Consider the following 57,671-nt stretch of genomic DNA (forward strand, 5'->3'; position numbering starts at 1 on the left):
TTTACCTACTATAACGGTACAGCTACTACAGAGGAGTTGCTCAACAGGATTATAGCACGTAAGAACCTGCAGAATAATTATCGGGGAAGTTTAACGTATGTAGAACCTTTAAGTCTGAATACGCAATTGGAATTGAATGCACAGCTAAACTACAATGGATACGATAACAATGCAACTACCCGAAATGTAGATGCTGGCGGAAGTTCACAAGTTATTGATTCTTTAAGTAATATCTATAAATACTCGTTTTCGCAAGCACGTATTGCTTTGAATTTCAGATATGGATTAAGCAGCACATCAAAAGTGAGATTTTCACTCGGTTTAACTGGTATACCTGCCGTATTGTCGGGAACTAAAGAAAGTTTGGGTACCTCGACTAACAGAACCAGTTTTAACCTGATCCCGATAGCCCGTATGGAATATGTTTTCTCACGTCAGCACAGGATTTCATTAAACTATTCAGGTAATGCAAATGAGCCAACGTTTGATCAGATACAACCGGTACGTGATGTGATTAACCCACAGAATCCTATTGTAGGTAACCCAGATCTGCTGGCTACTTTTACGCACTCCATCAACGGAAACTATAACAACTACATTGCTAACGCTAAATTAAATTACTCGGTTAATTTCAATGCTTCCTTCATAGATAATTCGGTTATCAGAAACAATGTGCAGTATAAGGATGCAAACGGAGGTATCATTACCGAAACGAGGTTTATCAACGCAGATGGCGCATATAGGTTCGGTGGTAACTATTCCATCAGCAAGCAATTGAATAACCGTAAATATAATTTGTCACTTAACGGAAATGTTAGCTTTAACCATGGCTTGTCGATGAGTAATGGATTGCTGACCACTACAGATACCTGGACATTCATAGAACGTTTTGGTCCGAGGATCAATCCAACAGAATGGTTTGAAATCAATCCGAATGTATCATATAATGTCACTCAATCTAATAGTTCACTGCCATCGGCTGATTATACAACGAATACACTTGCGCTGAACCTGGATGGAAGGGTTATTTTATGGGATAGCTGGTTGTTCAATTATAATGCTAGCAAAAATTATGTAAATGGTATCAATGCAAATATTACAAGTAACCCTTTTGTAATTAACGCTTCTATAGAAAAGGAACTTTTTAACAGAAGAGGTAAAATTAGCTTGCAGGCATTTGATATTCTGAATCAGAATAATTTTGTAACACGTGACCTAACAGAAAATGGTGGTTATGTAGATACGAAATCAAATGCGTTGAGCAGGTATTTTATGTTACGCTTAACTATGCGCCTTCAAAAATGGACAGGAGCACAGGGAAGGAACGGAAGAGATATTATGAGAAGAGGTGATGGTAGTTTCATGTAGTGAAAAATAACCGTTCTCTTCGAAGACTGGCATCTTTTGCCCGCTTCGCTAAAAGGGAAAAACCGCCTGAGGTCTTCTCTGAGAAGGTGATTTTTTAGGATAACGAAAACAGGGTGTTCAAGATGTCTCTTGGACACCCTGTTTTTTTGTAAATGCTGATTGTGACTCAAAAGATCATTTTATCATTTGGCCATAATATTAAGTGATTTTGGCATATGGTGGATACAGTTAAGGAAAGTGATTACATTTAATGTAACACACAACCAAATAACCAGATATGAACAACAAAACTGTTGACCGGAGGGATTTTTTAAAAAAAGCAGGTTTGCTTACAGCGGGTTTTGCTGCACTGCAGTTCCCGGTATGGGCAAAGAGTATTTTTGCTGAGGGATATCCGTTACACAATATCCCGGAAAATAAAGAAATAGATCCTGCATGGGCGCGTTCCCTTTTTAACAGGGGTGAGGCCACTACCTACTTAAAAAGCCGAAATGAACTGAAATATATCGGAATGCCTGCGGGTGGCTTACACGCGGGGACGGTGTATGTGGGCGGTGACGGGCGACTTTGGTTGTGGCAAATTTATAATGAAACCTTTGAGGGGCCACAGGAAGGGATCGATCCAAAGGTGGTCAACTGGAATGATGGTACTTCAGTACGAAAAATACGTGTCCGGGATGGTGCAGCTTATGTGGAGCCGGCTATAGCCAATAACAAGCGAGTACTTGACCAGGGCTTTGCCATCAAAGCTATTGTCAACGGAAAAACAATTGTTAAAGAGCTAAATGAGGATGATTGGGATGAGGTTAGTTTTACAGCATCCTACCCGGTGGCTAACATTAAGTATAGCAGCAAAGGTTTCCCTATGGAGGTAAACCTTAAAATATATTCGCCTTTTATCCCACTTGATGCGGAGCGATCTGCATTACCTGCTACAATTTTAAGACTTGAAGCTGTGAATAAAGGTAAAAGTCCGTTGAATGTTTCCGTACTGGGCTGGATGGAAAATGGCGTGAATAAACTGAGTGGAAAAGCGAAAACAGGACAGCGAAAAAATGAAGTCATCAGTCTTGAAAAATCAACCGGTATATTTTCTTCTTTTGAAACGACCAACGAAGAAGTAAGAGGAGCGACTGATAGCGGTAGCATGAGTTTCGTGTTACATGGAATAAAAGGTAAAGCCCAAACTTCATTTAGTCCCTGGCCGGTAGAAGGCAAACATTTTGATGCTGCTTCAACGAGTCCATCAAGTGTAGAAGCACCTGAAAAATTGGTGGGTGCTCTGGGTTTTTCAGAGCAGGTATTGCCGGGGAAATCTCTGAAAGCGAATTATTCAATCAGCTGGCATTTTAATAATGTGAACCCAAGGCTGAAGAAGCTGGTTAAAGATGCTGAAGCCGGATATCATTATGGAGCGAAGTTTAAAGATGCCAGGGCAGTTTCAGAATTTATAAACGCTAATTTCAATGAATTATCCTCCACAACGGAATTGTGGAGTAATACCTGGAACAACTCTACATTGCCGCATTGGTTTCTGGAACGCACTTTTGTGAATATTGGAACATTGGCGACTGCCAATACCTATCGTTTTGCTGACGGCAGGTTCTGGGGATGGGAAGGTGTAGGTGCATGTGCAGGTACCTGTACGCATGTTTGGCAGTATGCGCAGGCAGTGGGGAGAATCTTTCCGGAACTGGAAAGGGGCTTGCGCGAAAAAGTTGACCTGGGCGTAGGATTCAAAGAAGACAGCGGAGCCATTATTTTCCGTGCGGAGAATGAAAGCAGACCAGCTATTGATGGTCAGGCAGGTACAGTGCTGCGGTTCTATCGCGAACACCAAATGAGCAAGGATAGTGCTTTTCTGCAGAACAATTGGCCTAAAATTAAAAAGGCAATACAGTTTATGCTGGCTCAGGATAAGAATGGGGATGGCATGACTGATACTCCGATGGAGAACACACTTGATGCTGTATGGGAAGGAGAAATTGCCTGGATCGTAGGATTATGTATCGCTGCGGCAAGAGCAGGACAGGCCATGGCAGAAGAAATGAAGGATGATACGTTTGCCAAAACCTGTGAGCAGTATGTAAGTAATGGCCGCAGAAATATGGAGAAAGAATTGTTCAATGGTGAATACTTTATTCACCGTCCGGATGCTGTTCAGGGCCGAAAAAACCTTGGTTCTTACAATACTTGTCATATTGATCAGGTGTATGGACAAAGCTGGGCATTTCAGGTGGGCTTACCCCGCGTATTGGATAAAGAAAAAGCACTGGCAGCGCTTAAGGCATTATGGAAATATAATTTTACCATGGATGTTGGGCCTTACATCAAAACACATACAGGCGGACGTCCATATGCGCTGTCTGGTGAGGGAGGGATGGTTATGAATACCAATCCGCGCAACGAACCTAAGCCATTTGGGGAGAATGTAAGCTGGCAGCTTGGTTATTTTCATGAATGCATGAGTGGTTTCGAACATCAGGTAGCTGCACATTTTATGGCAGAGGGGATGGTCGAAGAAAGTCTTGTCCTGACAAGGGTTATCCACGAAAGGCACCACGCGGCAAAAAGAAATCCATTTAATGAAATTGAATGCAGTGATCATTATGCAAGGGCAATGGCCAGCTATGGTACATTTATTACGGCCTGCGGTTTTGAGTATCATGGCCCGAAAGGATATATCGCTTTTGCGCCAAAATGGAATAAAGAAAACTTTAAAGCACCTTTTACTTCGGCGGAAGGCTGGGGGACCTACAGTCAGCAAAAATCTGGTCTTAAACAGACCCATAATTTGGAGCTGAAGTACGGAGGCCTGGCGCTAAACAAACTGTCCTTTGAAAAATTGGGTGGAGAGAAAGTGAATAATGTTTCAGCTCAGTTGGGTGGACGACAAATTCCATTGACCTTCAGACAGGAAAATAATTCGGTAGAGATCCTTGTAAAAGAATCGCTTAACATTCAGAAAAATCAGATTTTAACCATCACCATTTCTTAAATTAAAGACATGAATTTATTCAATTTTATCAAATTACCTGCAGTCCTATTGGTTGCAGGTGGATTGTTCCTGACAGGCTGTACTATGCCGGGAAAGCAAAAAGATAGTGTAGCAGATGCTCCTAAAAATTGGGAACAGGAGTTTTATGCAAAATTGCCTATGCTGGGTCATAGGAATTGGATTTTGGTGGTAGATAAGGCTTTCCCTGAGCAAAACGCAGCGGGAATAGAATACATTTACGCCAATGAGGGATTAAATTCAGTTTTGAAACAAGTGCTTACCCAGGTTAATCAATCGGGTCATGTTAAACCCATTATTTACCAGGATAAAGAATTGGGGTTTATTACTGAAGGGCAGGCCAGCGGCGTTACACAGTTTAAAGCAGCGCTAAAAAGTACACTTGGTAATCAGCCCGTCCAAACTATGCTTCATGATTCTGTTTTTAAGAAACTGGATACTGAATCAAAATTATTTAAGGTGCTGGTCATCAAGACAAATGAGGTTATTCCTTATACGTCAGTTTTTCTGCAATTGGATTGTGCTTATTGGAATGGCGATAAAGAAAAGCAGTTGAGGGAGAGCATCAGTAAATAAATATCATTTTAGGACTAAAGAGTTGCTAAGCTGGACAATCCAGTTGTAGTTACCTCTCTGACTTTGTAGCAACTTTGTAAGGGAACACTCAAGAGTTTCATAGTTAGAGATAGTTAGGTTTTGCAGGTACGTGTGGTAGCGTACCTGCTTTTTTATTTTAGGGTGGTTGTCCGTCATTTCATGCATGACAGTGCATGATAGTTTGATGTTTATTTAAGGTTATCTTTAAGAGCCAATTATAAACCAACTATAGATCCATGTGCTTAAAAAATCTCCTGACCTTTTGGCTGTTGTTCTCTTTTATTACCTGCTTTTCGCAAAATACAAAAAGGATCATCAGCGATAATAACCCCCTTGTGGCTAATTTACGTTGTGGTAGCAATGAAAATCCTTTGGGAGTAGACCAGCAAAAGGTGTATTTGAGCTGGCAGCTTACTTCAAGATTACGTAATGTTTCTCAATCTGCGTGGCAGGTATTAGTGGCCAGCAGTCTTGCTGATCTCAATAATAACAAAGGAACAGCATGGGATTCCGGAAAACAACAAGCAGAGCAGTCAATACAAATTGAATATTCCGGGAAGCCTTTGATGGCAGCTGAAAAATATTATTGGAAAGTAAAAGTATGGGACAATAAAGGAAACGAGTCTGCATGGAGTAAACCCGCTTTCTGGCAAATGGGCTTGCTTAAACCGGCAGACTGGAAAAATGCGAAATGGATTGCTTATGATACTTTATCTGCTTCAAAAAAAATCATTCCTGGCATACACGGAGGGGGTGATCCAAAACTAGGTCCCGGCAAATCGGTACAGCCATTGTTGCGCAGAGAAGTGCAGTTGAAGAAAAAAGTGAAACAGGCTACTATGTTTATATCCGGGCTGGGCCATTTTGAACTCAATGTAAATGGCAAAAAGGCGGGCGACCACTTTTTAGACCCTGGGTGGACTAAGTATGATGAACAGGCTCAGTACGTTACCTTTGATTTGACTGGACAGTTGAAGCAGGGTAAAAATGTACTGGGTGTGTCTTTGGGCAACGGCTTTTATTATACGCCAAGGGAGCGTTATAGAAAAATAACAGTAGCTTTTGATTATCCTAAACTGATCGGAAGACTACTGATTGAATACAGCGACGGTACGTTCGAAAATATCATCACAGATGAAAGCTGGAAAACTATTCCAGGTCCGATAACCTTCAGCAGTATTTATGGAGGCGAAGATTATAATGCGACCCATGAGAAAAAGGGTTGGGACTTACCTGGCTATGATGACCGGCAATGGAAAAAAGCAATCCTCACTAGCGGTCCGTCAATGATCAGTGCTCAAAGCCAGGCGCCCATCAAGATCTTTGAACAGTTCTACACAAAGAAAATCACGCAGCCTAAGCCCGGTGTTTGGGTATATGATGTTGGACAGAATGCCTCTGCAATTCCCTGGATTTCTGTCAATGGAAAGAGAGGGATGACGGTAAGGCTGACTCCTGCGGAGCTTTTAAATGAAGATGGCACAGTTAATCAGTCTGCCGCTGGTCAGCCTTATTATTTTGACTATACCCTAAAAGGGGAGGGTTTGGAAACCTGGCAGCCTCAGTTTACCTATTATGGTTTTCGTTACATCCAGGTAGAGGGCGCTGTACCGGAAAATCAGGAAAATCCAAAAAAAATGCCGGTGATTGCGGAGCTTAAAAGTTTGCATATGCGCAATGCAGCCAGATCAACCGGAACTTTTTCTACTTCTAATCAGTTGTTCAATAAAACCAGTGCGTTGATCGATTGGTCGGTACGGAGCAATATGATGAGTGTATTTACTGATTGTCCGCACCGTGAGAAACTAGGCTGGCTGGAAGAAGTGCATTTGATGGGAGGCTCCATTCGCTATAACTATGACATTGCTTCGCTTTGTCGTAAAGTGCTCAAAGATATCATCGTGTCGCAAACTGATGATGGCTTGATCCCCGACATCGCCCCGGAATATGTGCAGTTTGATGATGGTTTCAGGGATTCTCCAGAATGGGGCAGCACTGGTGTGATCCTTCCCTGGTACCTGTACGAGTGGTATGGAGACAAAGAGGTGCTGGAAGAAAGTTACAGCATGATGGAAAAATATGTATCCTATCTGAGTAGCAAAGCAAAAAGCAATATACTTTCGCATGGTTTGGGAGATTGGTTTGATATTGGTCCGAATGCACCAGGAGAAGCACAGTTGACGCCAAAACAGGTTACGGCCACAAGCATCTATTATTATGACCTGGTTATTCTTAGTAAGGCTGCGGCTGTACTCAACAAGCGAGAGGACAGCGATAAGTACTTGCGTAAAGCCAATGAGGTAAAGGCTGCTTACAATGCCGCATTTTTTAATAGAGAAACCAAACAATATTCGACTGGGAGTCAGACTGCCAATGCCATGTCAGTTTATCTCGGCCTGGTTGATCCAAAAGATAAGGAAGCTGTGGTGGATAACCTCGTTAAGGAAATCAAAGGCAGAAACAACGCATTGAGCGCAGGTGATATAGGTTATCGGTATGTGCTTAGAGTCCTTGAAGAAGCGGGGCGTTCAGATGTGATTTTTGATATGAACAACCGTTCGGACGTTCCAGGATATGGATGGCAGCTCGATCATGGTGCTACCGCATTGACTGAATCCTGGCAGGCATATGGCTTTGTGTCCAACAATCACTTTATGCTGGGCCATTTAATGGAGTGGTTTTATAGTGGCCTGGCTGGTATCCAGCAGGGCAAAGATGATATTGCATTTAAGCAAATAGTGCTGCGGCCTTCGGTGGTGGGTGATGTAAGCCGTGCTTCTGCTAGTTATCAGTCTCCCTATGGCCAGATTAGTTCTGCATGGGAAAAAATTGAATCAGGCTTTAATTTTAATGTGCAAATCCCTGTCAATACCACGGCTACTGTATATGTTCCGAATCCGAAGGGCAAAGAGGTAAAGGAACGAGGTATGAAGATTACGGGTCAGGATGATATACAGTTTATAAAGCAGGAAAATGGCTGTTCTGTATATAAAATAGGTCCTGGAACCTATAGTTTTAGTCTTTGAAAGACCTGTTTAAAGTATTTTTGTGTGATAATTTATCGTTGGTAAGGAATGAAAGACGAACTGCGTCGGCCAATGATGTTGTTGGTTTCTGCTGAAAAGCAGAAGATTCCTCAGTGAATTAATGTGGAGTGAGTATTTTAATTGGGTAAGATTCATAAATTAAAATATATTTGTCAGTAAGAATTGATAACTATTACGAATAATATAAGAAGGCAAGGACTTCTTTTAAGGGATGAGTAGTGAAAATGTACAAAAAAAAGCAATCTCAACTATCAGCAGGTATAGTTTGAGTGGAATCTTACTGGAAACCTATCCGAATGCCAGGATTGCTGCAGAGGCTATAGGAGGAAGCTGGAGCTATATTTCAGGCGCTGCTTTCCTTGCAAAAAAAGTACACACAGCTTATGGTTATATCTGGAGACGAGGAGCTGAACCTCAAATCGATATTACAGAGTTAACTTCCCGGCGCTTACACAGGAGTTCCCCTCTGGGCAAGAAACAAAAGGTTGTTGGTCAATACGACTTAAACGGGAATTTTGTGAATTCCTACGTCGACACCAAGGAAGCGGGTCGTGCCGTTGGAGTACATTATCAAGGAATCCGCAAAGTCATAAAAGGCAGAGGCCTGACATATGGAGGATTCATCTGGAGTAGCGAAATCAAAAAGAAAATAAAAGTCAATCCGAGAATAGTGCTTGATACCACTATTTCTCAGTACGATCTCGATGGCAAATGGATCAGGTCGTTTGAAAATCCATTTGTGGCCAGTAAGCTAACAGGAATAGATAACAGCAGTATCGCACAGGCTTTAAATGGTACAGTACTTACTGCTGGCAAATATTTATGGCAGAAGGGTGCCAGGCTCCGCATTAATATCAATGAACTGCGCAGACATGAACGTTATAAAGGATCGGTGCTTGAAAGTCACATGAAAAAGAAACGGGCGCTTCAGTCTGGTAAAAGAGGAGAGTGAAGTTTTTTTTTTACTTTTACAAATATGGTTCATCAACGGAAGGATGGTTTTGAAGGGCAAAAACTGATTAGTTTACCAGGTAGTATTTATAAAAATGCAAGGCAGACCAATCCTTTGCTGAGCCAGTTATTTATCACACATATCGGTTACTTTCCGAAAGCAGCTTATCATTATCGGGAACGTAAGAAAGGTTGTGATGACAATATCCTGATTTATTGTCTGAGCGGAAAAGGCTGGTACATCATTGGCAATAAAAAATATACAGTAGGTCCTAATCAATTTATCCATTTGCCGGCTACGTCGGAATATATGCTTTACGGTGCTGATGAAGAAGACCCGTGGACCATATATTGGGTGCACTATAGTGGTAAAGACATGGCGACGTTCAATAAGTCGCTCTCTATAAAGGAAAAAAACGGACCTGTAAACATCACGTTTAATGAAAAGGCTATAGGTATTTGGGATAACATGTACCAAAGTCTGGAAATGGGTTACAGTAAGGACAACCTTTGCAATGCTAATCTGTGCTTATACCATTTCCTGGCTACTTTTTTTTATCCAGAAAAGCACCTCAAGTCTGCTGATGGAAGCCAGCCTGATGTGATCAATAGTACCATTCATTATATGAGGTCTAATCTGCAAAAGCGGATTAATATTGATGAATTTGCAGCTCTAAATCATCTTTCAGCGTCTTACTTTTCATCGCTTTTCAGGAAAGCTACGGGTATGCCGCCAGGAGATTACTTTATCCAGCTTAAAATGCAAAAGGCTTGTCAGATGCTTTACGATCCTGGATTTAAAATCAAGGAAGTTGCTTATTCGATCGGCTATGATGATCCACATTATTTTTCCAGAATATTTAAAAAGCTGATGGGAATCTCCCCGGAACAATACCGTTATCTGAGGATTAAAGACAGTAAACCACATTCATAGCGTATACAAAAAACACACAATGAAACACCTCCTTAGTTACTTATGCTTTTGCTTATTCTATATTACGGTGCAGGCTCAATCCGTTAACCTGGCGCCTAACCCGTTGCAAAAGCAGGTGATCAAAAGAGGTTATGGGCTGTTTATGCATTTTGGGATCAACACCTTCAACCAGACAGAATGGTCGGATGGAATTTTGCCTGTGTCTTCTTATAATCCCTCAGCATTAAATTGTGATCAATGGATCGCAGATGCAAAAGAGGCCGGTGCCCGTCATGTAGTGCTTACAGTGAAACATCATGATGGATTTTGCCTGTGGGATAGCAAGTATACAGATTATGATGTAGCTGCATCACCGGTAAAAACAGACGTGGTAAAAGCGGTAGCAGCTGCATGTAAGAAATATGGAGTTCAGTTTGGCATTTATTATTCACTATGGGACAGACACGAACCTTCGTATAGGGCTGCTGATAAGAAAGAATACATTAAGTATATGAAAAACCAGCTTACCGAACTGTTGACTAATTACGGTCCGGTTTGTGAACTTTGGTTTGATGGTGCCTGGGATAGGAAAGCGGAGGACTGGGATGTTTCTGGCCTGTATGAACTGACTAAAAAATTGCAGCCTAACTGTGCTTTTACCTTTAATCATACGATTGGTGTGGGTCAGAATGCGAAAGGAATCGGACAGCCCCGAAATTTTAAAGAAGGAGACATCATCCGTTTTTACCCTGTTGATTTCAGAACAAAAGATCCAAACCTGGTTCGCTGGGATGATCCGAAAATATACAGCTATGCTGAACAGTCCTATTATTTGCCTTTTGAACATACGATTTGCTTGTCTGACCGCTGGAATTGGTTTCAAAAGAAAGATGTAGTCGCAGCTCGTCCTTTAGATGAACTGGAGCAATTGTTTTACTGGTGTACATCTAATGACAATGTACTGCTGCTAAATTATCCTCCTGATCAGACAGGACGACATAGGGCAAACGAACGTGAACGTCTGTTTGAGCTGGCAGATAGGCTGGGCATTCGTGGAGGTAAGAAGCCTTTGCCTAAAGCAAAAGTTAATGTAGCGATGGGCCAACTCATTACTGCTACCAGTTCGGCACCGGAAAGGCCTGCTGATAAAGCAAATGATACAGATATGGAGAGCTACTGGATGGCTGCAGAAAACACATCATCTCTTGAAATCAATTTTAAAAGGTCTGAGAAAATTAAGCAGATTTCTTTGCTGGAGTACGCAGATATGAAAGACCTGGGTGATGGCTTTTCTTCAGAACGCAGCTTTAGGACAACAGCGTTTAATGTGGAAGCTTATAATGGGAGTTCGTGGAAAATGATTCATCAAGGAACTACAATTGGAGCATGTCTGACTTTTAAGTTGAAAAATCCGATGCAGGTTCAAAGGATTAGAATCAATATTCTTTCAGCGACAAAGCCGGCAGGTTTTTATCATATTTCAATAGAATAATCCACTACAATAGAGAAATAGTTCATTGCAGGATTGCGGAGTCGATCCTATTTTTGGTTTAACTTAACACTAACCAAATGAAACTTTTCTTTAATTTACTGGTAATAGTCCTTTTGGCGGGCCAGGCACAGGCCCAGGCGCCTTTAGTTGACCCTTCAATAAAAACCCCGAAAGCCGTAATGGATGATTTTATGGATCAGCGGTTTGGGATGTTCATTCATTGGGGGCCTGTAGCGCTCCGCGGTACAGAGATTGGATGGAGCAGGACTACCAATATGCCTGCAGAGGAATATGACAATCTTTACAAAGAATTTAATCCTGTTTTGTTTAAGGCCGATGAATGGGTTAAAACGGCAAAAGATGCCGGTATGAAATACCTCACCATCACAGCAAAGCATCATGATGGATTCTGTCTTTGGCCAACGGCTGTTTCAAGTTATAATATCATGAATACGCCCTTTAAAAAGGATGTAGTTGGTGAACTGGCCAAAGCCTGTAAGAAATACGGCATCAAGTTTTGTGTTTATTTTACAGTATTAGACTGGCGCGACCCTAACTATCCTATCCCTGTTTCAGGATCCAAAGAGATGAGGCCTAACGCTGATATGAACAAGTTTGTAAAGACCATGAAGGACGAGCTGACTGAGATCGTAAAGCGTTATCATCCTTATATGCTTTGGTTTGATGGAAACTGGGAAAGTCCCTGGAAAAATGAATATGGCGTAGACATCTACAAGACACTCAAAACATTGGATCCTAATGTGATCATCAATAATCGTTTGGGTGCAAATAATGAACATCCGAAACTTTCTCCTACGATATTGGGCGATTATGCGACACCCGAACAAAAGATCGGCGAACTCAATATGAATGATCCATGGGAGACCTGTATGACCATCTGCAATCAATGGGCATGGAAACCAAATGATAAAATGAAAACGCTGAAGCAATGTATTCAAACACTTGCCAAGACTTCAGGCGGTAATGGAAACCTTTTGTTTAACGTAGGTCCCATGCTCGATGGACGTATAGAAGCACGCCAGGTACAACGATTGAAAGAGATGGGCGACTGGCTTAAAATATATGGCGAAAGCATTTATGGTACTAAAGGAGGCCCCTTCAAACCTAATGAAGCTTTTGCCGCCACCAGAAAGGGAAACAAACTTTACATCCATGTTTTTGAAAGAAAGTCGGCAACGCTTGCCTTGCCTGCTTTAAAAGATGCAAAAGTAAATAATGCAGGCTTTGTTAAAGGAGGTAAAGTAGGTTTTGATCAGGATGCAAATGGTGTTGTTACCTTGCAGTTGCCGCAGACCCTTCCGGATGAAAATGATGCTGTAATTGTATTGGAACTGAATACGAATGCCGAGAATTTACCTGTAATTTAATACCCATTATAAATGATTAAAAAAATCCAGATCAGGGATGCCAGATTCCCGCTAGCACCAGGTGCAGGAAGTGATGCTATTCACCGTGATCCCATATATTCTTATGCCGTAACCAGTTTGATTGATGACAGCGGTTTAGTCGGAACAGGCTTCGCTTTTACTTTAGGAGAAGGTAATGATCTGGTATGTAAGGCAGCTGAGTTTTATGCAGAACAATTGAAGGGCAGAGATATAGAGGAACTGATGTCCAATTTTGGGGCGGTATTTCATGCACTGAGTAATGAGCAACAGTTTCGCTGGCTGGGACCTCATAAAGGGGTGGTGCACCTGGCACTTGCATCGGTAACCAATGCCTGTTATGACCTCTGGGCAAAAAAACGAGGTGTACCTCTATGGAAACTGCTTACGGAATTGTCTCCGCAGGAGATCATCAACACGCTGGATTTATCCTACCTTGAAGATGAGTTGAGTGCGCAACAAGCACTTCAGCTATTGACCGATAATCAAACAGGAAAAGAAGACCGCCAGAAAATCACAACTATGGGGTATCCCGGTTATGATACTTCTATAGGCTGGTTTAATTATTCAGATGAGAAGGTTAGAGAGAATTGTAAAAAAGCTATCGCAGAAGGTTTTACCGCGATGAAGCTAAAAGTAGGGAGCTCTGATCCTCAAAGAGACATACGACGCGCACATATTGTTCGTGAGGTTGCAGGTGATACAGTGAAAGTGATGTTGGATGCTAACCAGCAATGGACACTTCCACAGGCACTTAAAATATGTAAGGAGCTACAGGGAATGAACCCCTATTGGATAGAAGAGCCTACACATCCTGATGATATTCTGGCGCATAAAACATTGGCAGATGCTATAGCACCTACCAAGCTGGCTTTGGGAGAACATGTCCCCAACCGTATTATTTTTAAAAACTATCTGCAAACCGGATCGGCTGGTTTTATCCAGGCTGATGCCGTAAGGGTAGGAGGAGTAAGTGAGTTTATTACGATCAGCCTGCTTTGCCGAAAATATAATGTTCCTGTTGTACCACATGTTGGGGATATGGGACAGCTGCATCAGCATTTGGTGTTGTTTAATCATATCAGTATGGGGCATGAAGCTTTGTTTCTGGAACACATACCGCATTTACAAAAGCATTTTGTAAACCCTGTTAGGGTTGAAGGTGGCGTCTATAAAACGCCAATGGAACCTGGAAGCAGTTGTGATTTGAAAAATTAATTCAGTTGGATATGCGATTATTAGAAAATCAGGTTATTTTCCTTACGGGTGGTTCGATGGGGATTGGTTTGGAATGTGCAAAAGCATATGCAAAAGCAGGTGCCAGCGTGGTGATAGCGGCGTCTTCGGGTGATCCGGAAGCTGTCGCCGCAGCGCTGGGTGAACAACATCTTGGGATTTCATGTGATGTTTCGGATGCTGCTCAGGTAGCAGAGGCTATTGGCTCTGCATTGGGCAGGTACGGCAAAATAAACGCCATACATAACAATGCCGGTATAGCCAGCCCGTCTAAACCGCTGCATGAAACCAGTGATGAAGAATGGGATCAGCTGATGAATGTGAATTTGAAGAGTTTGCTTTATACAAGCAGGTTTGGTTTTGAAGCTTTGAAGGAAAGTAGAGGTTGTATCCTGAATACCAGTAGTCTCGTAGGTGAGATCGGGCAGGAAAACCATGCCGCCTATAGCGCTACAAAGGGTGGAATGAATGCGCTGACAAAATCTATGGCACTGGATTATGCGCCGCATTCCATCCGTGTAAATGCTGTGCTGCCCGCAGGTGTTTGGACGCCATTATTGAAACAATGGAATCAGGAGCAACCTGATCCTCAGTCTATGGAAAAATACCTGAATGACATACACCCGCTTGGGTATTGTCCAGAAGGTGATGTGATTGCAGATGCTTGTGTTTTTCTGGTTTCAGATAAAGCGAGATTTATTACCGGAACCATTTTGCCGGTAAGTGGGGGTGCAGAACTAGGTTATAGGGTAATTAAATAGTAAAAGATTTAAAATTATTAAGATGTTAAAATCACTCGACTTAAGCATTAGTATTTTATACATTCTAGGTATTCTGGCAGTAGGCCTTTGGGCTGGCATCAGCCACAGACGAAAGAATAAACTGAATGCCGCGGGAGAATATTTCCTTGCCGGTAAGACTTTGAAATGGCCGGCTATTGGTCTGGCGTTATTTGCGACCAATATTTCTACTGTGCACCTGGTAAGTCTGGCTCAAAGTGGATTTGATAGCGGACTGCTGAATGGGAATTTTGAGTGGATGGCTGCCTTCACACTCATCTTATTGTCGCTGTTTTTTGTACCGTTCTACATCAAGTCGGGAGTGGCGACATTGCCTGATTTTCTCGAAAAGCGATATGACCGGGCCAGTCGTGACTGGCTTGCCGTCATTTCAGTAATTTCGGCCATTATCATTCACATTGCGTTCTCTATGCTGGCTGGTGGCATCGTACTCAAAACCTTATTTGGGTTGAACATGTATGTCAGCGTTATTGTTATCTGTGTCATTACTGCTATTTATACCATTATTGGAGGGTTGAAAGCTGTTGTCGTAACGGAATCTATTCAAACCGTGGTTTTGCTGGCTGGGGCATTTATCATTAGCTATGCTGCCTTTAATAAGATGGGTGGCTGGGATTCCATGACAGATGTATTGAAGCAGAATGGAGAGATGGATAAACTTTCGATGCTGCGGCCACATGGCGATAGCAGCGGAATGCCTTGGTACACTGTACTTTTAGGGTATCCAATTCTGGGTATCTGGTACTGGTGTGCGGATCAAACTATTGTACAGCGCGTTTTGGGTGCAAAAGATGAAAATCATGCAAGGGTAGGTCCGTTGTTTTGCGGTTTCATTAAAATCCTGCCGGTATTTATCTTTGTGTTACCGGGTTTGTTTGCCTATACGCTGACTAAATCCGGACACCTTGACGTGAGTAGTCTGGGATTGGATGCGGCAGGTAATGTCAATTCGAAAGGCATTTATACTTTAATGATCACCCAGCTTTTGCCCTCAGGTCTGGTAGGGGTATTGGTGGCAGCACTTTTATCCGGCTTGATGAGCCAGGTCTCCGGAGCACTAAATTCGATCTCAACGATGGTGAGTTATGATATGTACCAGCGCTACCGCCCTGATGCGTCTGATAAACAATTGATCCGGATAGGAAAAATAGCTGCTGCTATTGCTCTTGTATTTTCATTAGGTCTGCTTCCATTATTGAATCAATATGAGAGTATATTCAGCGGGATCAATGATATCATAGCGCATATTGCTCCGCCGATTACCTGTGTATTCCTACTTGGTGTATTCTGGAAAGGAGCTTCTGCAGAGTCAGCAAAGCTGACCTTATGGATTGGGTCTGTGCTTGGGGTTGTCGTATTTGCGATCAACAAGCTGGTTCCGGATAGTACCATTGGACATATCCCGTTTATGATGATGGCATTTTACCTGTTTTGTGTATGTGTAGTTATGCAGGTTTCGCTATCTTATGTTTATCCGGTAAAGCATACTGAAGAAAGTGCGGGTTTGTACTGGAAGACTCCATGGGAACCGCTTCAGGGAGAATCCTGGAAGGGTATCGGGAATTACAAGTTATTGTCAGTTGTTCTATTGTCGGTGATGGCCGTACTGTATTATATATTCAGATAAAAAGTAAATTTTATAGAGATGAAAAATAACCTTATTGCCCTATTTATTGCAGTTCTTTTGTTTGCATCCTGCAAGACTGAAGTTAAGCCCGAGAACATCAGACGGTTTGGTTCTGTAACAGGTTTGAAAGCTGAGAAGTTAGCATATTATAAAAAACTGCATGCCAACGCCTGGCCTGAAGTACTTAAAAAAATTAAGGAATGTAACATTAAAAACTATTCTATATATCTTCAGAAAATAGGTGAAGAGTATTACCTGTTTAGCTATTTTGAATATACTGGGACGGACTTTGATGGCGACATGAAAAAGATGGCCGATGATCCAAATACCCAACGCTGGTGGAAGGAGACTGACCCATGTCAGAAACCACTACCCGAGACGGCGGCAAAAAATGGAATATGGACCAATATGGAAGAAGTATTCCATTTATAAGGGCAGCTCGACATAAAAAGTTACCCCCTTATCGAGGTTGTTTTCAAACCATATTTTTCCTCCGTGGGCATTAACAATTTGAGTTGAAATCGAAAGTCCGAGTCCGAAGGTTTGTTCACCGGCAGTTCCCTTACGCTGGGCTTCGGAAAACTGATTGAATATTTTGGTTTTGATTTCATCTGGAATTCCTATCCCCTGATCTTTGACTGAAATAAGCGCATTATTCTCTTTTTTGATGAGACTGATCTGGATGGTTGTATTGTCAGGACTGAATTTGATCGCATTTGTGATGAGGTTACTCATTACCCGCCATAATTTTTCATTGTTGATGGGTGCAAGAAGCTGGACTGTCTGAAGTGTAATTTGCTGATTTTTACCTTCAGCCTTTAGTTTTAGCTGCTCTACACAATAGCCGAGCATTTTGTCAAGTTCCTCCGGTTCTTTTTCTAGCTGTTCAGGGGACTGTGTTGGCTGAAGCATTTCAGATACTAAATTGAGACAATCTTTTGATGAACGCTTCACCATATCCAGTAATTCTCTATCATCATCAGACAATATTGACTTTTGAAGCATTAGTGAAGCAACCATTTTGATGGCCCCAATCGGAGTGCGAAGATCGTGTGCTACAATTTTCATCATGCGGGTATTTTCTGCCTGACTTTGTTCAAGAATCGCAAGGGTAAGATGCATCTGCTCATTTTGATCTGTGATTCGTTTATTGAGCGCAGTGAGTTTCTCTACGTTACTATGAGAACGTTTTAAGTTGGCTCTTGCGGTGAACATGAGACTTACTGTCAGAATAATAAAAACTATCGCGGCAATCAGATAAAAGGTTTTTAGTTGATTGTCTCTGCTCACCAGGTTTAGCTTGTGCTGCTGTTCAGAGTGCCTAAAGGCGGCATCAATATCGACATTCTTTAGTCCGCTGATCTCAGCGTTTAAAGAATCATTAATTGCATTGTATTTTACCAGATACAGATAGGCATTTTGAGGATCATTTTTTTTATTAAAGTACCTGCTTTTTAAGTCATATATAAACTTTAACATGTGACTATTTTCATTGTTGGAGCCCTCTCTTGAGGAGAGATCCGTTTCCAGTTCACTGATCATGTTGTCGGCTTCTTTCAGACGATTAAGATCGAGGTATAAATTTGCGAGCTTCAGTTTGGCGGTTTGTGCATCTTCTACGGCATATCCCGGTCTGTCATTGATTTTAATACTGGCCTTTAAATATTTTTCAGCTTCCGCATACTGATGCTGCTGCGCATATAGTCCCCCGAGGTTACCATAAATGACCCCTTTGGATGTTTCTATAAATACTATCTTCTCAGGAAAACGCTTCGAACGCTTGTCGATAAACTCGCTTGCTTTTAGATAGTAGTGTGAAGCACTGTCTGGTTTTTCTGCTTGTTCAAAGCTCAATGCGATATTGTTATAAATGGATTGCGGAATGGCGAATTGCTCTGCGAAATCACTACAAGTACAATGGCTATTTTCGTTAAGAGCCTTTTTAAAATAGGGTATGGCATTCAGAAATTCTTCCTGAGCATATCGGATGAGTCCAAGCCTGTTGCTGAAGTTGGTGAAAAGGCAGGTGTCGAGGTTTTTTTCTGCGTATTCTAATCCTTTATAGTAATTCTCAAAAGCCTCATCAAAACTTTTACTCGCTCTCAATACATCGCCTTTGGCAAAGATAGTTTGGGCATAAATATTTTTGTGAGCAGACTCGTAGCCTTTCAATACTGTAAACATGCTGTCCACATATAGATTTGCCTTTTCAGGAGTGATCTGGTAATTGAGGTAAAAATTGTTTTTGAAACTGTATTTTTTCCAAAGATCAATTGGCCCCGGATTCTGTAATTTACTGTAAGCAGAATCAATGTGAAAGAGTGCGTCATTAATTCTTCCTGTATTCAGCAAAGTGTTTGCCCGGTCAATTATACTATCTGTTACAGGTGGATGATCCGGATTTTGCGTATGAGATCGCTGACAGCCTGGCAACAATGTGCAAATTAGACAAGAAACAAGTATAAGACGGCCAATCATTTTGTAATTCAGATAATGGAGCATAAGGAACGTTTTGAGCACGTGCCTCTAAGTTAGGGATTTAGGTTAAATATTAATTTATTAAATCTGCTTAGTTAGTTAAATAAGATAAAAATTATTCTTGAAGAATAATTTTTCTTAATTTTTTATCAAAATGACTGGTCTGACAAGAGGTTCTATTAAAATTGGAATGTTTTTAAAGCCTTAGACTCTTTTTGAAGTCGGAGGGATTGAGTTTAGTGTACTCTTTAAAGTTCCTGTTGAAATTAGTCAGATTGTTGAAGCCGCTCTGGAAGCAGATTTGTGAAATTGACAGGTGATCATCATAAAGCAATTTACAGGCGTGTCCAATCCTTACTTCATTGACAAACTGAGTGAAAGTTTTCTGAGTACGTCCTTTAAAATATTTGCAAAAAGAGGCGATGGTCATATTGGCAAGTGCCGCCGCATCTTTAAGGGTGATATTTTCTGTGAAGTTATTCATAATGTAATCGTAGATCTTATTGATGCGCTGCATGTCTTTATGATTGTGCAGGTTAGAATAACCAAGACTTGAAAGACATTCATATTCATTGGTTTCTGATAGTAGGTCTAAGATATTCAATAAATGGATGATTCGTTTTAATCCGGTACTTAGCAATAGTTCATTCAGTATAGTAACTACCCTTTTGTGTGATTTGCCATAGATTTTTATTCCCCGGTTGATGTCCCTTAGCAAGTCATTTAACTTTGTAGCCTCTCCTGAGTTGATGAAACTCTCCCTCAGCCAGTCTAGCCGGAAATGGGTAACTATAGCACTTACCTCAAGCTCACTGTCGGGAGCATAATATTCCTTGTCATTATACATAACATGTGGAAGATTAGGACCCATGATCACCAGATCGCCTTCGGTAAAGTTCTCTATGCTGTCTCCAACTATTCTCCTTCCGTTGCTTTTGGTCATCAATACCATTTCATATTCCTTATGGAAATGCAGCGGATTGTTTAGGTTTTTAACATTTACTTCCTTGACAAAAATAGATTGTTGTAAAACGGCATTGGTTTCTATCAATAATGGTTGCATAGTATAAATTTGCTAATTTATTTTTTAATAATCACTATAAAAGGACAATATAGTGTTAGGGTCTGACAATAGGGGTTGAGTTTAGGCTCTGTAATGCTGATAACTTAGTCTTTTAATATCACAATAAATTTTAATTACAGATAATGGATAAAATGCAACTGAGAGGAAAGGGTAAAATGCTAATGTGCTTACTAAATGCATTGGTTGTTTTGTTGCTGAACCTGGGCTCTGCCAATGCTCAGAAATTTAAGATCATCCAGAGTTTTACGGCAGCAAACTGCGGAGAATGTCTTCTTGCAAAGGCTGGGCAGAAATATACTTTCAAACCGAACGAGATTAATAGTAGTGTTTTAGGCAGGGACGCGGCAGAGCGGAATGTGTATTTTAATACCAGGATGTCTTTTCCTTTTTATGTAGAAGACATAAAAAGTGATTATCAGATCAGGATCACTTATCTTTCCGATTCGAGAGACAGGGTAATTAAAGTTTTAGCCGACCAGCAGGTTTTGAATGCTGGGCTCAGGTTGCCTTATGGAAAACCTTTGACAGAAACCTATGACATCCCACGGGAAAGCTATAAAGACGGCTCTTTTGTACTAGCCCTCATTCCGGCATCCGGAGCAAACGTAGCGATTTCAGGTCTGGAGATCTTGTCGACCGGAAATAAAGCCCCGGTTTATAAAAACCTGCTTACTGAAAAGCTGAATGCTTTTACCTTTAGTCCTTCAAGATTGTCGCCGAAACCAGCGAAAGTAGCAGGGGTGAAGAATCCTGTTATGTTATTGAATGGAACCTGGGACTTTAAATATAAGACTCAACAAGGTAAAATACAGGTTCCGGGAGAATGGGCCATGCAAGGTTATCAGGTAGACTCAGCGCAACAGGCCAGTTACCATACAAGTTTTGAAATGCCCAAGGATTGGAATGGGAAAAGCATCAAGATCCGTTTTGATGGGGTAAGTTCTTTTTGTCAGGTTTATCTGAATGATGCATTGATAGGTGAGCACGAAGGTGGCTTTGTTGCTTTTGAAATGAATGCAACAAAAGCTGTCAAAGCCGGAAACAATAAGCTTGAAGTAAAAGTAGCCAGTCAGACCATTTCAGATAAAATAGGATGCGTTTCGCAATATGCAGCACATACAGTAGGTGGAATTTTAAGAAAAGTGTCGGTAATGGCATTGCCGCAAATAAATATTGGTTCAGTAAATCCAGTCGTTAAGTTTGACGGGGAATTTAAAGACGCGACTGTTGACGTTCAATACCAGATTTTTAATGAGTCGGCATCTGCAGCTGATGCTGCGCTGAAGTTTATTTTGCTGGATAAGGATGGTAAAGAAGTTGTGCTTAACCAGGGTCAGACAGCAAAGGCTTCTATAAAAAATAAGGCGGATATAAAGGGCGTGCTGAAACTGAATGTTCCCCTGCCGAAACAATGGGATACAGAGCACCCTTATTTGTACACACTGGTTACACAGCTGACAAGCAAAGGTCAGGTCATCCAGGAAAGCAGGCAAAAACTAGGCTTCAGACAAATTGACATCAGGGGGAATCAGTTTTTTGTAAATAATAAGCCGATTAAGCTACATGGTGCCAACAGGCATGATGTGGGTGCGTTGAGCGGGAGAAGTGTAAGTGCTGAGGTAAACTTAGCTGATGTGATCGCGTTCAGAAATGCAAACTGTAATTACATCCGTACTTCGCATTATCCACCTGCAGAAGAGCTTTTGGCTGCCTGTGATTCTTTGGGTTTGTTTGTAGAGGCAGAGGCGGCAATTACCTGGGTAGAACATAACTCCAGTCCGATCTGGAAGCAATGGGATTATCTTAATCCTGATTTTTTGCCTTACTTCGTAAGGGCTAATATTGAAAATATTCAAACCAACCGCAATCACCCATCAATCATCATTTGGTCTATTGCTAATGAATCGCGCTGGAGCCCGTTGTGGGAGAAGGTAAATTCGGTGGTGAAGCAATTTGATCCTACAAGACCCACTGCTTTTCACGATCAGACGTATGGCGGTTTTAACAATGCAGGCAGTATGGCTGATATTAGGAACATTCATTATCCCGGATTGGGCGGCCCTCAGGCAACAGATCAGTTTAAAGACAGGCCGGTGTTGTTTGGGGAGTATTGTCATGTGCAGACTTACAACCGTCTGGAGGAAGTAACAGATCCCTATATTCGTGCAGATTGGGGCAGGATGCTGCAACAGATGTACGACAGGATGTACGTTCATGAAGCATGTCTGGGTGGCGCAATATGGGCGGGAATAGACGATATTTTTCATATGCCAGATAGCAGTATCGTAGGGTATGGTCCATGGGGTTCAATTCTGGATGCATGGAGACGTGAAAAACCTGAATTTATTGCGGTACGCAAATCCTATGCACCATTCATTGTCACCAATCTGAAGACCGCCAAACCTGTAAACGGTGTGCTTTCACTCAATATACAGAACAGGTACGATTTTGCAAATCTTAATGAAGGTGTGGTGCGCTATGTGATTAATGGGAAAACACAAACTGCATCAGCAAATATTCCGGCCAGATCAGAAGGTGTACTGAGCCTGAACATACCAGATCAAACTGATTCATTGATGATCACGTATACCGATCCGAGGGGTTTTGTAACCCAGGAAGAACTGTTGATTTTTAAACAACCAAAGACTGAAATCGCAACTTCGAAAAAACAAGCCGTCAAGCTTAAATCTTCAGCAAATGAAGTGGTTGTGAGCGCGGGCGATAAAAAATATGCTTTCAATAAGATGACCGGTGCTTTGGCGAACGAGGCGCTGTTGTCGTCTTTAAACCTGATGGTAGTACCTATGAACGGTTATGACGGTGGAGCTCCTCACATAGCAGGAAACAACTACCAAAGAAATATACAACCAATATTAAACCAACCGGAAGCAGGATGGAAAGCGAGCACTGTATCTGGTAAAATGCAGAATGACACCGCTGTAGTGACTGTAGAAGGTAGTTACAGCCAGTTTCAGGGAAAATATGTTTACCTTTTTCCAGGTGATGGAACGGTACAGGTGGAGTACAGTTTTAAAATGACGGCAGGTAACGGTATTAACCCGAGGCAATGGGGATTGGCCCTTGAATTGCCAGGCGATTTTCAACACCTGAACTATTCAAGCAAAGGTTTTTTTAGTGTCTATCCGGAAACAGATATTGCCAGAACAAAAGGCGATATTTATGCAAATCCTGTACACCTGAAATATGTGGAGGCACCAAGATCAGTTCCGAAGGGGCCATGGGCAGCTGATGCGAATGATTTGGGTAGCCGGGATTTTAGAAGTACAAAGGCAAATATCTATCATGCCACACTGAGCAATGACAAAGGAAGTGCTGTTACAGTGCTTTCTGATGGAAAACAAAGTGCAAGGAGCTGGATTGATGGAAATAAAACACGATTTTTAATCGCTGAACTGAACGGAGGCGGATCTGATAGTTTCTTCGCCGGGTACTACAGCAGAGAACGCAAGCCGCTTAAAATGGGTTCAGAGTTAAAAGGAGTAGTTAAATTTAAAGTTGATTAGGTAATAAAATATATAGAATGAAAATTACAGATGTAAAAGTTTGGCTGGTTGAAGGAGTTAAATACAACTGGACCTTATTGAAAATATATACAGATACCGGTCATACCGGGGTAGGAGAAGCTACAAACTGGCCAGGTAGTCCGATAGTTTATCATGCGGCAAAACACGTAGGTGAAAGGATCATAGGTCTGGATCCGATGAAAACTGATTTCATATGGACTAAACTATACAGGGATCTAAACTGGATGGGGCCATACGGCGCCAGTCTTTGTGCCATTAGTGGTATAGACATGGCTTTGCTCGACCTGAAAGCGAAAGTTTTAGGTGTGCCTTGTTACGAGCTTTTAGGCGGAGCATTCCGAAAAGATATTTTATTGTATGCAAACTATTGGTTTACGGGAGGAGGACATAATGAACAGGATTATGCTGCCCAGGCTTTAAAAGTTAAGGAAGCAGGCTTTACTGGTTTAAAGTTCGATCCTTTTGCGCATACGAATTACCTGTATGGTGAGGATCTTTCTTCTAATCTTATGCTTACTGATGCGCAGCAGGATCTGGCATTTAATGTAAGCAAAGCAGTAAGAGATGCAGTGGGCCCTGATTTTGACATTATGATTGAGACCCACGCAATGTTGAATTACAGGGTTGCTGTGAAAATGGCACAGCGGCTTTCAACGCTGGATATCACCTGGTATGAAGAGCCGGCTGGTCCTGAAAGTGCTGATACGCTGCGGGCCATGCGCGAACGGATACCATCTAATGTGTCCATTTGTGTTGGTGAGCGCCATTACACCAGACATGGCATCAGACCGGTTCTGGAAAAAAATATCTGCGACATTATGATGCCGGACATCACGCGTTGCGGCGGCCCGTCGGAAATGAAGCGAATGGCTACCATGATGGAGGCTTATAATGTTTTGCTGGCTCCGCACAATCCAAACGGCCCACTTTCTACACTGGCTTCTGCCCAGGTATGTGCTTCGGTACCAAACTTTTTCAGACAGGAGTTCATGTTTAACGATGTGCCCTGGAGAGATACTGTCATCACACATCCGATAGCAGATATGGTAAAAGACGGACATTTACAGTTGTCGGACCGCCCCGGACTTGGTGTAGACCTGGTAGAAGAAGAAATGGAGAAACATCCCGGAATTTTAGAGCCCAGACCTGGATTTTATGTCTAATCTATTCGTAGATTCGTAATATGTCGTTGGAAATTAATTTAAAGGGAAAGGTGGCACTTGTTACAGGGGCCACTTCCGGTATTGGTCTGGGCATAGCACGAATGCTGGCAAAAGCTGGAGCGACAGTGGCTGGTTGTGCGGAAAATGAACCGGATGGCATTGAAGCTAAAGGTTTTATCGCTGCTGTAGAGGCTGAGCATGGAAAAGCCATATACTTGAAAGCCGACCTCGCAGATTCCAAAGCACCGGAGCGTTTGGTAAAATCGGTAGCAGAAATATCCGGCGACCGCATTGATATCCTGGTATCCAATGCTGGCCGTAATTTTTTTGAAGGAGCTTTAGCTTGCCACGAAGACCAATGGCAAAAAAACCTGGACCTAAATCTTACTGCACATTGGCGACTGGCTAAGCAGTGCAAGCCTTACCTTGAAAAAAATAACGGTGTGATCATCATCATGGCTTCCAACCATGCTTATGCATCAATTCCGGGATGTTTTCCTTATAACGTAGCAAAAACGGCGCTCGCAGGCCTGGTTAGAAGCCTGGCTATTGAATGGGGGCCTGCAATACGAACCGTCGGAATCGCTCCCGGTTTTATTGATACACCCGGTAATCAACAATGGTTTGATTCCTTTGAAGATTCGGAAAAGGAACGAAAAAGAACTGTTGATCTTCATCCCGTAAAAAAATTAGGTACAGTTGAAGAAATTGGGGGCTGGTGCGCATTTCTGGCAAGTGACTATGCCGGCTTTGCTTCCGGTACCACTTACCTGATAGACGGAGGTAGGAGTGCGCTGATGCAGGATAATTCTGATTAAGCGAAGAATTTATATTTGCATGGGCGGCCTCTTATTATAATCTATCCGTCAAATTTATTGTCTGTAGGTTCGCCGGTACTCCAAAGGTGTTGTGCCGGTCTGCAGTTTAAAATACCTGTTGAAGTTAGAGATATTGGTAAATCCAGAATCGTCGCATACCGATGTTATGCTGTCGTTGTTCTCCCTCAGGAGTTTGCAGGCATGCTCAATCCTTACTAAAATGAGAAATTCGAAATACGTCTTACCCGTGCGTGATCTGAAGTAATGGCAAAATGCATTAGGCACCATGTGGATGATGTTGGCAATGTCTTTCAATTTGATCTCCTTGTAGAAGTTGTCCATTGTGTACAGGTAGATCATTGACAGTCTGGTCTCGTCTATCTTTTTAAAAGGCTTTTTTTCCGACCGTTCTGAAATCGAAGTTCCCTGATCTTCTGCGATCTTATTCAATAACAGTAACAACTGTGGCAGCCGTTCATATCCGGCAGCATGCTCCAGTAGCTGTAATCTTTCCAGTACAACCTGCTTGACTTGTTCGTTGATGAAAAGCCCTTGCTTGGCCTGATCCAGCAATGCATTCAGCAGCGCATTTTCCGGGAGCGCCAGGAAATCACTACCGAGCTTGTTGGGATCAAAATGCAGGGTCAGTAGTTGTAGCGGAACTACCGTCTTTCCGTGTTTCGTCGCATAGTCATAATACCTGTTGGCTTCAAATTTAAAAAGATGGGGCACGTTAGCTCCAATCAGGATCATTGTGCCGCCGGAGATCCGCTTGGAAGTGTCCCCAATGGAAAAAATACCTTCGCCTGATTTTATATAGATCAGCTCTAATTCCAGGTGACTGTGAAAACTATTGAGCGCATGGTAGGTCTCGGCTTCCGCTAAGGTAAATGTGGAACCAGCCACCTTTATAACCTGCCCAAAAAAGTCTTTCATGTATTATATACAGATATGAATACCTATTGAATAGCACAAATGTATTAATATAGTATCAATTTACCTTAATATTTAATAAATGTGACTTTGACAGACGATGTACATTTGTTAAAATTATTTAGCTATGAAAGCAAAAGGTTATGTGATGGACCTTATCGAGGCCTCCATCGGCGATATTGAAATGGTAGGTGGGAAAAATGCCTCACTTGGTGAAATGCTCCAAAAATTAGCTCCGCAAGGCGTCAGGATTCCTGACGGATTTATAATCACCAGCACCTGTTATTTCCAGTTTCTTAAAGACAATCAATTGGATGAAAAGATCAGGGCTATTTTAGAATCTGGAGATATAGAAAACCTGCAAACCCTGGTTTCCTGCGCACAGCAGATCAGGACCTTGATTTCTCAAGGTGTGTTTTCTGCTCAGATTGAGGAGGAAATCCTTCAGGCATACTGCAAACTTGTAGGAGATGACGACGAGCAGTCGGTTGGTTTCGCGGTCCGCTCGTCTGCAACAGCAGAAGATCTGCCCGATGCCTCTTTTGCAGGTCAGCAAGATACCTATTTGAACATCCGGGGGAAACAGAACATCCTGACGGCCATCAAAAATTGCTTTGCCTCACTTTTTACCGACAGGGCTATCAGTTACCGCGAGTCCTTTAAGTTTGGTCATTTTGATATCGGACTGTCAGTATGTGTGCAACAGATGGTGCGCTCAGACAGAGGTGTTTCCGGGGTTGCTTTTTCAATCGATACTGAAAGCGGTTTTAAAGATGCCATCATCATCAATGGATCTTATGGTTTGGGCGAACTGATCGTTCAGGGAGCAATTAACCCCGATGAATATATTGTTTACAAGCCTTTGCTTAGAAAGGGATATCCCTCCATTATTGAAAAAAAACTAGGTAAAAAGCAAGCACAAATGATCTACGGCACCCAGGACGGGCAAGCGGTAGAAATCATCGATACGCCACCAATTGATTCAGGCAGGTTTTGCCTAAACGATGAACAAATACTGAAGCTCAGCAATTGGGTGATCATCATAGAAGATTATTATACGCAGCTAAGAGGGCAATGGTGTCCGATGGATGTAGAATGGGCAGTAGACGGAATCAGTGGTGAGCTCTTTATTGTTCAAGCCAGGCCAGAAACCATCCACTCGCTTAAAAAGCAGGATTGCATTACTGCTTACCATATCAATGATAAAAACAGGCATGAGAAGGTTATCCTGACTGGCGTGGCTGTCGGCGATAAGATCGCTTCGGGCCGCGTGCATAACCTTAAAGGGCTGCAGAAACAGCAGATCCATGAAATCAATTTCTTACCTGGCGATATTATGGTGACTGAAATGACTGATCCAGACTGGGAGCCGGTCATGAAAAAGGCTTCTGCGATCATCACCAACAAGGGCGGGCGTACCTGTCATGCCGCCATCGTTGCAAGAGAACTCGGCGTGCCGGCTATCGTGGGTTGCGATAATGCAACCGAGATCCTTCGCACGGGTCAGGAAATTTCCGTTTCGTGTGCAGAGGGAGAACAAGGGATCGTATATAGCGGAAAAATTGCTTTTACCAAAACTGAACATCGTCTGTGCGATTTGCCTGAAATTGAGACACCTGTGATGATGAATATCGGGTCGCCTGATATCGCTTTTCGCTATGCTGATTATCCCGCAAAAGGGGTAGGCTTGGCACGTGAGGAATTCATCATCAATAACTATATTAAAATTCACCCCCTGGCGCTGTTGAAGCACAAAACCTTGAACGATGCGGAGCTGACGGCTTACATAGCTCAACTGACCTCAGGTTATGAAAATGAAGAAGCTTACTTTATTGAAAAGCTTTCTTATGGAATTGCAAAAATTGCAGCAGCTTATTGTCCCAACAAGGTAATCGTACGCTTTTCTGACTTTAAGACCAACGAATACTACAATATGCCAGGAGGTAAGTATTTCGAACCTAGTGAGGAAAACCCAATGATCGGTTGGAGAGGTGCCTCCCGGTATTATTCTCCGGCTTACAAGGAGGCTTTTGGAATGGAATGTAAAGCAATCCAGAAAGTGCGTCAGGTTATGGGACTACAGAACGTGGTGGTAATGATACCATTTTGCCGTACTGTCGGTGAATTGCTGATGGTTTATAAAACAATGAAAGAGTATGGCTTAGAACGTGGGAAAGACGGTTTAGAGGTTTACTTAATGGCAGAAGTCCCTTCTAATGTAATTTTAGCGGAGCAGTTTGCTGCACACATTGATGGCTTTTCAATTGGTTCAAATGACCTTACCCAACTTGTGCTGGGGTTGGACAGAGACTCATCGCTGGTGGCTAATCTGTACGATGAGCGCAATGAGGCCGTAAAGATGATGATATCTAATCTGATCAGAACTGCTAAAAAAATGAATGTAAAAGTGGGAATCTGTGGTCAGGGGCCATCCGACTACCCTGATTTTGCGCAATTTTTGGTAGAGGAAGGTATAGATTCCATCTCCGTTACGCCGGATTCCTTTATGAAGACTGTTACGGCCATAAAGGAAATAGAAGACCAGTTGATTTTACGGACAGCTGTCGTAGCATAGCTATGAGAAAAGATCAGGACACGAATTAATCAGATTAATTCGTATCCTGATCCTTGTCTCTGATCACCATAAAATATTCCTTACCTTTTTTCTCTATTTTCACTTCATACTCCGGCCATTCGCCATCAAGGCTTCTGTGCATCAGTACATAAAAATCATCCTGATGATTGTAAGGCACTACCAGTTTATAACAGTATAGCCGCTTCAGCTTCTCAGGATGGCGAACATCAATGATGACTTTCTCCTGCTCACTGGCTTTAAATGAAGCGTCATTAGGAGGTGCTAATCTCAAAGCAATGGCATACAATTGCGGAATGGTGTAATTGCGGACAGTGATCATTTTTCCCCGCATAAACTCATCTGCGCTAATGTGGCAGCTGTTCTTATAACCAGACTTATAGCCCGTAAAAGCATAGATGTGAGTTCAGGCTAGCCACACCCACAACTTTAACAATATTTGTGCGTATGACAGCAGGTTAAAATTATTTCGTTTGTCACTGTGTACCTAAACTTACTATATTTGGTACACGGCCTAATGAGGAAATACAGGGACTACACGGATTCAGAACTCAGCAATTTGCTCAAAGAAGGCAATGATGTTGCCTTTGCGGAGGTGTATGATCGTTTTTTTAATGCATTGTATTTGCATGCGCTAAACAGGCTGAAGGATAAAGATGAGGCGAAGGATATTGTACAGGAACTTTTTATCAGTCTATGGAACAAGCGCGAAACTGCTGATCTGACCAATCTTTCCAACTATCTGTACACAGCGGTAAGGAACAGGGTGATCAATGTGGTGAGCCATAAAAGTGTGGAGACCAGGTACCTGATGGGACTGCCAAGGAATATCATCGTGGAGGATTGTATCACCGATCATCGTTTGCGTGAGCGCCAGCTTGCTAATATCATTGCCGGAGAAATAGCTCAGCTACCAAAGAAGATGCGTGAAGTTTTTGAAATGAGCAGGTTGCAAAATCTGAGTCATAAGGAAATTGCAGAACAATTGGGCATCACAGAGCAGTCGGTGAGAAGTCATGTTAAAAATGCTTTGAAAGTCCTTCGTTCACGTCTCGGACTGGTATTTTACATAATTTAATTTTTTTTACCCCCATACCCGTATATCTGACTGTCTATCTATTTAAAGGGGAAATAGAATCTTTAAATAATGGAACAGTCGGAACTTCAAGAGTTACTGGTTAAATATAATAACAGCACATGCAGCGCTGAAGAAGCTACTATAGTTGAGAATTGGTATTTGCAATGGAGTGTGCAGCCAGAAGAGCTAAATGAAAGTGACCTCGTGGAGGTCAAAGCGGAAGTCTGGCAGGAGGTATCCAGGGAATTCCAGATTGTCAGAACAATCCGTTTGTGGCAACGTGCCGGCATTGCCGCTGCTATCGCCTTAATTACGTTGTCATTCGGGATCTGGTTGTTCCAGTCAGATATAACTGATAAGACCAAAACCATCTCTTATGCAAATGATGTGGCCCCCGGACATAGAGGCGCGACCCTGACTTTAGCTAATGGAAAAAAGATCAGACTAGACAGCATGCGTGTGGGTGTGGTAGATAATCAATCAGGTCTCAGGATTTCAAAAACTGCTGATGGCAAGCTTGTTTACGAATACAAAGGTAGTTCGAATTCGGCGGAAGAAATTCATACGCTATCAACAGAAAAAGGAGAAACATATCAGGTCATATTGCCAGATAGTTCGGTGGTGTGGTTAAATGCGGCCACCAGTCTGAGTTTTTCAACAAAGCTGCATACCAATAGCAAACGCAGGGTGACGCTGACTGGAGAAGGATATTTTGAAGTAGCAAAAGATAAAACTCATCCATTTATAGTATCAAGTGTGGGTCAGGAAGTAGAAGTTCTGGGTACGCATTTTAATGTAAGTGCCTATTCAGGTGAGCAGATTGTTAAAACTACACTGCTGGAAGGCAGTGTGCGGGTAAATGCCAATGGAATTCAAAAGATACTAACGCCAGGAACTGAGGCGGTCAATACCGGTCAGGATATCAATGTAAATGAGGTAGACGCGACCCTTTCTGTGGCCTGGAAAGATGACAAATTCGTCTTCGCTAATGAGAATATCGAGAACATTATGAAGAAGGTAGAACGTTGGTACGATGTAGAGGTACATTACCGCGGAGCAATTCCTTTGGATAAATTTGAGGGGACGGTTTCCAGATTTGATAAGGTTTCTAAAGTATTGAGCATATTGGAATCCACCGGTCAGGTGCATTTCGAAGTAGAAGGCAGAAAAATATACGTATTTAAATAAAATATAATCAACAAACAATAATAACCTAAACCGCAACCATGAGAGAAAATCTACGAAAGCAACCCTAAATGTCATTAAAAAACCCGGAAATGCGCTAACACTTCCGGGTGTAGACCGGCACGTAAAAATTAATCAACGTTAACCTCAGCCGCCCAAAGTTTCGAAGCAAAAGGCAACTGAATAAACCAATCTAAACAAATGTATAAAAATTACACCAGGAAACCGGCTGTGCTCAATCGGCCGTACCGTAAAATTTTGCTAATTATGCGTTTAACCACCGTCATATTACTAGCTACATTCCTGCAGGTCAGCGCTAGCGGCTTCGCACAGAAAATCACCTTATCGAAATCTAATGCCGATTTGAGGACCATACTTAGGCAGCTGCGGATGCAGAGTGGCTATGATTTCATCTACACAGATGTGCTTTTGAACAAGGCTAAGCCTGTTAATATTGATGTAAAACAGGCGTCACTTGATGAGGTTCTTGAAGTATTATTTAAGAATCAACCCCTGAAATACTCGATTGAAGATCACACAGTAGTAATCAAAGCAAAGGAGGCTTCGTTTATAGAACAGCTTGTTGCTCGATTTCAGGCGATTGATGTCCGTGGTAAGGTAGTAGGTCAGTCTGGATCTCCTATAGCCGGTGTTACAGTGAGGGTGAAAGGTGCAAAAAATGGTACAGTCACTGGTGCCGACGGATCTTTTCAACTTGCAAATGTTGACGAGAATGCCACTTTGGTCTTTGAATACTTAGGTTATGCCACCAGAGAAATAAAAGCTGCGGAAGGTAAAGACTTGAAGGTGGTGATGATTGAATCTGCTACAGATTTGAATGAAGTGGAGGTGTCTACAGGGTACACCACTAGAAAAATCGGAGAAGTTACGGGAGCCGTTCAGAGAATCTCGGGTGATGAGATCAGAAGAGGAATTACCTCTGCTGACGTTGCATCACTCTTGAAAGGAAGAACAACCGGATTATATATTTCAGAACAAGGTGCGGGAGATCCTACTAGCGTGAGCCAAATCTTTGTTCGTGGACAGAGTAATATAGCAAGTGTGGGAATTGACCAGGCAAATGAATTTGTCATGCCTCAATTTAACTACGGTCCCCTTTTGGTATTAGACGGTGTGATCATGCCTAACCAAAATCTGAAGGATCTGGTTACTCCACAGGAAATTGCAGAAATTACCATTTTAAAGGATGCGTCGGCAACAGCGATCTATGGTTCGCGTGCGGCAGGGGGAGTATTGGTGGTGACAACAATTAGAGGAACTGCAGAGAGAGCTCGTGTGAATGGAGAAGTTAAATATGGGGTGAATGTGCCTAATCAGGGAACCGCCAGATGGATGAACGGACCTGAATTGTATGAATTGCAAAAAAGATATTTTACTGAAAACTACAAACAGAACCCTGGATTAGCAACTACCTATCCTACCATGCAGGCATACCTGGATAACAGATTGCCGACAGCAGCGGAAGTGGCCAATTCATATGACTGGACAAAGTTTTTGTTCAAGCCAACGAGCACCCAGGATGTAAATGTTTCAACCAGTGGAGGAAGTGATAAAACAAAGTATTATGTTGGAGCAGGCTATTACAAGGAAAAGTCGACCGGTATTAACAACGATTTAAACAGAAAATCCATTCGTATTAATCTCGATAGCCGGTTGTCAAACAGGATAAAAGTAAATGTATCTGTAAATGGAATATTAAATGACGGATCACGTGATTTTGACAACAATGGTGGTTTCCAATATACTTTGATTCCATGGGGTAATCCGATCAATGCAGATGGAAGCATTTCGCCATCATATAGTTACAAAGCGAATGGCACTGTAAGAACATCAGAAAATCCGCTTTTCAGCAGACAGTATAATTATTCCGACCTTAAGTCTCAGTTGTTTTTTGGATCTGCGAGATTAGAATATAAAATTACGGACTGGCTGGATTTCTCTTCAACCAATTCCGGGAACCTTAATTACAATAAGAACGAAAGGTACCAGGACGCACGTACCTACGGTGCTTCTGCATCGATTTTTTCTTCTAAAGGATTTTTAGGTACTACCACTAGTAATCTAAGTAATTACCTGACATCAAACCAACTGAGCTTGAACAAGTCCTTTGGTAAACATGCTCTGCGTGCACTTGCCGCAATGGAATTTGGGCAAACCAGGGTAGAGGACATTTTAGTGAATGTAAACCAGGTGAGACCAGGTTATCCTGTGATTTCTCTTGGAGGCCAAATTGGTGGTAGAAATGATTTTTCAGCATTTGGTATTCCTACAACCAAAGCGGGCAACGTTGAAGGTGGAAAGGATGTAAAAGCAGTGTATTCCACATTCGCAGAAGCAGGTTACACCTACGATAACAAGTACACCCTTAATGCGTCTATCCGTTCCGATGCATCCAGTAGTTTTGGACGTGACAACCGCTATGGAACTTTTTACTCAGCAGGCGCAGCATGGATTGTTACGAAGGAGAATTTCATGCAAAATATAAAATGGGTTAATAATCTGAAACTACGTGCCAGCTATGGAACCAGCGGCTCTCAAATCGGCGATAACTTTCTAACAACTACCTTATATGACCCACGATATAATTACGCTGGTACTCAAGCAGCAATACTCTCTGTTATCGGAAATCCGGATCTAAAATGGGAAATTACAAAAACATTGAGTGGGGGAGTTGAATTGGGATTATTTAATCGGGTTGATCTAACTGTTGATCTTTATAACCGTCGTTCTGAAGACCTGTTGCAAAAAGCCATTCCATCACCACTAGCTGGTATCCCAACCCAATGGAGAAATGTCGCTAGCGTACAAAATCGTGGTATCGAACTGATGCTCAATACTCGAAACATTGTCGGAAAGGATTTCCAATGGAGCACTTCTTTCAACTTCACACATAACACGAATAAGATCCTTAGCGTTGCTAATGGTGAATTGAAACAAGGGTTTTATGATGCAAACAGCTATTTCCTTTATCCGGGGGATGATATCAATTCCCTAAAGGGCGTGAAATACGCTGGTATTGATCCGCAGACAGGGCAGCCACGATTTGAAAAACTGTTGTTTGATGATGCAGGGAACCGCACAGGAGTTGAATATGTAAATACTGTAGCGGAGGTGGGTGCATCGAATGATAAGCGCCAGATGCAGAAAATCGGTAGTTACCAGCCCAAGTATTTTGGTGGATTTATAAATAATTTTAGATACAAAGCTGTGTCACTTAGTGTGATGATTACCTATGCGTTGAATTATATTATGAATGACGATTACGCAGCCCAGTCTCAACAAAACGCAGGTGTTGGTGTGACAACTTCTAATCAATTGGCCTACAGGCCGAATCAAGTGGAGTGGACGACACCGGGACAGACTAATGCCACTGAACCATGGTTTTATTACCACAATAACACTGATTACTTTGGTTCTGATAAATATTTTCATGATGGAAGCCATGCTGCATTGCGTAACGTAAGGTTGAGCTATGATCTTCCAAAAGAATTGATGAGCAAACTTAAGATGAGTAACTGTTCAGTTTACCTAAGTGCAGATAACTTGGCTTGGATTTACTCCAAAAATATAGTAGCCTCAAACCCCGAGGGACCAACGGTTGGAAGTGCACAGAATTTTGGAACTTCTACAGCTACCACAGGTATTCCACGTCGTTATCTCCTGGGATTGCAGTTGACATTTTAATGGTTGAATTAAGAAGATAGAAATAAGATGAAAAAACTCATTATATTATTATGTATCGCAGCAATGGCAACATCCTGCGATAAGCAGATTGATAAAATCAGGCCGTTGTCGAAAATAGACGCAGAAGGCCAGTTAAGTACACTTGCAGGAATCCTGGAGGCTACAAATGGAACCTACGTTGCCCTGTCTTCAAGCGGTTCTTTTACTACATACGACGCACCTTGGCTAAATATCAATGAATCCCGTGGGAATAACGTGACACTGCAGGAATTTGGGCAGATCAATAAAGACAACGATGCATTCTTTTTTAGGAACAGCAATGATCGTTTGGGAGGTCAAAGTTTTGACTTTTATGTAGGCTCATATCAGGTTATCGTGGCAACGAATATCGTATTGGAAGGCATCGCTAAATTTGAAGCAGGCAACCTGTCTATCTTGTCGGCTGCTGATAAGGACAAGCTCAATTATGTAAAAGGTGAAAACCTTGCTATACGGGCTTTTACCTATTTCAACCTGATCAGGGTTTATGGTAAACCTTACTATCAGAATGCTGCGTCAAGTTCGGGTGTACCTATCAAGAAGACTAGCGATGTAAAAGATATTCCTGCAATTTCTACAGTCAAAGAAGTTTATGATTTCATTATCGGGGATTTAAAAAAGTCAGCTCAATTAATGAAGGCAAATGTGCCTAAAACCAATAGTTACGTAAATCTGCAAACCGCTTGGGGTACCTTATCCAGGGTATACTTATATATGGGTGGCAGTGTGGCCAATCCGAATGCAGATTTCAACCGCGCTGCCGTTGCTTATGCGGACAGTGTAATAGATCAGAGCAACGGAAAATATCAATTGTTGCAAGCAGCCAATTACACCAATATGTTTGGTGATGATGAGACAGGTACTTTAAATCGGGGTGTATTCTCTGCCAATAAGGAAATTATCTGGGCTAATGATAATGGTGTGGGGGGCAGTAGTATCGGTCAGCTTTTTCACTATGATCCGCTATATGATTTTGGCGGACTTTTTGTGCCATCAGCAGAATTTAAATCCCTTCTGGCTAATAACGATTTGCGCAAAACATTCCTAAAGCCAAATCCTGTTTCCGGTTTCGTCGAAACTACCAAACACTTGTCTAAAAATATGTATAGCCTAACTTATTCTCCAATGATTTATCTGCGGTTGGCTGAGGTTTATCTGAATAGAGCAGAAGCATCAGCTAAGCTAAATGACTTTGCCCAGGCTAAAGCAGATTTAAAAGCTATACATACCCGCGCTGGCTTATTAGGAACAGACATTGATAATTTGACAAATTCAGAGGTAATAGGTGCTGTTTTAAAAGAAAGAAGAATTGAACTTGCTTTTGAAGGGCATGGAAGTTTTGATTATTTCCGCAACGGTCTTTCTATGACAAGGATTGCTGCTGATAACAATGGTACTGCAAGAACAATTAATGCAGACGATGCCGCTGTAGTTTTTAAAGTTCCTAGTAACTAATTAGAAAAGATGAGAAAGTTAATGATTTTGGTACTGCTGGTTTTAGCAGTGCCTGTTTTAGCCCAGCAGCCTGGGCTAAACAAAACCAAAGTGTTGTTTGTAGGTTATGATCCGGGCAAACCACTACCAGATATGAAACGATCCGCTCCGGGTATGATGTCTGAAAAGGATTTTACCGCTGAGTATTCTGTACGCATGCCTGCTTTCAAAGGCTTGCTAAGCCAGTACTTTGGAGAAGTAAAAACCATGGATTGCAGAGATTGGAAACCTGCTGATTCGGAACCCTACGATGTAACTATTTTCGATTTCCCCACTACGGTTATAGAACCTGCAAAGCAGGAAAAAGACGAAAAAGGAAATGTGCAGTACATATCTGCAAGGTATCTGCCGGATAATTTCTCCAAGCCGGTGATTTTTATCGCCAGCACCGCCGATCAAATGGGACGCAGAATAGGCCTTAAGTTGGATTGGCTTTGTTTGTGTCTGGATGCAGATGCTCATCATCTGAATGCAAATCATCCTATTTTTAAGGGGCCGCTGGAGAAAGTAGTTCCCACTATGGTTACAAAGAAAACTCCTGATGGAATTTTCCATTATGCCACAGGCGAAAATATTCCAAAAGAAATCCCGATGTGGAGGGTTCAAAAAACAGGTTATCTGGCCGGCAAAGGAGCCAGGATTGGCCTTGTAGCCAGGGGCAACAGATTTGCTGAATCGCCAGATGCTGAAATGATATCCAGCGGTGTTTGTCAGAAGGATGTAGGTGCTGTAGCGCTCGGACGTCACGGTAATTTCTTTTTATGGGGTTTTGGTGCTGCTCCTGCCGACATGACTGAAGAAGGGAAGAAAGTATTTGTAAATACGGTGGCCTACATGAAGCAGTTTGACGGACGAATTCCGATCGCCAGGAAATACAACGACCGTATGGCGACTACAGATGATGTTCGGGAAACCATTGCCAATGTGACTAAAAAAAGTTATGAAGATTACGTGGCGCAAATGAAAGACTTCAACGATCAAAATGCAAAGCAAAATAAACGTTTGAATGATAAGAAAGCTGCGGGACAAGCGCTTACTCCTGAAGAAGAAGCCACACTTCCATACTTGGGACGTGTACAGGAAATCGATACCTGGGAAGTATTTCTTAAAGGAAGAATGGGTAAACTGGCAAGCCGGTTTGGCAACGATGGTACTGCCTTTCAAAAATACCTGACAGACAATTTTAACTATATCTATTGCGATCCAAAAGGGTTTTATGACTACTGGGTTGATGAGGATGTGCAGCAGATTGGAATTTCAAATCATGATGTAAAACTATTGGATGCATGTGTAGGTATGTTGAAGAAAAATGACCAACCTGAGCTGGCTTCAAAGGTTTTGAAAAGATATACTGGGGAAAACTTCTCAACAGCAAAGGAATGGGATGACTGGTTGTCAAAAAACAAGAAAAAGCTGTTCTTTTCGGAAACTAATGGTTACAGGTTTGTAATCAATACTTATAGCAAATGAAAAAAGTAATCGGATTATTTATGGTCTTCTTGTCAGCCGGACTAGGAGCATACGCACAGTCCTCATTCGACAAAAAAATAGTCCAGGCTATAAGTCAACTTAAATGTGCTGAACCGTCAGATGAAACACCTGTTACTTTGAAAGCAGGTTTAGTCCATGATAAAGACAGCACCGCAGTGATCGTGAAAGTACAAATGGCAAATGGTTGGCATATCTATCAATACGTGCCTGCTAATATGCCCTACATCGCTATTGATCACATCTTGCGACTGCCAGAAGGCTTAAAAGCAGTAGGGAAGTGGAATGTCTCTCCACCATTACCTTCGATACATGATAAGGGCGTTTTGATTTATGAAAATCAGGCTTGGTTTGTACACAAAGTACTTCGTACAGCAGCCTTAAAAGCACATTCAGTCATTAAGGCAGGCTTATATTATCAGACTTGCGATCTGCGTCAATGTTTGCCGCCGGTCGAACAGGTGTTTGAATTTGAAATTTAATCTATAATATATGAAAAATCTTAAAATAGCAGGTGTACTGGCGCTAATGTTAATTCTCCCCTCAATGGTTTCCGCTCAGGTTACCCTTGGGATTGGAGATCAGGCTCCTGAATTGAAATACTCGAAATGGATTAAAGGTACACCGGTCACTGAATTTAAAAAGGATCATCTATATGCATTCGAATTTTGGGCCACATGGTGTGGACCGTGTAAAGCAGCGATGCCGCATTTGTCTGAGCTGGCGAAGAAATACGCAGGCAAAGCTACAATAGTGGGTGTAAACATCTGGGAAAAAACAGGAGAAAAACCCTACGAGTCATCACTGCCATCTGTAATCAAATTTGTAGACGGTGTAGGTGATAAAATGGCCTACAATGTAATCGCAGATAACAATGCGCAGCATATGGCTAACAAGTGGATGATTGCAGCGGGACAAAATGGAATACCTGCTACTTTCTTACTGAAAGGAAATCAGATCGTTTGGATTGGCCATCCCATGGCCTTAGATTCTATCATGGAATCAGTGATTTCCGGTAAATATGACGTAGAGGCGATCAAAAAACAGTTTGATGACTCAAAAGCTCGTAATGAAGCATTCATGGTAAAGTTTAGGAGGTTAGAGCCGATGCAAAATGCGATTAAAGTTAAAGAATACGATAAAGCACTGGCAATAATGGATACGATGGACGTAACCGATCCTATGATTGCAATGCAGGTTAATGCAGCGAAAGCGACGGTGTTGTTTTCACAAAAGAAAGATATTGAGGCATTGGCTTTCAGCAGAAAATGGGTGGAAGGTAATAAAGGATTTGGCGGTACCGTTGCTGGCATCATATTGGGAGTTGATGGTCTGTCGAAGGAATCTTACCTGTATGCTGCGGAACTGGGGAAAGGTGCCCTGGAACAAGAAGGAGTTGTAAAGCCGCTTGTAAATCATTTTATAGCGACAGCCTATGCAAAAGCAGGAGATTTTAAGAAAGCCATTGAAACTGAAGAGTTAGCAATTCAGGGAGCTAAAGATGCATTGAAGGAAGGTAAGTTCGTGGGATCAATTATGGATTCCACAGTTGCCGATTTTGAGGGATCACTTGCCGAATACAAGAAGAAGCCTTAACGATACGCTCATAATTAAACTGTAAGACGGTCGGTGTAAAGCCGGCCGTTCTTAATATAGATAAAGTCCTGATTACGGCTTGTGTTATCAAAACCAATCTATTGAAATTGTGATATAAAATAATATTCTACTTCGTTGAAAATCCTTAAATTTACGGTAGAACAAAAGACTTTGAAACTACACCGTAACTATTCTGGATTTGAAGGCGCTATTCAACTAAATGACGGCGCAACGTTTGAAGAAGCATTCAGAAGCTATTATCAACCACTGCGATTTTATGCGATAAAATTTGTGTCGGAGGATGATGCAGAGGATCTGGTAGAGAACCTTTTTTTAAAGCTCTGGAACAAAAAGCAGCAGTTTGAAAGTCCGGCACATTTACAAGCTTTCTTGTATCACGCAATACGCAATGCCTGTCTGGACAATATTAAACTGTCGAAGAAAGGAAAAACGGATGAACTTTCAGACGCATTGTTGATTGCTGATGATGATCACCTTAGAAGTATGATTCATGCTGAGTCAATCGCCGAGATATACAGGGCAGTAAATGGTTTACCAAGTCAATGTAGTAAGGTGATCAGGATGGGGTATCTGGAAGGCTTAAATAATGCCGAGATCGCCGAAAAGCTTGGATTGTCAGAACAGACAATAAAAAACTATAAGGTCAGAGGATTGGGCCTTTTGAAGCAAAGGCTATCTGATAGTAGTTTTGTGCTGTTCCTTTTGCTTTTCGACAATTAAAAAATATTTTCAATAGACTAGGTACTTTTTTGATGTTCACTCGTATTGATGTAAAATACCGACGGAATGAACAATACCGATATAGAAAAAGCACAGCGAACTATATATTTACTGTCTTTAGCTGCTGAAGGTGGGCTTAACGCCAGTGAAGAGGAAGAGTTGAGAAAATGGGTAGAGCAAAGTGATGCCAATAAGGGCGTTTATGATGAGTTGACAGATCCCTCGAACTTAGCGAAGGAGCTGAGAAGTTGGGATCCTGAGCAAACAGAGGCATCACTGCAGAAAATTGTCGCTAAAGTAGGTAAGCCTCAGTCTAGGATGCTTTGGAGGCGCATTGCTGGTGTCGCTGCGGCTGTCGCTGCGGTTACATTGAGTGTATGGATTTATTCTGCTCATAAAGTTGATAAAAATAGAAACGAAACACCTCTAGTTTCTGTCCCCGTAAATGATATAGGTCCTGGCAAAAACACAGCAACCCTCACCTTGGCTAATGGCAAGACTATACAACTAAGTGATTCCAAATCAGGGGTAGTAATCGGCAATGATTTGAAATACGACGACAGTACATCAGTAGGATCAGCAATTGATGTTCTAGACAATAGGATTACCACGCTTACTGCAAGTACACCTCGCGGCGGTACTTATGAATTCACTTTGCCAGATGGTACAAGGATCTGGCTAAATGCAGATTCAAAGATCAGTTTCCCTTCACAGTTTGTTGGCGTGCAGCGAAAAGTATCATTGACAGGAGAGGCTTATTTTGAAGTTAAGCAAGACAAAACCTGGCCATTTGTAGTAGATGCCTCTGGTCAGCAGGTCGAGGTATTGGGAACACATTTTAACATCAAGAATTATCCTAATGAAAGCGAAGTAAGAACAACATTGGTAGAGGGAAAAGTAAGGTTGCGCAACTCGGTCGCATCCAGAATCTTAATGCCTGGGCAGCAAGGTATATCTGAAAATGACAGGATAACAGTAAAAGATATTGACACAGACATTGCGATTGCCTGGAAGAACAAAGAATTTGCTTTTGAGCGGGAGCCTATAGAAACAGTGATGAAAATGGTCGAACGCTGGTACAATGTTGAAATTGTTTTTGTAGGAGAAAAAACTACTGAATTGCTTAGCGGAAGTGTCTCAAGATTCGATAATGTGTCTAAAGTACTAAAGCTAATTGAGTCAACTGGTGCTTCGCATTTTCAAATAAAAGACCGAAAAATTTACGTTTCAAAATAAACCAACCAATTCTTAACCTAAAAACCAATGATATGATCAGAAAACTACGATAAAAAATAAAAAAAACCAGACCCGTGAAATTCAGGATCTGGTTTTAGTTCGGAAGAATTAACTAAATAAACTAACTGCAAAAACCCGGACCGTCGAAAGCAAGGGAATTTGCCTCAACCAAACCAAACACTAATGTATAAAAATACCTGGAAACCTGGTAGCTCTAATCGGCTATACCATAAAATCTTGCTAGCTATGCGTTTAACCACCGTACTCTTTTTAGCATGCCTGATGCAGGTGAGTGCATCTACCCTCGCCCAGCGGGTAACTATGTCTAAAAGCAATGCAACTTTAAGAACAATATTTAAAGACCTTAAGGCACAAACAGGATATAATTTCCTGTATACAGAAAGGCAACTCAACAACGCAGTTCCTGTAAATCTAAACCTGAAAAATGTTGAGATCACAGAAGCGCTTAAACTGATATTTGAACAGCAACCATTTGATTATAAGGTTGAAGATAAAACTGTTATGATTACAGAAAGACCCGTAACAAAACAGCAGATTATAACGGGACGGGTTACTGATAGTCTTTATAATTTGCCAATTATTGGTGTCAACGTAAGGATAAAGGGTAAACCATCAACTGCCTCAACAGCAACTGCTACAAATGCGGAGGGTACATTTACGATCAGGGCAGATATTGGCGATGTTCTGGTGTTTACTTACATAGGTTTTAAGGTAAAAGAGGTCACTGTACGTTCTGCCACTATGAACGTTCGCCTTTCAGAAAATGTGAATAACATGCAGGATGTTGTTATAACCGGGATGATGAGACGTGAGAAATCTAGTTTCTCTGGTGCCTCAGCCACATTTTCCGGCGAACAATTGAAACAGGTAGGTAATCAGAACCTAATTCAAAGCATTCGGACTTTAGATCCATCTTTTGTTCAATTGGAAAACAATCTCGCTGGGTCGAATCCAAACGTTGCACCCACCATCCAATTGAGGGGTGAAACAAGTATCAATAGTGCGGGATTGAGGGATGAGTTTGCCAACGATCCTAATCAACCTTTGTTCATTTTGGATGGTTTTGAAACGAACCTTCGTACTATAGTCGATCTGGATATGAACATTATCGCTTCAGTTACCATTTTGAAGGATGCATCCTCTACCGCAATCTATGGATCTCGTGCGTCAAATGGTGTGATCGTTGTGGAAACAAAAAAACCAGTTCCGGGAAAAGTTGCTTTATCATATACTTCAGATCTAAATTTTCAATTGGCAGATTTGAGCGGTTACAACATGATGAATGCCCGCGAAAAGCTGCAATTTGAACGTCTATCAGGCGTGTACACAATTGATCCAAGATTAGGGCAGACTGTATTAGCTCAGCAGGTTCAGGATAGCATTTACAACTCGCGCCTTAAGGAAGTTGAGCGTGGTGTAAATACCTATTGGTTAGGTCAACCATTACAAACAGGTTTTTCTCAGCGTCACTCGATCTCTGCAAGAGGGGGGAGTGAATCAGTAATTTTTGATATTGGTGCAAACTATAAGGCTACTTCGGGTCTTATGAAAGGCAACAGTAGAGATGATTATGGAGCCAATGCAACTATCGCTTACCGGGTAGGTAAACTCAACATATTGAATAGAACTTCCATTCAGGGCTTTACCAGCAATGAGTCTCCTTACGGGAGTTTTTCAACTTGGGTTAACACCAACCCATATTACAGACTTGCCAGCGCAGACAGACCTTTTCTGGAAACTGTAAGTGTTCCTCGTTCTTCTTTTGGTGATGATTTGATATTTCTGCAAGGTGATTCATTAAGAGTAGAAAATCCGCTCTACAATGCTAAATTAAACAGCTTCAATAAAACATCATCGTTTCAATTGTTAAACAATCTACAGATCACTTATGATTTTTCAAATGCGTTAAAATTACAGATTAACGGACAACTCAATAAGACTGACGGTGAAACAAGTAATTATGTGTCGCCTTTAAACACGCGCTTTTTGAATATTACCGATCCATTGCTTCGCGGTAGACTTAACAACAGAAAAACAAGAGGTTTAAATTATGATTTAAATGGGATGATCACCTATGCAAAGCTATTTGCGGAGAAACATTCCCTGACCTCAAGTTTGAGAGCACAGATGAGGCAATTGCAAAATGTAGCTAGCGGATTCAACGTTGTAGGATTTCCAAATGCCAGTAATGGCAATCCTAGTTTTGGATATGGATTTGAAACAGGAACTACTCCGTCTGCGGTGACCTCTATTACCAGAACTAGCTCCATTACGGGCGTATTGAGTTATTCTTACGACCGCAGGTATAACCTGGATTTTAACTTAAATCTGGATGGTTCTACAGCATTTGGGAAAAACAATTTATATGATACTTACTATTCCATAGGGGGAGCCTGGAACGTCAGTAATGAGGCCTTTATGAAAGGCATAGAGTGGATCAGTATGCTTCGTCTTCGTGCAAGTACCGGTCTCACCGGAAACCAAAATTTTAATGCGGTGAGTCAGTCAGTATACAATTACTACACTAATGTAAATGGAAGCGGACAAGGTATTTATCTGTCAGCTTTAGGCGCACCAAACCTTCAATGGCAAAGTACGCAAAGTACCAACATTGGATTAGATGCAAATTTTATGGAGAAAAGACTCACATTGGTTTTGGATGCCTACCAAAAAACTACAGACCCATTGGTCGTAGCCGTTACCCTGCCATCTTCTACAGGACTAACCGATTATCCGTTTAATGCAGGAGCCTTAAATGAAAAAGGAGTGGAGGCAACGATTGGCTATTCGCCTATATACAGACCGCAGGAACAAATTCTCTGGACATTAAGACTGACTGGAGCGATGTCAAAGCAACGTTATAGCAGGTTTGATGATAAGCTTAATTCTTTAAATAATGAGTTGTCTGAAAGTAACTCTCTTGTACGTTACAGAGATGGATTTAGTTCTACGGCAATGTGGGCTGTGCCTTCGTTAGGAATAGATCCTGCAAGCGGAAAAGAGATTTTCTTAAAGCGTTCCGGAGAACAAACTTTTGAGTATGATGCAGCAGATGAGGTAGTTGTTGGGGATGCAAGGCCGAATGCTGAAGGAGTATTAAGCTCATCTGTAACTTATAAAGGATTTAACTTTTCAGTTGCTGCCAGGTACATTTTCTCCAGAGACATGTTCAACCGGGCATTATACGATAAAGTGGAAAATATATCCATCACCCAGGCACGTTTCAATCAGGACAAACGGGCACTATACGACAGGTGGCAGCAAACGGGTGATGTAGCGCGGTTCAAATCCATAGGGATCACAGAATATACCCCTATGTCCTCCAGATTTGTACAGAAGGAGAATGTGATTAGTATTGAATCCATAAATATCGGATATGACTTTAGAAATAAGGCATGGTTAAACAAGGCAGCTTTAAGTTCGCTTAGAGTAAATGCATTTACCAACGACCTTTTCTTCATATCCAATATCAGAAGAGAGCGGGGCACCGATTTTCCATTCGCTAAAAGTGTGTCCTTATCATTAACCGCAACGTTTAAATAACTAAAATAAATAACATGAATTCGAAAATAATTAAATGCCTGTTATTTGGTTCTCTTATCATCTTCTTCGGCTCTTGCAAAAAATGGCTTGATGTCAAACCTGAAGATAAATTTATAGAGGAATCGGTATTCTCTTCGCCACAAGGCTTTAGAGATGCACTCAATGGCTTATATCTTAATATCGGCAATAACCAACTTTACGGAGAGTCAGTTAATATGAAATTGCTGGATGTTTCTGCACAGTTGTTTCCAGGAAATAACTTCTACCCATCTTCGCAAGCGGTTAGCCCTGTTTCTTTGTCAACCTATACCTATACCGATGCAGGGGCAATTGGTGTGATCGACACGGCTTGGTCTAATATGTATTTACTTGTGACCAGGATAAATAAATTTCTTGAAAACTGCGAAACCTATGCTTCAGTAGCGAATCCTGCTGAGCTCCGGTTACATAAAGGAGAGGCGCTTGGCTTAAGGGCTTATGTTTATTTAGATCTGCTCAGGATGTTTACCCCCAATTATGTGGCAAATTCGGAAGTAAAACTGATACCTTATGTAGATAAAACGGGATTTGACATCCAGCCTTATAGCACATCTTCGTTTGTAATGGATAAAATATTAGGTGATCTTACTGCTGCAGAAGGCTTGCTGAATAATGATCCGGCAATAGCGCAGGCAGTAGTTTCACTGGGAAATGTCCAGAGTGGTAGAATCAGCCGCAATTACAAGATGAACTATTACGCTGTCAAGGCCCTAAAAGCCCGTGCCTATTTGTGGAAAGGTGACAAGACCTCCGCACTGGCTGCAGCAAAGGAGTTGATCGGGTTTCAATCAAAATTTCCATGGGTTACTACTTCTCAATTTAACAACCCATCGCAGTCTAACAAGGTTTTCTCACCCGAATTGATCTTTGCCGCAGAAAATCCTTTATTGAATGATACGTTCAACAGACTATTCAGTTCCGCGAATCGGGATTTAGATGCATTAATAGCTAGTCAGGATTTTCAAAATAAAGTTTTTGAAAACATAGGCAATGACTATCGTTTAGTTAGCAACTGGGCAGTTGAAGGAGGTAAATCTTACAGGACTTTCATCAAATACAGAGACGTTACGCCAATCGCATTATCGTTCAACAGAACCGTTCCAATGATCAAGATGAGTGAAATGTACTTAATTGCAGCGGAGACCGAGCCTGATGCAACGACTGCACTTGGCTACTTAAATACTTTTCGCAATAACAGGGGGCTGGCAACCCTGAGTAGTACTACAGACATCAACAACGACATCATGAAGGAGTACAGAAAGGAATTTTTCGGAGAAGGGCAATTGTTCTTTTATTATAAACGCCGTAATGCCAGTCAAATACTATATGCGAACGGCCAGGTGCAGTCTATTGGAACAGCAGCTTATACTTACCCTGTTCCTTTATCAGAAACCCAACCCAGGTAACAGATTTTATTAATTAAAGGAATTAAGAAAATGAAACAACGATTTTATATAATGACAGCACTGCTCATCCTAACTTCAGTAAGCGCATGCAAAAAGGATGATATCGAAGCATTTAATGACGAGAAAAGTTCTAACAGCATTTATTTTAGTCAGTCGACAGTTCGGCCAGGAGATGGTTATGAAGCGCCAATCAACTACAGCAGTTTTTCATTTGGCTATATGCCTGCTGAAAAAACAGATACAGTGTTGTTACTGCCTGTTCAAACTACCGGAACTATAAGAAATACAGATAGAAGTTATTCAGTAATGGTCGCCGATTCGAGTACAATGGTTAAGGGTATACATTATGATATACTCAATACCAATTTTTCAATCAAATCAGGAAAAGTAACGGATACAGTAAAAGTAAAAATCTATCGGAATGCCCTATTTCGTACTAAAAGCTACCGCTTAGATCTGGGTTTAAAAGCCAATGAGAATTTTACTACCGTCATCACAACTTTACCGGAAAGAAATATTTCTAAGGGTATGGTCCATTGGTACATCAATGTAGATGACATTGCCGGTAAGCCTAATTTTTGGGACGCGTCTTATTGTGAGTATTTCTGGGGACCGTATTCTCTCAAAAAATTGAAGCTATACGTAGAGGTTTGTAATCTGGACATTAATGTGTTGACCAAGCCAGATTTCGTATTAAATTATACGCTTATGCGTGCATATGCAAGGGTTGTCAGAACCTATTTGCTGGATATGCAAGGTAAAGGAACTCCTGTTTTGGAAGAAGACGGAAGCCCGATGATTATGGGGCCTGTTATTTAAGATAAATGTTGATAACATAAAGAATATCAGAATGAAAAGAAAAACGATAACCACATTATCCCTTTTGTTCCTTATTGTGGCGGGGCTGTTGTCCTGTACAAAGGATTTGGGTAATTATGAGATTAAGGAAATAAACGATGGAGCCATATCAGGTATAAATGATAACTATAATGTTGGCAGGGGCTCAAATCCCAATATCATACCAGTTATTGATTTTACTCAGGATAAGAGTAATGATACAAGTAAATATACCTACGAATGGTCTACTCTTGCTGGTTCTCCATTGGCAAAATTAGTTATTGCAAAAACCAGGAACCTGAATCAGAACATCAACTTGCCATCTGCAATTTACACCGTCATCTATCAGGTAACTGAGAAATCTACCGGAATTGCATTTGCCAAGAAGTTTAAAATTACTGTAACTACGAATATTAGTGATGGATGGCTGGTGTTAAATGACGTCAACGGAGAGGCTCGTTTAGATTTTTTAAATAGGAAAACCGCTACAGAATTTGATTACATTAAAGACATTCTGGCCACCCAGTCTACCTTAAAAATTAAGGGAAAACCGTCGATGCTATCTTTTGCAACCAGGAGACCGATAACCCTTGATGGGAGTACCGGGCCCGCCACACGAACCATTTTCGTCGGCACTGATCAGGAAACCTGGATGATCAATACAGAACAGAATACATTTGATAACTATGCCAATCTAAAAACCGCTGTTTATGCTGCTGTACCTTCAAACTATCACGGATTGACAGTAAGAAGCGTTGGAAGAAGAGGTAGTTTTTATTACTGGATCTTTTTGCTTGACAGCGAAAACAGGTTAAGTATGGAAATCCCGGGTTCACAATTATGGGGCGCCGGATTAAATACATTAGGTACAGGGGAACGCGCAAAAATTTCTCACCATATTGCTGAGGGGTACAGTGCGGTTAACGGCTCATTCTCACAGGGATATGTCACGATGTTTGATGTAGAGAAAAGACGCTTTTTGAAATGGGAGACTAATGCTACATACCCTACCGTCCCAATTATACCAACAGGCGGAATCGTACTCTTTGATCCAGCTAATGTTGGGATGGATTTAGTTTATATGAATTCCACTACTGCATTCGGAGGAAAAACATACGCATTGCTAAAAGATCCTGCGGGACGTTTGTGGCTGGCTAAGGTGACCGCTAAGTCGGGAGGAAATTATGCTCAGGATTCATTTGATGATATTACGACGCTGGCAACAGGAATTGCCAACGCAGAGCATTATGCGATAGATGCAACAGAAGGCTATTTCATCTATTCAGTAGGTTCGAAAGTTTATCAATATGATCCTTTCAACAAAACCACCAAGTTGATGAAAGACTATGGAAGTAAAAAGATAGCATTATTGAAATACAACAAGACAGCGTATGGATTCGACAATCCAATCAATATAGAAAATGCAAGAAAGTTAATAATTGCTACTTATGATGAGGGAGCACCGGCTACGTCAGGAACAATTGATCTATTTACGATTCCCAATCTTAACCAAAATTGGACAGTTTTTAGAACATTCACTGGCTTTGGGAAAATTGTCGACATCACTTACAGGGAAAGCTTGTAGGAGTAGAAGTATTAAACAAATGATTTAAAAATAAAAAAAATGAAAAACTATAGAAAATACCTGGCTGTGTTCGGTCTTATTTTGTTCTCCACTTTCAGTAAAGCACAATTATCACTTCGGATAGGAGATCCCGCGCCCGCTTTCAAGTATTCTAAATGGATTCAGGGAAAACCGATAACACAACTGGATGAGAAAGAATTGTATGTACTTGAATTTTGGGCAACCTGGTGCGGACCTTGCGTGGCAGCTATGCCACACTTATCTGAACTTTCTGATAAGTTCAAAGACAAAGCTACGTTTGTTGGAGTTAACATTTGGGAAAAAACAGGCGATAAACCTTATGAATCGTCGTTACCCAGGGTTACCAGTTTTGTGAAAAGTATGGGATCAAAATTAACCTATAATGTAATCACTGACAACAATGAACAACATATGGGTGATAAATGGATGAAAGCTGCCGGACAATTTGGTATCCCGTCCACATTTTTAGTTAAAGGCGGTAAAATCATCTGGATTGGACACCCGATGAAACTGGACTCTATCATTCCTGAAGTCTTGGCTGGAAGATATGATATGTTGAGTTTTAAAAGAACATTTGAAGCGAAGACTAGTCAGGACAAAACCTCAGAAACGATGAGTCTATATTATACTCCTGCGCTTGCAGCTATCAAGGAGAGAGACTACGACAAGGCACTAGACTTAGTAGAGAAGGGTACAGAATTCGCACCGAAGTTCGCTATGATTTTCGATAGAATCCGCCTGATGGCGCTCCTGGGAAAAGATGAGCCGAAAGGAATTGAGTATGCAAGGGAATGGATCAAAAAAAGTCCGGGCGTTGGTAGCACCCTTGCCGGAGATATTTTGGACAGAAAGGACCTCACGCAAAAAAGTTTTGCCTTTGCTGCTGAGATTTTTAGACAATCATTTGATAGTAATGACTCAGGTATGCCATTGATTTCCCACATGACTGCGACCGCTTATGCTAAGGCGGGTGATTTTGCAACAGCAGTTATGGCCGAACAGCGTGCTATTGAACAGGCTAAGATCGCGCTAAAAGACGGCAAGTTTAAGGATATGGTATTGGAAACTACTGTAGGCGAATATGAAGCTACCCTTAAAGAATATCAGTTAAAGGCTGCCAATAAAAAATAAAATTGGCCTCTTGTCTCGTAAGAGCCAGTTTTGTACTGGCTCTTTTTTTTGACAATACCTTTACTAGGCTAATGAAATTTCAATAACCAATGTAAACTAGACGTATGAACTTCAAAAAAATCAGGCACAATACTACGGCCACGGTATTGTTAGTTATCCTCATTACAATTTGTAGAGGACTGACTGCTTCAGCACAGGAACAATCTATTGATAACAGCCTTAAAATTGGCGATAAGGCGCCGGCCCTGGAAGCTGTCTGGCTTAAAAATAAACCAAAAACAACTTTTGGTGATGGAAAAGTTCATGTCGTAGAATTTTGGGCGACCTGGTGTAACCCCTGTCGCATGGGCATGCCCCACTTATCAAAGATGGCGCAGAAATATAAGGGTCAGGTTGTAGTATCTGCTATAGATGTATGGGAGAGATCTCATCAGAAAGACAAAAGTATGGATCCTACCTCTCGGGTTAAGTCGTTTGTAGACAATTCGCATGATATGTTAGATTGCAGCGTTGGGATGGACACTGAAGATGAAAAGATAGTGAAGACTTGGCTGAGGCCCAAAAATGGGCTTCCTACAGCTTACGTAATCGACCAGTATGGTACGATTGTCTGGATTGGAAGTCCCTTCGGAGGTCTTTATCATGTTGTTCCACTAGTTTTGGCAGGTAAATTCAACGAAGCCGAGCGCGCTAAAATCAGACCGGCTTACCAAGCCCGGCTTGCTGAGCACCGCAAGTTTCAAAAAGAAGCTGAAGATGCCTTAAAAGCCGGTGATTATATGAAAGCTATCACTGCTGCGGATGCAGCCAATACTGTGGAGCCTGTTTTTGACGACTATATTATTCCAATAAAATACGAGGCGCTTGATCGTATGGATCGCGAAAAGGGACGTGCTTATGCGCGGGAACTGATGAATGGCTCCCATAAAAATGCCCCTGTATTGTTGATTTTGATGTGGGCACGCAGAATCCTTGATGAACAATATAAAAATCCTGATTATCAGATTGCATTAGAGCTCATGCAGGCTGGTATGCGTTGCACAGATTTTGGTGAGGGTTTCCAGGCCGAAATGCTTGCCAAGGCTTATGCAAAGGTTGGGGATTTAGAGAATGCTGTAAAGATCCAGGCGAAGATAGTCAAATCAATGGACGACCCAGTGAGAGAAGTTACGCCACAGGCTAAAGAGATAGCTTTAAAAAAAATGGAGGATTATAAAAGAGAATTAAAAAATGCAAATGATAAATAAATTAACGATTATCGGGATAGGGTTCCTGTTTTGGGCACTTCCTAATTCTGCACAAGAAGTCAAAAAAACAAAGGAAATAGAAAAGGTGATCGACAAAGTAATAGATCGGGCTTATAACACGACAGTGCAGATTGCCCGGTTTGATACGGTTTCGAAGAAAGCGTTGCCTGGCATTTTCAGTGGAACCGTAGTCACAAAAGAGGGACATATCCTCACTGCAGCACATGCCACACAACCCGATATGTGGTACGAGATTATGTTTCCCAATGGTGACAGATATATGGCAAAGGGGTACGGTAGAATTTCAATTGGCGGATTTTCTGCCCGCGGTAATTCTACAAGTCTGGATGCTGCAATGTTAAAAATCACAGGATCAGGTACATGGAATTTTGCAGAGATGGGAGAGAGTTCAACCATGAAGGTCGGAGAACTCTGCGTTAGCATAGCCTCACCAGCAACATTTAAGAATGGTAAACCGAATATCCGTTTAGGGCGTTTAACGAAAGTGAATTTTCAATCTGGTTTTATCGAGTCGACCTGCAAGATGGAGCCGGGCGATTCTGGTGGTGCATTGTTTAACAGTGAAGGAAAGCTAATTGGTGTTCACAGCTACATCAATGGAGGCGAAGAAGTCAACCTTGAAGTACCAGTTTATTATTTTAAAAAATATTGGTCTGCGCTAAATATTGCGAAAGATTATAAGTCACTGCCCGATTCTAACAAACTTGAACAGGAAGTGAAATCTTCAAATGTAGTCACCATTCTACCAATTCAGGAGCTTACTAAATTGACCAAAAAGGCGCTTGAAAGCGCAGTGACTGTCAGCAGTCTTGTAGGAGATAAAGCAAGTTCAATCGTAGGTACTTTAATCACATATGCGAAGCTTTCTAAAACAAAGACTTACGTTGTGAGTAAAAGTTCAATGGTAGGGGTTGAGCCCAAGGTTATGCTTGATGCCGTCGACCGGCCTGCTGCTGTAATCGCGAGAGATATAGAAAATGATTTAGTCTTACTGGAAGTTGACGCAGCAACATCTTCCAATAGTGTAAAGATCAACTTAGGTACAGATACATTGGCGATGCAATTTGCGAATTTAGGAGACCTGGTGATTTCAGCAAAAGGAAAGGGTCAGCAATATATCAGTGTACTCAGTACTAATTTTATTGATGTACCCCGCGGGATCGGTTATTTTGGAGCAGGAGCAAACTTTATTGATAAGAAGATTACTATCACCAGCATTATGCCTCGAGGGTCAGCAGATGGAATTTTAATGCTTAAAGACGTGATTACAGGAATTAATGGCCACCCTATCAGCCAACCCCAAGAGTATGGTGAGCAAGTAAATAAATATTTTGCCGGAGATACCATTACTGTTGAACTACTGCGCGACGGAAAAGAAATGCAGGTCAAATTTTATTATATTCCTTTCAGAATGAATCATATTGCTGAGCGGTTTGCGGGTGGACACAGCACCAAATCGGATGGCTATAAGAAAGTTCTTGTACATGATGGAGCTATACGTGCTGATGAGTGTGGTAGCCCGGTGTTTAACGGCAAGGGAGAGTTCTACGGTATTAATATCGCCAGAGTAAGCAGGACTTCGACCTTGATGTTGCCTTATGATATGATTAGAAGTTTTCTCGATAAATCAATGAGAAGTATTTAAGCAATGTTGCAAACCTTTATTCATTACAGCTTGCATTTTCTGGCACCAGGGCTTCTGGCGTACGTGTTCTTCAAAGACTGTTGGAAACGTGCCTGGTTAATCATGATTGCTACAATGCTGGTAGATCTGGATCATTTATTGGCTACTCCAATATTTGATCCGGGTCGATGCAGTATAGGTTTTCATCCCCTCCATTCCTACTATGCGATAGCTGCATATTTTCTATTGCTCATTCCAGTGAAAACAAGAATTATTGCAGTTGGATTATTATTTCATATGTTCACCGATTGGCAAGATTGTATGTGGCATTGAAACATTAACAATGTCTATCACACATTGATATTGAATTCCACTTCATCAGGAGGGAGGCATTTTTCATCATTACACACGCCATAGCCTAGCTTACCTTTCACAGTAACTTTCCCTTTTGATTTCAACAGGATCTTTTGCTGAAAAACCACTGATTTTTCAAAATGCCCAACATTCATTTGAAACATTTTGTCGTAGTGCACAATCGCTTTGGGCTCCAGCGTTTTACCACTCAAAGCATAGCTACTTGAAGGATAAAAATTGAATTCAGTTTTCGTCGGACCGCCGTCTGCTATTTTTTGTGAATAAATGTGCCATCCGTTGTCAATAGTAGCCTTCAAATAAATGATAGCTTCTTTTGCGTTTATACGTTTTGCAGCGTAACTCCATTTCACCGGTTGCAGGATTTGGGCATCAGCAAATTTGCAAATCAGACTTAGTACAATAAATAGTGCAATTTTTTTCATCAGTAGTAATTATTAGGTTCTCAATTTCTAAAGTTTACTTCTAAAATAGTTGATTTTTAGGGGTATTCCTACGCTTGAAGACAGATATGGTTGTAACATTTCTGATTAGATAATGACTTGGTTTGATGGAATTACACTTGCTTGCAAAGGGCTTATTTCTAACTGATGAGAACAGCTATAATTCCTGCTCCTTGTCCCTGATCACCATAAAATATTCCTTACCTTTTTTCTCCATTTTCACTTCATATTCAGGCCATTCGCCATCAAGGCTTCTGTGCATTAGTATATAAAAATCATCCTGATGATTGTAAGGCACTACCAGTTTATAACAATATAACCGCTTCAGCTTCTCAGGTTGGCGAACATCAATAATGACTTTCTCCTGCTCACCGGCTTTAAAAGAAGCGTCATTAGGAGGTGCCAACCTTAAAGCAATGGCATACAATTGTGGAATGGTGTAATTGCGGACAGTAATCATCTTTCCCCGCATAAACTCATCTGCGCTAACGCGACAGCTGCGCTTATAACCAGACTTATAACCGGTAAAAGCATAGATGTGAGTTCGGGTAGTTCCAGACTTAGGACAAGCTTTTTTAGTTTGGCCATAGCAAAAATTGAAGCAAAGCGCGGCCATTACGACCAATTTCATCGTTAGTTTCATTTTTATATTTTTTAATTTTCCTTAAATCCTGTAGCCGACACTACGTCATCTCGAGGTTACGAGAGATCTCTTGTTCAAGTAGGCTTTTCAGCAATCAATCTGGTCAAGTTAAACTCCTCTGTCCGAAACTCTTCTCCCGTATATTTTCCATAGGCCTTGTACTGTGCTATTCCATTTTTGGTGATGAACAACTGGTGTACATCCAGTTTGTTGTCTGGCTTATCCAATGTCCTTTCTTCCCCAAATTCCATTGTAATGAAAATATAATCTTCATGAGGACGAAGGATCTTCTCTATCAGATTGCCTGGTGTGGTACCAACATAATAACCCAAAGGGCTGTCCCAATACACATGTGCACAAAAATCTGTGTCCACTTTAAATTGGCTGACCGCTTCAAGGCGCTGCTTCATTTTGGCTTTCCAGTCTTCTGAGGTATGTATGATCGCAAAAGTAACCTCGTCCCATTTACTCATGGTACTGGCTTTTATTAGAATATACGGAGTTGGAACCTTAGATCTTTTCATAGCGTTCTTTTAGCCTGGTTTAAGCCGATATGATACAGAATCTGAAGTGGGGCTCAGGTTGGCTGCCTGATTGTGTTTCGCCTAATGCTTATCAAACGCAAAAAGCGCGGAACCCCACTTACCGCCACAGAGGCCCTAGGAGGCCCACAAACGAATAAGCGGAGCCCGCACTTTTAACAGCGCGAGCACCTTTCACTTATTCTCTCGTTTGTGCTTGAAATTTCCTAGGTTTCTGTAGCGAGATTCTTAAGTGCTAAATGCTTCAAATATTTTGAAGATTTTGCAAATGTATAATATTAGCTTATCACATACTTTTAATTTTTATCAAATATACTCAAAAGATAAAATTCAACCAAACATTTCTCTGTAATTAATATTTTGGATGATTTTGCAATATTTTGATTAAAAATCCAATATTTTAACACCCAAATACTGCTAAAGTAGCTGATTTTTTTGCGAAGGTCATGGAACAGATTGGGGGCTTGTATGGCCACTCCCTTGTGGCTGGATATTACCTAATTATTAGCAAGACCGGGGAGGAAGAGGATTGGAATGAAATATTCATCGCTTCTTTCAATTCTTCTTTTACAATTGCTTGCTTGTTCCTTAGTGTAACCTGAATGATTTACAAATCAAATCCCTCTGCTTTCAGATTTTTAAGAATCTTATTCTCGTCAACTGATGCATAATCGCTTTTATCATATATTTCAGCCAGGAGGACCTGCTCGTTTTTATAAACTACGCAAGTAATAACACGTGCGCCACCTGATTTGCCTCGACCTTTGCTGGTAATACTCATACGAACTTTGTACATATTTTTACCAAGAGGCTCTCCCAAATCTGGTGTGGAGATCAATTTGGTAGCAAGATCAGATATATCTTGTTTTAAAGATGGGTATTTTTTCGTTAATGTTTTAGCGGCTCGTCTGAATGTGTCACTAATCCTTATTTCAAAGCTCATCTAATAATTCAGATAATGAATAAGTTTTTAGTTTGCCTTGTTCAAATAATTCAGCGTCAGAAAATGCTTGCTTGTAGCGCGAAGTTAACTCTGCCTCTTGTAATTCCTCATCCTGATCTGCAAAATCTTTAATTAGCGCCTCTCTAACCTGTACCTTTTCCCTCTCAGTTAACCCCTTGAGGGCTTCAATAAGTTGTTTTACGGATAATTTTACAGCGATCATAACAATGTATTTTATTACAAAAATAATAATTATTTCCTACATAACCATATCCTGGAATTAGGTGATTATTATTTAGCTTTTTAGTTTCTTCATTTCTTCTGCTAATTCTAGTACAGCTTTGTTTTGATTCTTTTTACTCCGTCACCATTGATTAAGAATTCTGCTGGCGATCCACTACGATATTCTGTAACTTCGCTCGATCTGTGCTGTAGTTTTCTTTTGCTATCCTTTTGCTATTGTTTTGCTTCTCTTTTGCTATCCTTTTGCTTTTAGCAAAACAAAGCCAAAAAAAGAGCAATATAGAGGCAAAAATAAAGTAAGGTAAAATACCAGCGCAGTACAAGCTCATCCTCAATTCAAATGGGGGGAGATTAGTTAATGAAAACCGGTTGTGGAAAGAAATAATGGTCGACTGATGAAAGGAAACCTGGAGTTTTTTGAAGACACTACAGAAACCGTAGCGTCTTTTCAACGACTTCCTGTAAATGTATCGGAAGTTCCTCCGCATGATAAGGATGTGAGGCACCATAAACATGATTCGCACCTTCTATCTTCTGGATTTTGGCTTTCAATTGCTTTTGTGCAAGTTTCTGCGCCACGCTAAAATTCACATTTACGTCGTCATCGCCATGCAGAATAAGCCAGGGGATACTTACCCTCTTAGCTGCGGCAAGGATGTTGAATTCTTCTTTATGTTCATTAAAGTCCTCAAGAAGCGTACTGTTCAATGGCATTTTTTCTTTGGTTCGCGCATTCTCCACATAGATGGTTCCTGTTTCCTGCCATTCCTTTTCCTGTTCTTTCTTCCAAAGACTGGAAAAGTCGGATATCGCCGACCAGGTAATAAGTTTTGATATTCTGGAGTCGTTAGCTGCCTTTACGATGCTAAGCCCGCCACCCCGGCTGTGTCCGATCAGTATAACCGGCGATTCAAAATTCTTAGAAACGTAATCAATGACAAGATCCAGATCGTTTAATTCTTTACTGAGGGTATTTGAAGCAAAGGCTTCCATGTCAGTTACGTCATTGGGATTTTGCTCGGTTACCCCGCTATGAGAAAGGTTAAATTTGACATAACGATATCCTTTTCCGGCAAACCATGAAGCGACCTTGTTGTGCGCACCCCAATCTTTAAACCCTTTGAAGCCGTGGACAAAAATTATAGTACCCAGAATAGCCCGTTCATCGTCTAAGGTATAGTCGCCAAATATGATTTTTTTATCAGTCTCTGTAAGTGTAAATTGCGCTTTTTGTATCATACTTCACTATATTCTTGCTGTTTAACGAATATAACAAATTTAAAATTGGGATGTTTGAGGTACGCACTGTAATTTAGAGTCTTTCTAAATAGTTCTTTGTTACAGCACAATGACAGTGGATCAAGGTTCTGTTGTTACTTTT

Annotated in this window: 43 protein-coding genes (1 of these 43 running past the window's edge); 33 read left to right on the forward strand and 10 right to left on the reverse strand. The window is 41.4% G+C overall.

From position 1 onward, the window contains the following. From R2Q78_RS11500 to R2Q78_RS11555, 12 genes are all read left to right on the forward strand, one after another. A protein-coding gene (locus tag R2Q78_RS11500; protein ID WP_316791970.1) for an outer membrane beta-barrel protein crosses the window boundary here: on the forward strand, nucleotides 1-1,368 show its end. Its footprint begins 1,524 nt before the window's first position; the window shows 1,368 of its 2,892 coding nt (coding positions 1,525-2,892); its start codon lies beyond the left edge, outside the window; it ends in the stop codon at nucleotides 1,366-1,368. 277 nt (nucleotides 1,369-1,645) lie between these two features. Continuing rightward, nucleotides 1,646-4,366 carry a GH116 family glycosyl hydrolase gene (locus R2Q78_RS11505; protein ID WP_316791973.1) on the forward strand — a complete coding sequence of 907 codons (2,721 nt, stop codon included), beginning with the start codon at nucleotides 1,646-1,648 and terminating at the stop codon, nucleotides 4,364-4,366. Between the two features lie 9 nt (nucleotides 4,367-4,375). Next, nucleotides 4,376-4,960: an RbsD/FucU domain-containing protein gene (locus R2Q78_RS11510; RefSeq protein ID WP_316791974.1), complete on the forward strand. Its 585-nt coding sequence runs from the start codon at nucleotides 4,376-4,378 to the stop codon at nucleotides 4,958-4,960. Nucleotides 4,961-5,217: 257 nt separating this feature from the next. After that, nucleotides 5,218-8,007, forward strand: a complete 2,790-nt coding sequence (locus R2Q78_RS11515) for a family 78 glycoside hydrolase catalytic domain (protein ID WP_316791975.1) — start codon at nucleotides 5,218-5,220, stop codon at nucleotides 8,005-8,007. Between the two features lie 232 nt (nucleotides 8,008-8,239). Beyond that, complete coding sequence (locus tag R2Q78_RS11520) at nucleotides 8,240-8,980, forward strand: NUMOD1 domain-containing DNA-binding protein (protein ID WP_316791976.1); 741 nt, start codon at nucleotides 8,240-8,242, stop codon at nucleotides 8,978-8,980. A 24-nt stretch (nucleotides 8,981-9,004) separates the two neighbouring features. Then, nucleotides 9,005-9,913 carry an AraC family transcriptional regulator gene (locus R2Q78_RS11525; protein WP_316791978.1) on the forward strand — a complete coding sequence of 303 codons (909 nt, stop codon included), beginning with the start codon at nucleotides 9,005-9,007 and terminating at the stop codon, nucleotides 9,911-9,913. A gap of 19 nt (nucleotides 9,914-9,932) precedes the next feature. Next, nucleotides 9,933-11,384 carry an alpha-L-fucosidase gene (locus R2Q78_RS11530; protein WP_316791979.1) on the forward strand — a complete coding sequence of 484 codons (1,452 nt, stop codon included), beginning with the start codon at nucleotides 9,933-9,935 and terminating at the stop codon, nucleotides 11,382-11,384. A 77-nt stretch (nucleotides 11,385-11,461) separates the two neighbouring features. Further along, entirely contained in the window at nucleotides 11,462-12,772 is a 1,311-nt protein-coding gene (locus tag R2Q78_RS11535; RefSeq protein ID WP_316791981.1) for an alpha-L-fucosidase, read from the forward strand. 12 nt (nucleotides 12,773-12,784) lie between these two features. Next, nucleotides 12,785-14,008, forward strand: a complete 1,224-nt coding sequence (locus R2Q78_RS11540; RefSeq protein WP_316791983.1) for an enolase C-terminal domain-like protein — start codon at nucleotides 12,785-12,787, stop codon at nucleotides 14,006-14,008. Between the two features lie 11 nt (nucleotides 14,009-14,019). Further along, nucleotides 14,020-14,787: an SDR family oxidoreductase gene (locus tag R2Q78_RS11545; RefSeq protein WP_316791985.1), complete on the forward strand. Its 768-nt coding sequence runs from the start codon at nucleotides 14,020-14,022 to the stop codon at nucleotides 14,785-14,787. A 22-nt stretch (nucleotides 14,788-14,809) separates the two neighbouring features. Further along, nucleotides 14,810-16,453 (forward strand): sodium:solute symporter, encoded by a 1,644-nt coding sequence (locus R2Q78_RS11550; RefSeq protein ID WP_316791987.1) that lies wholly within the window; start codon nucleotides 14,810-14,812, stop codon nucleotides 16,451-16,453. Nucleotides 16,454-16,471: 18 nt separating this feature from the next. After that, nucleotides 16,472-16,885, forward strand: a complete 414-nt coding sequence (locus R2Q78_RS11555; RefSeq protein ID WP_316791988.1) for an L-rhamnose mutarotase — start codon at nucleotides 16,472-16,474, stop codon at nucleotides 16,883-16,885. Here the strand turns inward: R2Q78_RS11555 and R2Q78_RS11560 are convergent. Together R2Q78_RS11560 and R2Q78_RS11565 are read right to left on the reverse strand one after the other, a co-directional pair. After that, on the reverse strand, nucleotides 16,880-18,955 hold the full coding sequence (locus R2Q78_RS11560; protein WP_316791989.1) for a tetratricopeptide repeat-containing sensor histidine kinase: 2,076 nt from the start codon (nucleotides 18,953-18,955) through the stop codon (nucleotides 16,880-16,882). The genes R2Q78_RS11555 and R2Q78_RS11560 overlap by 6 nt on opposite strands. Nucleotides 18,956-19,127: 172 nt before the next feature. Next, nucleotides 19,128-19,994 carry an AraC family transcriptional regulator gene (locus R2Q78_RS11565; RefSeq protein WP_316791991.1) on the reverse strand — a complete coding sequence of 289 codons (867 nt, stop codon included), beginning with the start codon at nucleotides 19,992-19,994 and terminating at the stop codon, nucleotides 19,128-19,130. A gap of 143 nt (nucleotides 19,995-20,137) precedes the next feature. Between R2Q78_RS11565 and R2Q78_RS11570 the strand changes: the two genes are divergently transcribed. The 3 genes from R2Q78_RS11570 to R2Q78_RS11580 are packed head-to-tail and all read left to right on the forward strand — an operon-like array spanning nucleotide 20,138 to nucleotide 25,541. After that, nucleotides 20,138-23,539: a glycoside hydrolase family 2 protein gene (locus tag R2Q78_RS11570; RefSeq protein WP_316791994.1), complete on the forward strand. Its 3,402-nt coding sequence runs from the start codon at nucleotides 20,138-20,140 to the stop codon at nucleotides 23,537-23,539. Between the two features lie 17 nt (nucleotides 23,540-23,556). Continuing rightward, nucleotides 23,557-24,723: a mandelate racemase/muconate lactonizing enzyme family protein gene (locus tag R2Q78_RS11575; RefSeq protein ID WP_316791996.1), complete on the forward strand. Its 1,167-nt coding sequence runs from the start codon at nucleotides 23,557-23,559 to the stop codon at nucleotides 24,721-24,723. 20 nt (nucleotides 24,724-24,743) lie between these two features. Beyond that, nucleotides 24,744-25,541, forward strand: coding sequence for an SDR family NAD(P)-dependent oxidoreductase (locus R2Q78_RS11580; RefSeq protein ID WP_316791997.1), 798 nt, complete (start codon nucleotides 24,744-24,746; stop codon nucleotides 25,539-25,541). A 54-nt stretch (nucleotides 25,542-25,595) separates the two neighbouring features. Here the strand turns inward: R2Q78_RS11580 and R2Q78_RS11585 are convergent, their stop codons facing one another. Beyond that, nucleotides 25,596-26,477, reverse strand: a complete 882-nt coding sequence (locus tag R2Q78_RS11585) for an AraC family transcriptional regulator (RefSeq protein ID WP_316791999.1) — start codon at nucleotides 26,475-26,477, stop codon at nucleotides 25,596-25,598. A gap of 124 nt (nucleotides 26,478-26,601) precedes the next feature. On the opposite strand from R2Q78_RS11585, the gene ppsA reads away from it, so the two are divergent. Next, nucleotides 26,602-29,049 (forward strand): phosphoenolpyruvate synthase, encoded by a 2,448-nt coding sequence (gene ppsA / locus R2Q78_RS11590; RefSeq protein WP_316792001.1) that lies wholly within the window; start codon nucleotides 26,602-26,604, stop codon nucleotides 29,047-29,049. Nucleotides 29,050-29,083: 34 nt separating this feature from the next. Here ppsA and R2Q78_RS11595 read toward each other — a convergent pair whose 3' ends face one another. After that, the gene (locus R2Q78_RS11595; RefSeq protein ID WP_316792003.1) at nucleotides 29,084-29,389 is read right to left on the reverse strand and encodes a hypothetical protein; all 306 of its coding nucleotides are present in this window, start codon (nucleotides 29,387-29,389) and stop codon (nucleotides 29,084-29,086) included. Nucleotides 29,390-29,584: 195 nt separating this feature from the next. On the opposite strand from R2Q78_RS11595, the gene R2Q78_RS11600 reads away from it, so the two are divergent. The 17 genes from R2Q78_RS11600 to R2Q78_RS11680 all read left to right on the forward strand — a co-directional run bounded on the left by R2Q78_RS11600 (nucleotide 29,585) and on the right by R2Q78_RS11680 (nucleotide 53,437). Next, nucleotides 29,585-30,145 (forward strand): RNA polymerase sigma-70 factor, encoded by a 561-nt coding sequence (locus R2Q78_RS11600; RefSeq protein ID WP_316792005.1) that lies wholly within the window; start codon nucleotides 29,585-29,587, stop codon nucleotides 30,143-30,145. Between the two features lie 69 nt (nucleotides 30,146-30,214). Then, complete coding sequence (locus tag R2Q78_RS11605; protein ID WP_316792008.1) at nucleotides 30,215-31,333, forward strand: FecR family protein; 1,119 nt, start codon at nucleotides 30,215-30,217, stop codon at nucleotides 31,331-31,333. A gap of 264 nt (nucleotides 31,334-31,597) precedes the next feature. Further along, complete coding sequence (locus R2Q78_RS11610) at nucleotides 31,598-35,035, forward strand: SusC/RagA family TonB-linked outer membrane protein (RefSeq protein WP_316792010.1); 3,438 nt, start codon at nucleotides 31,598-31,600, stop codon at nucleotides 35,033-35,035. Between the two features lie 27 nt (nucleotides 35,036-35,062). Then, a complete protein-coding gene (locus R2Q78_RS11615) occupies nucleotides 35,063-36,529 on the forward strand; it encodes a RagB/SusD family nutrient uptake outer membrane protein (RefSeq protein ID WP_316792012.1) in 1,467 nt (488 codons plus the stop codon). A 9-nt stretch (nucleotides 36,530-36,538) separates the two neighbouring features. After that, nucleotides 36,539-38,038: a hypothetical protein gene (locus R2Q78_RS11620; protein WP_316792014.1), complete on the forward strand. Its 1,500-nt coding sequence runs from the start codon at nucleotides 36,539-36,541 to the stop codon at nucleotides 38,036-38,038. Continuing rightward, a complete protein-coding gene (locus tag R2Q78_RS11625) occupies nucleotides 38,035-38,538 on the forward strand; it encodes a protein-disulfide reductase DsbD domain-containing protein (protein ID WP_316792017.1) in 504 nt (167 codons plus the stop codon). The genes R2Q78_RS11620 and R2Q78_RS11625 overlap by 4 nt, the downstream gene beginning before the upstream one ends. 10 nt (nucleotides 38,539-38,548) lie before the next feature. Further along, complete coding sequence (locus tag R2Q78_RS11630; RefSeq protein WP_316792020.1) at nucleotides 38,549-39,652, forward strand: TlpA disulfide reductase family protein; 1,104 nt, start codon at nucleotides 38,549-38,551, stop codon at nucleotides 39,650-39,652. Between the two features lie 135 nt (nucleotides 39,653-39,787). Beyond that, nucleotides 39,788-40,393 (forward strand): RNA polymerase sigma factor, encoded by a 606-nt coding sequence (locus R2Q78_RS11635; protein WP_316792022.1) that lies wholly within the window; start codon nucleotides 39,788-39,790, stop codon nucleotides 40,391-40,393. A gap of 66 nt (nucleotides 40,394-40,459) precedes the next feature. After that, nucleotides 40,460-41,629: a FecR family protein gene (locus tag R2Q78_RS11640; protein WP_316792024.1), complete on the forward strand. Its 1,170-nt coding sequence runs from the start codon at nucleotides 40,460-40,462 to the stop codon at nucleotides 41,627-41,629. Nucleotides 41,630-41,875: 246 nt separating this feature from the next. Next, a complete protein-coding gene (locus R2Q78_RS11645; RefSeq protein ID WP_316792026.1) occupies nucleotides 41,876-45,193 on the forward strand; it encodes a SusC/RagA family TonB-linked outer membrane protein in 3,318 nt (1,105 codons plus the stop codon). Between the two features lie 14 nt (nucleotides 45,194-45,207). Next, nucleotides 45,208-46,638 (forward strand): RagB/SusD family nutrient uptake outer membrane protein, encoded by a 1,431-nt coding sequence (locus tag R2Q78_RS11650; protein WP_316792028.1) that lies wholly within the window; start codon nucleotides 45,208-45,210, stop codon nucleotides 46,636-46,638. 51 nt (nucleotides 46,639-46,689) lie between these two features. Continuing rightward, nucleotides 46,690-47,457, forward strand: coding sequence for a DUF4843 domain-containing protein (locus tag R2Q78_RS11655; RefSeq protein ID WP_316792030.1), 768 nt, complete (start codon nucleotides 46,690-46,692; stop codon nucleotides 47,455-47,457). 31 nt (nucleotides 47,458-47,488) lie between these two features. Continuing rightward, a complete protein-coding gene (locus tag R2Q78_RS11660) occupies nucleotides 47,489-49,060 on the forward strand; it encodes a PKD-like family lipoprotein (RefSeq protein WP_316792032.1) in 1,572 nt (523 codons plus the stop codon). 39 nt (nucleotides 49,061-49,099) lie between these two features. Continuing rightward, nucleotides 49,100-50,212 (forward strand): redoxin family protein, encoded by a 1,113-nt coding sequence (locus R2Q78_RS11665; protein ID WP_316792035.1) that lies wholly within the window; start codon nucleotides 49,100-49,102, stop codon nucleotides 50,210-50,212. Nucleotides 50,213-50,316: 104 nt separating this feature from the next. Then, nucleotides 50,317-51,459, forward strand: a complete 1,143-nt coding sequence (locus R2Q78_RS11670) for a TlpA disulfide reductase family protein (protein ID WP_316792038.1) — start codon at nucleotides 50,317-50,319, stop codon at nucleotides 51,457-51,459. Beyond that, the gene (locus R2Q78_RS11675) at nucleotides 51,449-53,125 is read left to right on the forward strand and encodes a trypsin-like peptidase domain-containing protein (RefSeq protein ID WP_316792042.1); all 1,677 of its coding nucleotides are present in this window, start codon (nucleotides 51,449-51,451) and stop codon (nucleotides 53,123-53,125) included. The genes R2Q78_RS11670 and R2Q78_RS11675 overlap by 11 nt, the downstream gene beginning before the upstream one ends. Nucleotides 53,126-53,128: 3 nt before the next feature. Next, on the forward strand, nucleotides 53,129-53,437 hold the full coding sequence (locus R2Q78_RS11680; RefSeq protein ID WP_316792045.1) for a DUF6122 family protein: 309 nt from the start codon (nucleotides 53,129-53,131) through the stop codon (nucleotides 53,435-53,437). A gap of 17 nt (nucleotides 53,438-53,454) precedes the next feature. On the opposite strand, the gene R2Q78_RS11685 is transcribed toward R2Q78_RS11680, so the two are convergent. From R2Q78_RS11685 to R2Q78_RS11710, 6 genes are all read right to left on the reverse strand, one after another. Continuing rightward, nucleotides 53,455-53,901 carry a protein-disulfide reductase DsbD domain-containing protein gene (locus R2Q78_RS11685; RefSeq protein WP_316792047.1) on the reverse strand — a complete coding sequence of 149 codons (447 nt, stop codon included), beginning with the start codon at nucleotides 53,899-53,901 and terminating at the stop codon, nucleotides 53,455-53,457. 175 nt (nucleotides 53,902-54,076) lie between these two features. Beyond that, nucleotides 54,077-54,562 carry a hypothetical protein gene (locus R2Q78_RS11690; RefSeq protein ID WP_316792049.1) on the reverse strand — a complete coding sequence of 162 codons (486 nt, stop codon included), beginning with the start codon at nucleotides 54,560-54,562 and terminating at the stop codon, nucleotides 54,077-54,079. A 74-nt stretch (nucleotides 54,563-54,636) separates the two neighbouring features. Further along, nucleotides 54,637-55,086 carry a hypothetical protein gene (locus R2Q78_RS11695; RefSeq protein WP_316792050.1) on the reverse strand — a complete coding sequence of 150 codons (450 nt, stop codon included), beginning with the start codon at nucleotides 55,084-55,086 and terminating at the stop codon, nucleotides 54,637-54,639. A 625-nt stretch (nucleotides 55,087-55,711) separates the two neighbouring features. Further along, nucleotides 55,712-56,047 carry a hypothetical protein gene (locus R2Q78_RS11700; RefSeq protein ID WP_316792052.1) on the reverse strand — a complete coding sequence of 112 codons (336 nt, stop codon included), beginning with the start codon at nucleotides 56,045-56,047 and terminating at the stop codon, nucleotides 55,712-55,714. Continuing rightward, entirely contained in the window at nucleotides 56,037-56,270 is a 234-nt protein-coding gene (locus tag R2Q78_RS11705; RefSeq protein WP_316792054.1) for a hypothetical protein, read from the reverse strand. The genes R2Q78_RS11700 and R2Q78_RS11705 overlap by 11 nt, the downstream gene beginning before the upstream one ends. 446 nt (nucleotides 56,271-56,716) lie before the next feature. After that, nucleotides 56,717-57,529 (reverse strand): alpha/beta hydrolase, encoded by an 813-nt coding sequence (locus R2Q78_RS11710; RefSeq protein WP_316792056.1) that lies wholly within the window; start codon nucleotides 57,527-57,529, stop codon nucleotides 56,717-56,719. Nucleotides 57,530-57,671 lie beyond the last annotated feature (142 nt).

The sequence above is a fragment of the Pedobacter frigoris genome (assembly GCF_032678645.1).
Taxonomy (GTDB): Bacteria; Bacteroidota; Bacteroidia; order Sphingobacteriales; family Sphingobacteriaceae; genus Pedobacter; species Pedobacter frigoris_A.

Coding starts and splice junctions, on each gene's coding strand:
- R2Q78_RS11505 (WP_316791973.1), top strand. CDS start 1,646: ATGAACAACAAAACTGTTGACCGGAGGGATTTTTTAAAAAAAGCAGGT.
- R2Q78_RS11510 (WP_316791974.1), top strand. CDS start 4,376: ATGAATTTATTCAATTTTATCAAATTACCTGCAGTCCTATTGGTTGCA.
- R2Q78_RS11515 (WP_316791975.1), top strand. CDS start 5,218: ATGTGCTTAAAAAATCTCCTGACCTTTTGGCTGTTGTTCTCTTTTATT.
- R2Q78_RS11520 (WP_316791976.1), top strand. CDS start 8,240: ATGAGTAGTGAAAATGTACAAAAAAAAGCAATCTCAACTATCAGCAGG.
- R2Q78_RS11525 (WP_316791978.1), top strand. CDS start 9,005: ATGGTTCATCAACGGAAGGATGGTTTTGAAGGGCAAAAACTGATTAGT.
- R2Q78_RS11530 (WP_316791979.1), top strand. CDS start 9,933: ATGAAACACCTCCTTAGTTACTTATGCTTTTGCTTATTCTATATTACG.
- R2Q78_RS11535 (WP_316791981.1), top strand. CDS start 11,462: ATGAAACTTTTCTTTAATTTACTGGTAATAGTCCTTTTGGCGGGCCAG.
- R2Q78_RS11540 (WP_316791983.1), top strand. CDS start 12,785: ATGATTAAAAAAATCCAGATCAGGGATGCCAGATTCCCGCTAGCACCA.
- R2Q78_RS11545 (WP_316791985.1), top strand. CDS start 14,020: ATGCGATTATTAGAAAATCAGGTTATTTTCCTTACGGGTGGTTCGATG.
- R2Q78_RS11550 (WP_316791987.1), top strand. CDS start 14,810: ATGTTAAAATCACTCGACTTAAGCATTAGTATTTTATACATTCTAGGT.
- R2Q78_RS11555 (WP_316791988.1), top strand. CDS start 16,472: ATGAAAAATAACCTTATTGCCCTATTTATTGCAGTTCTTTTGTTTGCA.
- R2Q78_RS11560 (WP_316791989.1), bottom strand. CDS start 18,955: ATGCTCCATTATCTGAATTACAAAATGATTGGCCGTCTTATACTTGTT.
- R2Q78_RS11565 (WP_316791991.1), bottom strand. CDS start 19,994: ATGCAACCATTATTGATAGAAACCAATGCCGTTTTACAACAATCTATT.
- R2Q78_RS11570 (WP_316791994.1), top strand. CDS start 20,138: ATGGATAAAATGCAACTGAGAGGAAAGGGTAAAATGCTAATGTGCTTA.
- R2Q78_RS11575 (WP_316791996.1), top strand. CDS start 23,557: ATGAAAATTACAGATGTAAAAGTTTGGCTGGTTGAAGGAGTTAAATAC.
- R2Q78_RS11580 (WP_316791997.1), top strand. CDS start 24,744: ATGTCGTTGGAAATTAATTTAAAGGGAAAGGTGGCACTTGTTACAGGG.
- R2Q78_RS11585 (WP_316791999.1), bottom strand. CDS start 26,477: ATGAAAGACTTTTTTGGGCAGGTTATAAAGGTGGCTGGTTCCACATTT.
- ppsA (WP_316792001.1), top strand. CDS start 26,602: ATGAAAGCAAAAGGTTATGTGATGGACCTTATCGAGGCCTCCATCGGC.
- R2Q78_RS11595 (WP_316792003.1), bottom strand. CDS start 29,389: ATGATCACTGTCCGCAATTACACCATTCCGCAATTGTATGCCATTGCT.
- R2Q78_RS11600 (WP_316792005.1), top strand. CDS start 29,585: ATGAGGAAATACAGGGACTACACGGATTCAGAACTCAGCAATTTGCTC.
- R2Q78_RS11605 (WP_316792008.1), top strand. CDS start 30,215: ATGGAACAGTCGGAACTTCAAGAGTTACTGGTTAAATATAATAACAGC.
- R2Q78_RS11610 (WP_316792010.1), top strand. CDS start 31,598: ATGCGTTTAACCACCGTCATATTACTAGCTACATTCCTGCAGGTCAGC.
- R2Q78_RS11615 (WP_316792012.1), top strand. CDS start 35,063: ATGAAAAAACTCATTATATTATTATGTATCGCAGCAATGGCAACATCC.
- R2Q78_RS11620 (WP_316792014.1), top strand. CDS start 36,539: ATGAGAAAGTTAATGATTTTGGTACTGCTGGTTTTAGCAGTGCCTGTT.
- R2Q78_RS11625 (WP_316792017.1), top strand. CDS start 38,035: ATGAAAAAAGTAATCGGATTATTTATGGTCTTCTTGTCAGCCGGACTA.
- R2Q78_RS11630 (WP_316792020.1), top strand. CDS start 38,549: ATGAAAAATCTTAAAATAGCAGGTGTACTGGCGCTAATGTTAATTCTC.
- R2Q78_RS11640 (WP_316792024.1), top strand. CDS start 40,460: ATGAACAATACCGATATAGAAAAAGCACAGCGAACTATATATTTACTG.
- R2Q78_RS11645 (WP_316792026.1), top strand. CDS start 41,876: ATGCGTTTAACCACCGTACTCTTTTTAGCATGCCTGATGCAGGTGAGT.
- R2Q78_RS11650 (WP_316792028.1), top strand. CDS start 45,208: ATGAATTCGAAAATAATTAAATGCCTGTTATTTGGTTCTCTTATCATC.
- R2Q78_RS11655 (WP_316792030.1), top strand. CDS start 46,690: ATGACAGCACTGCTCATCCTAACTTCAGTAAGCGCATGCAAAAAGGAT.
- R2Q78_RS11660 (WP_316792032.1), top strand. CDS start 47,489: ATGAAAAGAAAAACGATAACCACATTATCCCTTTTGTTCCTTATTGTG.
- R2Q78_RS11665 (WP_316792035.1), top strand. CDS start 49,100: ATGAAAAACTATAGAAAATACCTGGCTGTGTTCGGTCTTATTTTGTTC.
- R2Q78_RS11670 (WP_316792038.1), top strand. CDS start 50,317: ATGAACTTCAAAAAAATCAGGCACAATACTACGGCCACGGTATTGTTA.
- R2Q78_RS11675 (WP_316792042.1), top strand. CDS start 51,449: ATGATAAATAAATTAACGATTATCGGGATAGGGTTCCTGTTTTGGGCA.
- R2Q78_RS11680 (WP_316792045.1), top strand. CDS start 53,129: ATGTTGCAAACCTTTATTCATTACAGCTTGCATTTTCTGGCACCAGGG.
- R2Q78_RS11685 (WP_316792047.1), bottom strand. CDS start 53,901: ATGAAAAAAATTGCACTATTTATTGTACTAAGTCTGATTTGCAAATTT.
- R2Q78_RS11690 (WP_316792049.1), bottom strand. CDS start 54,562: ATGAAACTAACGATGAAATTGGTCGTAATGGCCGCGCTTTGCTTCAAT.
- R2Q78_RS11695 (WP_316792050.1), bottom strand. CDS start 55,086: ATGAAAAGATCTAAGGTTCCAACTCCGTATATTCTAATAAAAGCCAGT.
- R2Q78_RS11700 (WP_316792052.1), bottom strand. CDS start 56,047: ATGAGCTTTGAAATAAGGATTAGTGACACATTCAGACGAGCCGCTAAA.
- R2Q78_RS11705 (WP_316792054.1), bottom strand. CDS start 56,270: ATGATCGCTGTAAAATTATCCGTAAAACAACTTATTGAAGCCCTCAAG.
- R2Q78_RS11710 (WP_316792056.1), bottom strand. CDS start 57,529: ATGATACAAAAAGCGCAATTTACACTTACAGAGACTGATAAAAAAATC.